The following is a 57,671-nucleotide window of genomic DNA, read 5'->3' on the forward strand; positions in this document are numbered from 1 at the left end:
TGCGTCCGCGCGCCCCGTGCCACCGAGCGCCCCCGCGCCGCGCGCCACCCGCGCCGCGCACCGCCGACGGGCGCATGCGCCACCTGCGTCCGCGCGCCCGTGCCACCCCCTGCCCCTGCGCCGCGGGCCACCCGCGCCCGCGCGGCCCGACGCCCTCGCGTCACCTGCGGCCTCACGCCCGCACCACCCGCGCCACGCGTCCCGCGCCACCCGCGCCACCCGCGGCCCTGCGCCACGTGCCACCTGCGCCCCGCCACCCGCGCCCGGCGCCACGCGCCACCTGCGGCCTCACGCCCGCACCACCCGCGCCACGCGTCCCGAGCCACCCGCGTCCCGCGCCCCCGCCACCCGCGCGCACCTACCCACTCGCCTGCGTGCGTGTTGTGGGAGGCAGCGGATGGGTGGGGTTGGGGAGGGTTCCTTCCCGATCCGGGTAGAAAACCCTCCCCAACCCCACCTCCAACTGTGCCAGGAAGAGTCCGGTGGACTCCGCATCCAGGGGAGGCGCTGAAACCCTCCCACCAAGCGAGTCAGGCCACCACGGGTTCAGTCACACGAGTGGATATCCCCTGGTGTGGTGGGTTCTCTGCTGGTGTACGAGGGGAGAACCCCCAACACGAGGGGATATCCACTCGTGTATTCGTCGACGGCGCGGGCAGGTGACGCGAGCGCGCGCATGAAGGGGAGTGCGCGGATGGACGAGCGCGGCGTGGGCGAGCGCTGGCGCGTGAGCGCGGGTGGGTGAGCGCGCGGGATGTGTGGCGCGGGTGAGTGCGGGCTGTGTGCGCGGGTGAGTGGGCGCGCGGGATGTGTGTGGCGTGGGTGAGTGCGGGTGGATTGCACAGGTGGCGCGGGCGGTGGCCGCAGGTGACGCGAGGGCGTCGGGCCGCGGGGCGCGGGTGGCGCGCGGCGCGGGGGCGCTCGGTGGCACGGGGCGCGCGGACGCAGGTGGCGCATGCGTCGGCGGCGCGGGGGGCGGGCGGCGCGGGGGTGCTGGGTGGCGCGGGTGGGTGCGCGGGATGTGTGTGGCTGGGGTGTGGGTTGGTTAGGGGTGGGGGGGTGGGGTGGGTTTGGCGGGGGGGACTGTTTGGGCCCAGTTGGCCCAGTCGGCTAGGGCCGTGTAGAGGCGGATGCCTGCTTCGATGGTTACGCGCATGGACTGGGTTTGTTCGCTGTAGCCGAATTCGCCGCGGTCTTTGCGGGCGGCGTAGTCGCGGTACTGGTCGGCCAACTGGCGGTAGTACTGCGCTTCCGACTCGAGGTGGCGTTGCAGTTCGTCGGTGTCCATCATCCAGAAGAACAGTGACCGCAGCAGCGGTTGGAGCCGCATGGTGTGGTCGACGTCGACCTCGGTCAGCCAGCGCCTCACCTCGGCCACTCCGGTGTCGGTGATCCGGTACGCCTTCCGCCGCCGCGGCCCCTCGCTCTCGACCTCGACCAGCCCCTCGGCGGCGAGCTTGTTCAGCTCGGCGTAGATCTTCGGGTGCTGCGCCGGCCAGATCGAACCGAGGACCTCGGTGAACCGCCGGGCCAGGTCGTACCCGCTGGCCGGCCCCTCGGCGAGCAGCCCGAGCAGCCCGTGCCGCAACGACATACCGCCTCCTCGCTGACGTCGTACGCCATCTTGACATGTCCCCACGGACACGTGCATGCTCGCATATGTCCCAAGGGACATGTCCTGGAGAACATCTCAAGGGAGTCGATATGACGCAAGGACGGGTGGTTCTCGTCACCGGATCGACCGGCGGCATCGGTACGGCGACGGTCGAGCTGCTGCGACGCCGAGGATTCACGGTGTACGCCGGGGCGCGCGGACGGGCCGATTTCGGGCCGGAGGTGCGCGTGCTGCCGCTGGATGTGACGGATCCGGAGAGTGTCGCGGCGGCGGCCAAGCGGGTCGCGGGTGAGGTCGACGGGCTGTGGGCGGTGATCAACAACGCCGGCGTGATCGTGCAGGGCCCAGTCGAACTGGTACCGGCAGACGAGTGGCGGCGGCAGTTGGAGGTGAACACTCTCGGCCCAGCCTCAGTAATCCGCGAGTTCCTACCCCTCCTCCGCGCGGGTTCCGCGACGGACGGTTCGTCACTCCGCACGGAGACGGCGGCGGACGGATCGCCATCCCAGGCTGGGGCGGTAGCGGACGGTTCGTCACCGCGCACGGCGGCGGATGGAGCGGCATCCCGCGCTGGGGCGGGAGTGGGCAGTTCCTCATCCGGGGCGGCGGACGGTTCATTACTCCGTGAGGGGGCGGGGGCGCGCCGGGCGGTTGTGGGGCGGATTGTGAATGTTGGTGCTCCGACGGGGCGGGTGGCGATGCCTTTGCTTGGGGCGTTGTCGGCGAGCAAGGCTGGGCTGGAGGCGATGTCGAATGCGCTTCGGTTGGAGCTGGCGGCGTGGAAGATCCCGGTCGTGGTGATCGAGCCCGGGACGACCGAGACGGAGATCTTCGCGCGTGCCGGCGCTGCTGCGGACGCCGCGATGCAGTACGCCGACCGGGACCGAATCAGCCTGTATCAGCCGCACCTGGCCGCCTACGAGAAGGCGATGGCCCGCTTCAAGCCCGGTCCGGTGGACAAGGTCGCCGAGGTCATCGTCCGGGCGGTCGAAGCGCGCCGCCCCAAGCGCCGGTACGCCGTCGCCGAGGCCCGCACCCTCGGTGCAATCCTCCCCAAACTCCCGGCCGCCCTCCGCGACCGCATCCTCACCAACGCCGTCGGCCTGAACGGCATCAAACCGTGAGCACGGTGGCGCCGGGCGGAACCGTGCCGGGATCTGTCGCGCGGCTGTGGGTGGGCCGAGACGGAGCGATGGGTCGCGTGCGCAGAACCGCGCCCGGAGCTGCGGCGCGCGTCGGTGGCGGGGGTGAGTTGTGAGCACGGTTGTCGTGGTGGGGGCTACTTCGGGGATTGGGCGGCGGGTTGCTGAGGGGTTGGCTGAGGGTGGGCATCGGCTGGTTCTGGTGGGGCGGGATGCGGGGCGGGCGGCGGCACTTCGGGAGCGGTTGCCGGAGGCGACGGTGATTGTGGCGGATGTGTCGGCGAAGGCTGGTGTCGAGCGGGTCGCGGCCGGGGTGGCGGACGTCGGGCGGGTCGACGTGCTGATCAACAACGCGGGTGTGATGACGCCGACGCGGCAGGAGAGTGCGGACGGGGTCGAGCTCAATCTCGCCGTACATCATCTGGCGCCGTGGTCGACGCTAGCGTTGCTAGCGCCGCTGATTCCGGCCGGCGGGCGGGTCGTGAACGTGAATTCCGAGGGGCACCGTTCGCCGATGCGCGGTGGGACGGTACGGGTCGATCCGGAGCGGTTGGCGGACGGGCCTGAGGCGTTCGACCCGTTCCTGACCTACAGCCGGAGCAAGCTCGCCAACCTCTTGTTCACGTACGAGCTGCAGCGTCGACGACCCGACTGGAACGTCGTCGCCGTACATCCCGGCGTCGTGCGAACGGACCTCGGGCGCCAGTTCCCGCGCTGGCAGGTCGCGGCGATCACCGCGTTCGCGCTTCCCGCGCGGAAGGGCGCCGAGCCGATCGTCCGACTGGCGATCGGCGAGGAAGCGCCGACGGGGTACTACGACCGGTTCAGCAAGGTGCGGTCGTCGCCGATCTCGTACGACGAGGAGCTGGCGCGGCGGGTGTGGGCGGCGACCGAGGAGCTCGCGGGCGTCCGGATCATGGACACCGGGAAGTAAGTGTAGTGAGTTAGTCTAGTTTCGAGGGCGTGGAACCTGTCGCGCGTCGTTCGCCGTCTCGCTCACGGGACACTGCTGGGCGGGGCGGCGACCGAGCCGCGTTCGATCAGGGTCGGCGTGAGCGTGGTCCGGCGGACGCGGCGGTTGGTGTCGACGGCGGACGTGACGCGGGAGACGACGTGGCTGACCAGCTCGTCGAGCGGCCAGTGGAACGTCGACAGCGGCGGCGTGAGCAGCTGGGACATCGGCTGGTCGTCGTAGCCGAGCAGGGACAGGTCTTCCGGGATTCGCAGGCCGAGCTCGCGGGAGGCGGCGTACACGCCGAAGGCCATCGAGTCGGCGAGTGCGAGGATGCCGGTCGGGCGCCCCGTGCCGGACAGCAGCGTCCGGGCGACGGCGGTCGCGCCGGCCAGGTCGTGCGGGCATTTCAGCAGGCGGATCTTCAGGCCGAGGTCGGCCGCGACGCGTTGTGCGATCTCCTCGGCGGGGCGCTCCACTTCGAGGCGACGGGTCGCGCTCAGTACGGCGATGTCCCGGTGGCCGGCGTCGGACAGGCGGCGCAGCGCCGTACTCACGCCGGTCTCGTTGTCGAGGATCACCTCGGACTTCGCCTTCGCGCCGGGCAGCGCGTCGCCGATCGCGATCACCGGAGCCTGCTGGGCGATCGCGGCCCAGGCCTTCGCGGCCGGGTCGATCGGGATCACCACGATCGCGTCGGCGCGGTGGTCGACCAGGTGCTGGGCGAGCTCGAGTTGGCGGTCGGCGTCGCCGGCCGAGTCGATGATCCAGGCGTTCCGGTCCGGGGCCAGGAGCTCGCGGCCGAGCGCGGCGGCGACGCGTTGCTGCCAGAGGTCCTCGAGCGAGGCGCACAGCACGCCGATGGATCCGCTCCGGCCGGAGGCGAGCGCGCGGGCGACCGGATCGGCCTGGTAGCCGAGGCGCTCGGCGGCGTCCTGGACGCGCTGCCTGGTCTCGGGCGTGCCGTGCAGACCGCGCAGTGCGTACGACACGGCGGCCATCGAGAGCCCGGTCTCGGCGGCGATGTCCTTGAGGGTCGGCCTCCGGCTGGTTCCGGACATGTCCATGACCCTAGCCCGAGCCTCGGACAGAAACTTGACACCAGGCCGTTTGAAGCGCTTCACTCTAAACATCCTGAAGCGCTTCAATCTGATCAAACGGGCGAGAGGAGGAGCCGATGATCGACGTCCACCAGCATCTGTGGCCGGAAGCTTTCGTCGACCGGCTCCGGGCCCGCCGCGAGCCGCCGTACTTGGACGGCTGGACGCTGCACACCACGTGCGAAGCGCCGTACGACGTGGATCCGGCGGCGCACGAGCTCGGTAAGCGGGTCGCGCTGGAGCAGGACTCCGGTACGACGCTGGCCGCCGTGTCGCTGTCGAGTCCGCTCGGCGTCGAGGAACTCGGGGACGCGGAGCTGCTCGCCGCCTGGCACGACGGGGCCGCGGAGTTCCCGAAGCCGTTCCGGGCGTGGGCTTCCGTCGACCTGCTCGAGCCTGATGTCACCGGGCTGGAATCCCTTCTGAACAAGGGGTTTCTGGGACTGCAGTTGCCGGCGCACGTCCTCGGCACACCGAAAGGTTGGGAGGCGCAGGCGGAACTGCTGCGCGTCGCCGAGCGAGCCAGTCGGCCGATCCTGGTGCACCCCGGTACGGCGCGACCGGCCGAGGCACCGGGCTGGTGGGCGCCTGTCGTCGATTACACGGCACAGTTGCAGGCGGCCTGGTGGGCGTGGCATGCCTTCGGCGGGCGACGCTCGTACCCGAATCTCCGGTTGTGCTTCGTTGCCGCCGCCGGTCTCGCGCCGGTGCACCACGAGCGGCTGGCCGCGCGCGGCGGGCGGCTCGGGACCATCGACCCGAATCTGTACGTCGACACGTCGAGCTACGGCCCGCAAGGGATCGACGCGGTCGCGCGGGTGCTCGGCATCGACCAGGTCGTGCACGGCACCGACCGGCCGTACGCCGACAGCACCGAACTCCGCCAGGGCGACGCCGCGACCGCGGTGATCCGCCACGACAATCCACACCGGCTGCTGTTCGGCTCCGGTACATCTACTCCTGAGAGGGGAGTGCAGTGACTGCTCAGCCAATCGACGTACCCAACGTCCCGGCTCGCCAGGCCAGCCGGCTCGTGGAGCTCAACAACTGTCTGTCCCTCGACGACCTTCCGGGACGTGATCTCACCCCTGACGAGCTGGCCGAGCTGGCCGGCGGCCTCGCTGCGCAGCCGCACCTGTGGGAGGACAAGGTCGCCTACAGCGACGACGAGCGCGTCTTCGCCTCGCTGCACCGCGACGCCAACGTCGACGTCTGGCTGATCTGCTGGACCCCGGTCAACGACACCGGCTGGCACGACCACGACGTCTCCTCCGGCGCCGTCGCGGTCGCCCGCGGGAAGCTCGTCGAGCACAACCTGGCCATCGGCGTCGAGTCGGTCGAGACCGAGATCGAGGCCGGCGACGTGTACGGCTTCGGCCCGGACCACATCCACCGCGTTGTCGGCCTGGACAAGGGGAGCGTCACCGTCCACGCCTACAGCCCGCCTCTGTGGCGCATGGGTCAGTACTCGGTCAAGGACGGCGTACTCCGCCGAGTCTCCGTCTCGTACGCCGACGAACTCCGCCCGCTCGACTGACGCCGAGGGAGCGGGGAGTTCTACTGGCCTTCGCAGGTGGGTAGAGCTCCCCGGTCCCCGTCTACGGCTTGCGGAGTTGGCCCAGGAGGCCGTGGGATTCGTCGTCGGGGCCGGCGGAGAACCACAGGACGTCGGTGCCGCCGGTGGTGGCGGTGCCTTGGAGCAGGGCCCAGAGGCCGTCGATCGCCAGGATCCTGCCTGACGGTGTGCGGAGCAGGCCGGCGAAGCTGTAGCCGCCGTACCGCTTCGGGTGGAAGACGCTGATGTGCCCGTCGCCGAAGTTGCCGACGAACAGCGTGCCGGCCGGCTGGCCCCACGCGGCGGGGGCGAGGGCGAGGCCCCACGGGGCGTTCAGCGTGCCGCGCGATGCGACGCGGGTGACGAGCTTGCCGTCGGCGGTGTACTCGTCGACGAACCCGCGACCTGGGCCGGCGATCTCGTCGTTGGTCTTCGGATCGAGCAAGGCGTAGGCGACGAAGATCCGGTCGTCCAGGGTCTGCACGTTGAAGGGTGCGTAGCCCTTCGGCAGCCTGGTGTCCCGGAACGCCCAGCGCGGCAGCTTCACCGGCTGGAACGAGCTGTCGAACACGTCGATCCGACGTTGGGCGAAGTTGGCGGCGTACAGCTGGTTTCCGGCCAGCGCCAGTCCCTTGTACACGGCACCGGGCGTCGTGGCCTTGATCTCGGCCGGACCGATCAGCGCGTCGACCTGCGGACTCCAGGCGGCGATCTGGCCGGTCTCGGTGGCGAAGATGAACCGGGCCGGAGCGCTGACGGTTCCGTTGCTGAGCACGAACCCGCTGCCGCCGTTGGCCACCTGACCGGTCGGCGCCGGCAGGGTCACCCGGACCGTCGGCACCTTCGTGGCGGTGCCCGAACCGGGCGCGGACGAGTACAGCGTCGACGTCGACGTACCGTTGTTGGACGACCACAGCGGGGTGGTGGCGCCGAGCGACAGACCCCACGGATTCACCAGGTCCGGATCCTGGAGTGCAGCCTTCCCTGGTTGGTCGGAGACCAGGTTGACCTGCTGTACGGCGAGTGGCGGACGGGACCGGTGTGCGTCAGCGGTGGCCGGAGCGATCAGCGCCAGACTGGTGGCCAGTGTGGTCGCGACTGCGAGTGGACGGCCCTTCGAACGCAAAGACATGACGTTTCCCCCTCGATCGGGATGTCGGACACCCTCGACACGGGCCGTTCGGCCGGGTGGTTCAAGGCCACTGGCGACGAAAGTGGATATGGAACCGGTCCACGGCGGTCGTTAGCGTCGAGCCATGAGGATTCGGGTAGTCGACGCGTTCGCCCAGCAGGCCTTCACCGGGAATCCGGCCGGAGTGTGCATCCTCGACGCGGGTGCCTGGCCGGACGAGGGCTGGATGCAGAGCGTGGCCGCGGAGATGCAGCACGCGGAGACGGCGTTCGCGCGGCCGTCCGAGGCTGAGGATGCAGACTGGGACCTGCGGTGGTTCACGCCGGTCGTCGAGGTGGACATGTGCGGGCACGCGACGCTCGCGACCACGCACGCCCTGGTCGCCGACAGTCTCGTCACCGATCGGGTCCGCTTCAGCACCCGGAGCGGGATCCTCTCGGCCTCGGTGGACGAGGGCCGAATCATCTTGGACTTCCCGATCTCTCCGGTCGCGCCGATCGACGTACCGGACGGGCTCGTCGAGGCCCTCGGCACCAAGCCGGAGGAGGTCTGCAGCACTGGGCCGTTGACCGATGTGCTGGTCGTGCTCGCGGACGAGGCTGCGGTGCGGGCGGTTGCTCCGGACCTGACCCAGCTGGAGAAGATCAACCGGCGCGACCACAACCGGGGCACGATCGTGACGGCACCGGCCGACGGCGAGTACGACTTCGTCTCGCGGTTCTTCGCGCCGGTGGCCGGCATCCCCGAGGACCCGGTGTGCGGGAGTGCGCACACCGCGCTGGCGTCGTACTGGTCGGCGCGCCTCGGGCGGGACGCGCTGGTCGGCTACCAGGCGTCCGCCCGCGGCGGAGTACTTCAGATCACCGTCGCCGGCGACCGCGTCAACCTCGGCGGTACGGCGGTCACCATCCTGGACGGAGAGCTGCTCGTCTAGGTCCTGTCTGGCAATCCATCGCCTACTGCGGGGCACTCGGCACGGCACCTCGCCGCACGGGTGCAAAGGGAACGATGCTCCGCATCGACCCCTTCGCCCCCGCACGCCGATGCACCGCACCGAGCACCTCCTCGCTACGGCGCTGGATTACCAGACAGGACCTAGGCCCAGGTCTCGGCGTGGGTGGCGACGCCGTTCGGGGCGATGAGTTCGGTGACGACGTCCTCGGCGTCCGCGTCGAGCGGCTCGAAGGGCGGCTCGGGTACGACGTACGCGCGGGCGCCGGCCACCATCTCGATACCGGGCAGCTCGAACCACGCCTCGCCGACCTCACGGCTGATCTCGTAGATCGCCTGCTCGGCGGAGTCCACCGGGTCACGGTCACCGGACTCGTCCAGTTCGGCCGGGTGCCGCTCCTGCGCCGCGCGTCCGGCCTCGAGCAGGGCGTCCAGGTCGTACACGCGCAGGTCGAACCGCGACACCACGCTGATCACCTGGTCCTCCTCGACGTCTTCGTCCTCCTCGTCGTCGACCGCGTCGTCCAGCAGCAACGGCGACGTACCGGTGTGTTCGAAGACCGCGTCGTTCCAGTCCTCGACCACGCCTTCGAGCGCGGCGTTGTGCTCGAACAGCGTGGTGTGATCCTCGTCGCCCGTCATCGCGAGCAGGGCGTCGGTGTGCGCCTGGAGCCGCTCGGCGAGCTTGCGGCTCGCCTCGGCCAGGGCGGTCCGGGTCTCCGCGGAGAAGAACTGCTCGGCGGGGGCGGTGCTGTCCAGTTCAGTCACGTGCGTGTTCTTCCCTTATCTGTTGGCTGGGTTTGCCAGGCGTAAGTATGTGAGAAGCCTGTGAGAGCTGTGTCGGCGGGTGTGAGAGGCCTGCGAGAACCCTCCTGACCGGGCAGTCAACGGTGTGCAGTGAAGGCATGTGCACTTTCGTTGTGGCTGAGGGTCGTCGTGTCTGACGTTATCTATCTCGCCGTCACCGTCGTCGTCTTCGCGGCCGTCTGGCTCGCGTTGCGTGGAGTGGAGAAGTTGTGAGCGCCGAGAACATCGCCGGCCTGGTCGTGGCCGCTGCTCTGGTCCTCTATCTGATCGCCGCCCTGGTCTTTCCCGAGAGGTTCTGATGTCCGACACCGCAGCCGGCCTGTTGCAGGTCGGCCTTCTCCTCGCGTGCCTGGCGGCGGTCTACCGTCCGTTCGGTGGGTACATGGCCCGGGTCTACACGTCCGACAAGGACCTGCGGATCGAGCGCGCGACGTACAAACTGTTCGGCGTCGACTCGAAGGCCGATCAGACCTGGGCAGTCTATGCCCGCTCGCTGCTCGCGTTCTCCGCGCTCAGTGTCGTCCTGCTGTACTCGCTCCAGCGGCTGCAGCACTGGCTGCCGCTCTCGCTCGGCCTGCCGAACGTGGAGTCGGGGCTGGCGTTCAACACCGCCGCCTCGTTCGTGTCGAACACGGACTGGCAGAGCTACGTGCCCGAGGCGGTCATGGGCCACCTGGTCCAGTTCGCCGGTCTCGCGGTGCAGAACTTCCTGTCCGCGGCCGTCGGCATCGTCGTCGCGATCGCCCTGATCCGCGGCTTCTCCCGGTCGAAGACGGATCGGCTCGGCAACTTCTGGGTGGACCTGACCCGGACCGTACTGCGGGTGTTGCTACCGATCGCCGTGATCGGGACCGTGGCGCTGGTCGCGATGGGCGTCGTACAGAACTTCTCCGGCGCTCACGAGGTCACCTCGGTGGTCGGCCAGACGCAGACCCTTCCGGGCGGCACCGTCGCCAGCCAGGAGGTCATCAAGGAGCTGGGCACCAACGGCGGCGGCTACTACAACGCCAACTCCGCACACCCGTTCGAGAACCCGAACCCGTTGTCCAACCTGTTCGAGATCTTCTTGCTGCTGGTCATCCCGGTGTGCCTGACCCGGACATTCGGCGTGATGGTCAAGGACAAGCGGCAGGGGTACGCGATCCTCGGCGTGATGGCGACCATCTGGTCCGCTTTCGTCGTACTCGCGACGCTCTTCGAGCTCCAGGGCGCGGGCTCCGCGACCCAGGCCGCCGGGGCCGCGATGGAGGGCAAGGAGACCCGCTTCGGTGAGTGGGCGTCGACCCTGTTCGCGGTCTCCACGACGGGTACGTCGACCGGCGCCGTGAACTCGATGCACGACTCGTTCACGCCGCTCGGCGGTGGCGTGCCGCTGTTCCACATGATGCTGGGCGAAGTGACACCAGGTGGTACCGGGACCGGGCTGTACGGCATGTTGATCCTGGCCGTACTCGCGGTGTTCGTCGCGGGCCTGATGGTCGGCCGTACGCCGGAGTACCTGAAGAAGAAGATCACCGCGCGCGAGATGAAGCTGGTCTCGCTCTACATCCTCACCACGCCGACCCTGGTCCTCGTCGGGACCTCGATCGCGATGGGCCTGGCGACGGCGCGTGCCTCGATCCTCAATACCGACAGCCCGCACGGGTTCTCGGAGGTGCTGTACGCCTTCACGTCGGCCGGCAACAACAACGGCAGCGCGTTCGCCGGGATCAGCGCGAACATCCCCTTCTACAACACGGCTCTCGGGCTGGTGATGCTCCTCGGCCGGTTCGTACCGATCGTGTTCGCGCTCGCCCTCGCCGGATCGCTCGCGCGGCAGCACCCGGTCCCGGTGACCCAGGGCACGCTGCCCACTCACAAGGCCCTGTTCGTCACGATGCTCGTCGGTGTCGTCCTGATCGTGACCGGGCTGACCTACTTCCCCGCACTGACTCTCGGACCCCTCGCGGAGGGACTGTGACCACGCTGACCAAGCCGCCCGTTCAAGCATCGGCGGCACCTTCGAAGAAGACGTCGTCGGGTCTGTTCGACCCGAAGATGTTGCTCACGTCGCTGCCGGACGCGCTGCGCAAGCTCGATCCGCGGGTGATGTGGAAGAACCCGGTCATGTTCGTGGTCGAGGTGGGTGCGGCCGGATCCACGATCCTGGCCTTCACCGACTCGAGCGTGTTCGTCTGGTGGATCGTGGTCTGGCTCTGGCTGACGGTGATCTTCGCGAACCTCGCGGAGGCCGTCGCCGAAGGCCGGGGCAAGGCCCAGGCCGAGACGCTGCGCCGCGCCAAGACCGAGACCACCGCGCGCCGGCTGACCGCGAGCGGCGACGAGGAAGCGGTTCCCGCCACCCAACTGCGGCTCGGCGACCTGGTCGTCGTCGAGGCCGGACAGATCATCCCCGGCGACGGTGACGTCGTCGAGGGCGTCGCGAGCGTCGACGAGTCGGCGATCACCGGCGAGTCGGCCCCGGTCATCCGCGAGTCCGGCGGCGACCGCAGTGCGGTCACCGGCGGTACGAAGGTGCTGTCCGACCGGATCGTCGTGAAGATCACCACCAAGCCCGGTGAGAGCTTCATCGACCGGATGATCGCGCTGGTCGAGGGCGCCTCGCGGCAGAAGACGCCGAACGAGATCGCGCTGAACATCCTGCTGGCGAGCCTGACGATCGTGTTCCTGATCGCGACGGTCACGCTGCCGACGTTCGCGGCGTACGCGCACACGAACCTGAGCATCGTGATCCTGGTGGCCCTGCTGGTCTGCCTGATCCCGACCACGATCGGTGCGCTGCTGTCCGCGATCGGTATCGCCGGCATGGACCGGCTGGTGCAGCGCAACGTGCTCGCGATGTCCGGCCGCGCGGTCGAGGCCGCGGGCGACGTGAACACCCTGCTGCTGGACAAGACCGGCACCATCACGCTGGGCAACCGGCAGGCGTCGGAGTTCATCCCGGTCCAGGGCGTCAGCGACACCGAACTCGCGGACGCGGCGCAGCTGTCCAGCCTCGCCGACGAGACGCCGGAGGGCCGGTCGATCGTCGTACTGGCGAAGAACGGCTACGGGCTGCGCGAGCGGCACACCGGAGAGTTGCCGCACGCAACGTTCGTGGAGTTCACCGCGCAGACCCGGATGAGTGGCGTGGACGTCGACAACCGGCAGGTCCGCAAGGGCGCAGCGGGTGCGGTGAACGCGTGGATCGGCGAGCACGGCGGTACGACGGACGCTCGGCTCGGTGAGATCGTCGACGGGATCTCGGCCTCCGGCGGTACGCCGCTGGTCGTTGCCGAGAGCATCGACGGTACGGCGCGCGCGCTCGGGGTGATCCACCTCAAGGACGTGGTCAAGGCGGGGATGCGGGAACGGTTCGACCAGATGCGCGCGATGGGCATCCGGACCGTGATGATCACCGGCGACAACGCGCTGACCGCGAAGGCGATCGCCGACGAGGCCGGGGTCGACGACTTCCTGGCCGAGGCGACGCCCGAGGACAAGATGGCGCTGATCAAGAAGGAGCAGGAGGGCGGCCGGCTGGTCGCGATGACCGGCGACGGCACCAACGACGCTCCGGCGCTGGCGCAGGCCGATGTCGGCGTGGCGATGAACAGCGGGACGTCGGCCGCCAAGGAGGCCGGCAACATGGTCGACCTCGACTCCAACCCGACCAAGCTGATCGAGATCGTCGAGATCGGCAAGCAGTTGCTGATCACCCGCGGTTCGCTGACCACGTTCTCGATCGCCAACGACGTGGCGAAGTACTTCGCGATCCTGCCGGCGTTGTTCGCGGCGGCGTACCCGGGTCTGGACAAGCTGAACATCATGGGGCTGCACTCGCCGGAGTCGGCGATCGTGTCCGCCATCGTGTTCAACGCGCTCGTCATCGTGGCGCTCGTGCCGCTGGCGCTGCGGGGCGTCCGGTACAAGCCGTCGTCGGCGTCGGCGATGTTGCGGCGCAACCTGCTCGTGTACGGCGTCGGCGGTCTGATCACCCCGTTCGTCGGAATCAAGCTCCTCGACCTGGTGATCTCGTTGATCCCTGGGCTGCGGTAGAGAGAGGTAGTTGTCAATGGCAAGCAACCTGCCCGGCTCGGTCCGGCAGTTCGGAGTGGCGCTCAGGGCGCTGCTCGTCTTCACGGCGATCCTCGGGATCGTCTACCCGCTGGTGATGACCGGCGTCGCCCAGGCTTTGTTCCACGGCAACGCGAACGGGTCGATCATCAAGGTGAACGGCAAGGAGGTCGCCTCCGACCTGATCGGCCAGGCGTACACGATGGACAGCGGCAAGTTGGACTCCGACGGCAAGGCGATCATGGTCGCCGACCCCAAGTGGTTCCAGACCCGCCCGTCCGCGAGCGACTACGACGCGAAGGCCAGCGGCGGCTCGAACCTCGGGCCGAACAACGCCGACCTGGTGGCCGCGATCGACGAGCGGCGCAAGACGGTCGCGGCGCTCGAGGGCGTCGCCCCGTCCCAGGTCCCGCCGGACGCGGTCACCGCCAGCGGTAGCGGTCTCGATCCGAACATCAGCCCGGCCTACGCCGCTCTGCAGGTCAACCGGGTCGCCCGTGAGCGGGGCCTGAGCGTCGCGCAGGTCCAGAAGCTGGTGAAGGACAGCACCGAGGGCCGGACCCTGGGCTTCCTCGGGGAGCCCCGGGTGAACGTGGTCAAGCTCAACGCCTCCCTGGCTGCGCTGGGCTGAGCTGGGAGCATGGGTGTATGAGTAATCGCGGCCGCGGGCATCTGCGGATCTATCTGGGGGCCGCGCCCGGCGTGGGGAAGACCTACAAGATGCTGAGCGAGGGCCGCCGTCGGCGCGCCCGGGGAACCGACATCGCGGTCGGTTTCGTGGAGACCCACGGCCGCAAGTACACCGGCGAGATGCTCGACGGCCTGGAGACGGTGCCGCGGCGGATCGTCGACTACCGCGGCGCCAGCTTCACCGAGATGGACCTCGACGCGGTCCTGGCCCGGCGGCCGGACGTCGCGCTGATCGACGAGATGGCGCACACCAACGTGCCGGGCAGCCGACACGAGAAGCGCTGGCAGGACATCGACGAGCTGCTGAACGCCGGGATCGACGTGATCTCGACGTTGAACATCCAGCACCTCGAGTCGATCAACGACGTGGTCGAGAAGATCACCGGCGTACCGCAGCAGGAGACGGTCCCGGACCGGGTGGTGCGGGCCGCGGACCAGATCGAACTCGTCGACATGACGCCGGAGGCACTGCGCCGGCGGATGGCCCACGGGAACGTGTACGCCGCCGACAAGATCGACGCTGCCCTGGGCAACTATTTCCGGGTCGGCAACCTGTCGGCGCTGCGGGAGCTCGCGCTGCTCTGGCTGGCGGACCGGGTGGACGCCGGTCTGCAGCAGTACCGCGCGGAGCACGACATCGACTCGACGTGGGAGGCCCGGGAGCGCGTGGTGGTCGCGCTGACCGGCGGTCCCGAGGGCGAGACGCTGATCCGGCGTGCGGCGCGGATCGCGGCGCGGTCGTCCGGCGGCGATCTGCTCGCGGTGCATGTGGCGCGGTCCGACGGACTGACCGGCGCGAACCCGAGCAAGCTCGCCCAGCAGCGGAACCTGGTCGAGAAGCTTGGCGGCACCTACCACCAGGTCGTCGGCGACGACATACCCACCGCGCTGCTGACCTTCGCGCGGGCCGAGAACGCCACTCAGCTCGTCCTCGGCGGCTCGCGCCGGAGCAGGCTGTCGACATTGCTCAGCGGGCCGGGCATCGGGTCCACGACGATCCGTGACTCCGGCGATATCGACGTACACCTCGTCACACACTCGTTGATGGGCCGCGGCAGGTTGCCCAGGATCCGGGGCAGTGTGTCCCGGAAACGGAAGATCCAGGGCTTCGTGCTGGCCGTCGTTCTGCCGCCGGTGCTCGCGCTGGTCCTCGGGCTCGGCGGCGACACGCTCAACCTGACCAGCAACGTGCTGGCGTTCCTGTTCGCGGTCGTCGTGGTGGCGCTGGTCGGCGGGATGTGGCCGGCGATGGTGACCGCGATCGCGGGCTCGCTGGTGCTGAACTGGTTCTTCACCCCGCCGAAGCGGACGTTCACGATCGCGGAGCTGAACAACGCGTTGGCGTTGCTGATCTTCATCCTGGTCGCGGCCATGGTCAGTACGGTCGTCGACCGCGCGGCCCGCCGTACCAGACAAGCGGCCCGGGCGGCCGCGGAATCGGAGACGTTGGCGACCCTGGCCGGATCGGTACTGCGGGGCGAGACGGCGTTGCCCGCCCTGCTGGAGCGGGTGCGCGAGGCGTTCGGGATGACCGGGGCGTGCCTGATGGAGCGCGTGGACGACGATGAGCTGACCGAGGTATGGCGACCGGTGGCCTCGGCCGGGTCGCTCACCTGCACCCGGCCCGAGGAGGCCGACGCGGAGATCCCGGCCCGCGACGACCTCGTGCTGGTGCTGCAAGGGCATCAGCTGGAGGCGGACGAGCGGCGGCTGGTCGGGGCGTTCGCGGCGCACGCGGCGGCGCTGGTCGATCGGGCCCGGTTGAGTGAGGCGGCCGCCGAGGCGAAGCCGCTCGCCGAGGCCGACAAGCTGCGTACGGCGCTGCTTCGGGCCGTCGGTCATGACCTGAGATCCCCGTTGGCGTCGGCGAAGGCGTCGGTGACTTCGCTGCGCAGCGACGATGTGGAGTGGAGCGAATCCGAGCGGGCCGAGCTGCTGGAGACCGCGGACGAGTCACTAGACCGGCTGTCGCGGCTGGTGGACAACCTGCTCGACCTCAGTCGCCTGCAGGCCGGCGTACTCCCCGTCTTCACGCGCCCGATGGCGCTCGACGAGATCCTCCCCGGCGCACTGTCCGAGCTCGGGGACGACGCCGATCGGGTCACGGTCGACATCCCACACACGCTGCCGCTGGTCGAGGCGGATCCGACGCTGCTGGAGCGCGTGGTCGCGAACCTGCTGGCGAACGCGATCCGCTACTCGCCGGACGGCCGGGCGCCGCTGGTCACCGGGAGCGCGCTCGGCGACACCGTGGAGATCCGGGTGATCGACCGCGGGCCCGGCATCCCGCGGCAGCATCGGGACCGGGTGTTCGCGCCGTTCCAGCGGCTCGGCGACACCGACAACACGGTCGGCGTCGGGCTCGGACTCGCCCTGGCCCGAGGACTCGCCGAGGCGATGCACGGCACTTTGCAGCCCGAGGACACCCCAGGTGGTGGACTGACCATGGTGGTGGCGATCCCGACCGCCCCCACTGATACGCCGGTCCCCGGCACCCGCGAACGATCGGAGCAACGTGACTCGGGTATTGGTGGTTGATGACGAGCCGCAGATCGTGCGGGCGTTGCAGATCAACCTGAAGGCGCGCGGGTACGAGGTGCATCTGGCCGGCACCGGTACGTCGGCGTTGAAGGTCGCCGCGCAGCATCCGCCGGAGCTGGTGATCCTCGACCTCGGGCTGCCGGACTTCGACGGCGTGGACGTGATCCGCGGACTGCGCGGCTGGACCGACGCGCCGATCCTGGTGCTGTCCGGGCGCACCGACCAGACCGACAAGGTCGAGGCGCTGGACGCCGGCGCGGACGACTACGTGACGAAGCCGTTCGGGATCGACGAGCTGCTGGCCCGGATGCGCGCCGTACTCCGGCGCAGCAACATCGCTCAGGACCAGCCGGTCGTGACCGTCGGCGGCGCCGTCGTCGACCTCGCCGCCAAGCGTGTCACCCTGGAGAACGGCGAGGACATCCGCCTGACGCCGACCGAGTGGCACCTGCTGGAGGTCCTGGTCCGCAACCCCGGCAAGCTGATGTCCCAGCGCCAGCTCCTCACCGAGGTCTGGGGCCCCGGCTACGAGACCGCCAGCGGCAACCTCCGCTTCTACATGGGCCAGCTCCGCCGCAAACTCGAACCCGACCCCGCCCGCCCGAAACACCTCCTCACCGAACCGGGCATGGGTTACCGCTTCGAGCCGTGAAGCCTGTCCGATTCGTTCAAGACTTGTCGGTGGAGATGGGTAAGGGTGGGGGCATGGACATCTTCACGGCAGGGCGGGACTTTGTACGGCGGGACGCTCGGGTGCTCGAGCGGCGGCTCTTCGGGACGGTTTTCGAGGGGGCTGATCCGCAGGGCGTGATCGACGCGCTGCGTGGGTTCCAGAACGCCGACGGCGGGTTCGGGCAGGGGCTGGAGCCGGACAAGCGGTGTCCAGACAGTCTGCCGCTGGACGTCGAGGTCGCGTTCGACACGATGCTCGCGGCCGGCGCTCGGGACGAAGAGATGATCCGGCGGGCGGCGGACTGGCTCGACCAGACCGCGACGGCCGACGGTGCCGTGCCGTTGTGCGGCCCGGCCGTGGAGGGCTACCCACGCGCCGAGCACATCTCTGAGTGGACCTACCAACCCGGCATCAACCCGACTGCGGGCCTGGTCGGCCGGCTGCACAAGCTCGGCATCGAGCACCCGTGGCGCGACCGCGCCGCCGTGTGGTGCGCTACGCAGTTGGCTGAGGGTTTCCCGGAGGACGCGCACGGCATGCTCGAGGCGCTCACGTTCCTGGAGCACTCGGACGGCGTCGACTTCGACCGCATCCGCGAGTGGCTCCCCAAGCTCGGGCACTACCGTGCCGATGTCGCGGACCCGACGTACGGCGTGACTCCGCTGCAGTTCGCGCCGGCTCCGGACAGCTTCTGGCGCCCGCTCTTCACCGACGCCCAGCTCGACGCGCACCTCGACCGCCTGATCGAGGACCAGCAAGACGACGGCGGCTGGGCGATCAGGTGGGAACCGCCCGGCCCGGCCGCCACCCTCGAGTACCGCGGCATCGTCACAGTCGGCGCCCTCCGCACGTTGAAGGCCTACAACCGGCTCTGATCGATCAGCTGGTCGGCCAGGGGAGTCCGCGCATACAGGACGACTCGGCCGGCCCGGGAGCGCGAGACCAGACCGACGGCCAGGAGAGCGGTCAGGTGCTGGGAGATGGCGCTGGGGGAGACCGCACGCCGTCGGGCGAGTTCCCGGGTGGAGGTCGGGGCAGCGAGATCGGTCAGCAGGGACGCCCGCGGTCTACCCAGCAGGACTTCCAGCGCGCGGGACGTCGGTGCGCTCTGCGGCGACCAGAGGGTGCCGATGCCGCGCGCCGGGTACGCGACGGTCGGAGGCTCGGACGGGTCGACCGGACTGATCGCGTGCTTCGCGAACAGCGTCGGCACCAGCCAGAAGCCCCGGCCGCGTACGTCGGTGTCGTAGTCGAGCCGGTACGACGAGACTCGCAGCCGCAGTACGCCGTCGGACCACTGTGCTGATGGATCCAACCCGGTCAGCACTGCGGCCGCACCGTCGCGGGCGAGCAGTTGTGCGCGGTGGATCATGTCGGCTTCGAGCAGCATCCGCATCCGGGGCCAATGCGGCTCCACGGCGAGTTCCCAGTACGACGCGATCGCCGTACCGATCCGATCGCGGAGCCGGCGCGGGGTCTCGCACAGCTGCTCGAGGACGGGCGGGAGGCGGCGACCGTCGTACGCGCGGATCACGTCGGCCACCGCGCGGCGCGGCGGGGTCGCGCGGACCTTCGCGAGCTCCTCCTCGACGTCCGGCAGCGGTGAGGAGGGTCGTGGCGTGATGAAGTCGGGCAGCCAGTGAACCTCCGGAGCGACCAGCGTCATCAGCAGTTCGCGCTCCGGGTGGTTGTGCAGCAGCGCGCTCGTCCGGCGGATCCAGGGCAGGTGTACGACGTGACTGGACGGCTCGGTCAGCGCCCACAGGCTGGTCGCGGTCTCGAGCAGCGGCGAGCACGCGAAGCGCATGTCGGCGAGGTCGTCGACGCCGAGCCGGTAGCTGATCATTAAGCACTACGCTAACTCTCTGGTGGCGCCACCGTCGGCTGATCTTGGATGACCTGATGCGAGAGATCCAGCTGATCGGCCGTCCCGACGGCGTCCCTACCGCCGACCTCTTCGCGTCGGTGCAGTCACCGCCGCTCATCGCCCGGCCAGGCACTGCTTTGGTCGAGAACCTTTGGCTGTCGGTCGATCCGTACATGCGCCAACTGATGGACGTCGACGAGTTGTGGCCGCTGAACACCCCGGGCGAAGGTCGAGCTCTTGGGCGGGTCGTCCAGAGCGAAACCCCGGAGTACACCGTCGGCGACATCGTGTTTCACGGGCAAGGCTGGCGCACACACGCAGTCGTCACTCCCGAGGCGAGTCGCCGGATCGACGAGACTCCCGGCGTACCGCTGTCTGCACATCTCGGGATCCTAGGTGGCACCGGGCTGAGCGCGTACGTCGGCCTCAAGCGCGTCCTGAACCTTCAGCCTGGCGAGACGTTCCTGGTGTCGGCAGCCGCCGGCGGAGTCGGTACGGCGGCGGCGCGGATCGCGAAACTGCTCGGCGCCGGCCGCGTGATCGGTACGACCGGGTCGGACGAGAAGGCGAAGCACCTGGTCGCCGAGGTCGGGTTCGACGCGGCGATCAACTACCGGAACGGTGATCTGGTCGAGCAGTTGGCCGCCGCCGCACCGGACGGTGTCGACGCGTATCTCGACAACGTCGGCGGTGAGCACCTGGCCGCGGCGATCGACGTACTGAAGCAGAACGGCCGGATCGCGTGGTGCGGTGCGGTGTCGACATACAACCATCAGGCCGAGGTCGCGCCGCGGAACCTGTACGACATCGTCGAGAAGGAGCTGCGGCTGGAAGGGTTCCTGGTCCGCAACAACCTCGATCTGCGCCCCGAGCTGATCGACCTTCTGACGCCGCATCTGCAGTCGGGTGCTGTGGTCTCCGACGAGACCGTCGTCCACGGGATCGACCAAATGGTCGACGCTTTCCTAGCAATGCTACGCGGCCAGAACGTCGGCAAGATGCTCGTCCGTCTTTAGCCCGATTCGGCGGGATGTTCGACCTGGCGGTCGCCCCATTGGGTGAGGACGCCGCGGGCGATCTCCAGGTCTTCGCGGAGCGATCGGTCGGCGAGGTCGTCGGGCAGGGTCGCGAGGGCATCCGTCAGCCACGGACCTACGGCCGCCGGGGCGAGATCGTTGGGAGTCAGGCCGGCCAGGCGGATCGCGCGGACGGCGGTCACGAGCTCGCTGGCGAGGACTTCGCGGAGGGCGTCGAGGAGTTGCTTCGTCAGTACGGCGGCTTGCGGCGCGAAGCTGGCGTGCAACTCGGCGCCGCGGGACAGCGTCGCGGTACCGAGAGTCGCGGGCTGCGCGGCCGACCGAACCGCGGCGAGCGCGTCATGGGCGACGTACTCGATCATCATCACGCCCGAGCTCGCCTCGGCGCCGCTGGCCAGGAACCGGCTGAGGCCGGTGTAGTCCGGGTCGACCAGGTTCGCCACGCGGGTGGTCGAGAGGGTCGCGACGCTGTGCAGGCTGAGGCGCAGCGAGTCGAGTGCGAGCGCGATCGGCATCGCGTGCCAGTTGCCGTTGTGCAGCACGGTGCCGCCGCTCACCAGCGGGTTCTCCGCGGCCGCGTTGATGTCGATCCGCACACTGTTGCCCAAGGCATCGGCATGGTCGACGGCGGGCCCGAGGACCTGCGCGAAAGCCCTTAATCCGAACGGATCCTGCACCCGGGCGGGACGGAGCGGTAGCTCGTCGAGCAGGTCCCGCATCCGACGGGCGACCCGGACTTGCCCCGGCTGCGGACGGGCCTCGTGGACGCGCACGTCGTACACCTCGGCGTTGCCGCGGAGCGCGACGTGCGAGAGGGCGCCGACCAGCGGTACGACATTGATCAGTGTGGCGGCCTCGACGTACGCGAGGCAGCACTCGGCAAGCGTGAACGCATTGCTGGACAGCAGCGGGAGCGCACTGGTTCCGTCGATGACGTCGCCGAGCGCGAGCCCGAGTTCGGCGAGCGGACCGAGGTCGCCGGTGCCGATCGCGCCGCCACGGTGCAGGTCGGGCAGGTCGTCGTCGTTGAGCAGACCAACGATCGCGTCGGCCACCGCCGGGTCGAGCCCGGACCCGCCCGCCGCGAGCTGGTTGACCCGGATCAGCAGCCCGAGCCGTACGACGTCCTTCGGGAACGACGTCGTACCGGTCGTGGAATGCGATGCGAGCAGTCGCGCGCCGTGCTCCGGGTCGGACGTCAGTACGTCACGGTTCGCCCCGACGCCCGTGGTCCGCCCGTACACCGGCCGCCGGCTAGCGACCTCGGCCACCACCTGCGCCGACTCGTACATCCGCTTCCGCGCGTCGTCGCTCAACCGCACCGCCGTACGCCGCTGCCCGAGCGCCACCGCCTCCAACGGCGACAGCCCCGCGCCCGTGAGTTCAACCGGCTCCATGCGCACAGTGTGATCCGCCCCACCCGCTCACACCCAGCACCCCACGCCCCTTCGCGTCTCGAATCCGAGACAGACCGTCTTTGTGCACCGGATCCGTACTCGAACGGCCGCCGGACACATATGTGGTGCACAAAGTCGGCTCCCGGGACATGCGAAACGGCCCGCTCGAGGACTCGAGCGGGCCGTTGGGGTACGGCGTTACTTCTGGCCGTAGCGCTTGCGGAACTTCTCCACGCGGCCCTGGGTGTCCATCACGCGCTGCTGACCCGTGTAGAACGGGTGGCTCGCGGACGAGATCTCGACGTCGACGACCGGGTAGGTATTCCCGTCGTGCCACTCGATGGTCTCGTTGCTCTCGCGGGTCGAACCGGTGAGGAAGCTGAAGTTGCCGGACTTGTCCCGGAAGACGACCCGGCGGTAATCGGGATGGATGTCCTTCTTCATGCTGCTGTACTTCCTTCCAAGTAGGGGGCGAACGGATCGGTCAGTGGATGAACCGCTTCGTCCGCACGGAGGACACAACCATCGAGGCGCTCGCGTAATTCCCGGACGTCCAGGTCGACACCGGTCAGTGAGAGGTACGACGCGCGGTCGCCGTACTCGGGATGCCATTCGAGGGCCGACCGCGCCTGGTGCTGCTGCCCGACGGCACTCCAGCGATCGGCGGGGAGGTCGGCCAGCCACGGACCGAGGACGCCGATCGACACGTTCGTGCCGAAGCTGTCCCAGCTGAGCCGGTTGCGGTGCTGGGTCGCGATCCAGAGCGTGCCGCGGCCGCGGGCCGTGCCGGCGACCAGCTCCTCGAGGGCGTCGTACAGCCTCTCGGGGTGGAACGGGCGACCCGACTGCCAGACGAAGGTGCGTTCTGACGGTGCCGCGATCGAGCCGGGTTCGACGGTGGCGCCCGGAACATGCAGCCGTACGCCGAGCAGGCCGGACGGACTGGTCTTGATCAGGAGCCTCGGGTTGATCGCCTGGACGAGCGCGCGGGTGGTGTCGTCGTCGGTGGTGAGAACGGCTGCGTCGGCGTACTCGAGCTTCCTGATTGCGACCTCGGCGATTGCGCGACCGTCCTCGGCTGCGGTCGGGATGCCGCGCTCGCGGATCAGCTCCTCGCCGGTGAGGTCGGCGATCGCGGTGCTCGTGTCGACGGTGGTGATGACCGTGTCGACGCGGAGGTCGGTGTGGTGGTCGATCTCGGTCGCGATCGCGTGCGTGTCGCCGGCGGTCGGTACGTCGACGAGCGCGACGTCGTACCGCTCGACCGCCGCGATGCTCGCCAGCAGCTGGACCAGCGATCCGCGCATCGCGCAGGAGACGCACGGGTGCTCCATCGTGATCACCTCGCGGTCGATCACGCCGGTGGCGGTGCGCGCGATCCGCACGACGGAGCCGGCGCTCAGGGTGCTCACGTCGTACTCCACGAGAACGCCCCGCGGGCCGGCGGCGGCCAGCAGATTCCCCGCGACGGCGCCGCGGAACCCGTCGTCGAGCCCCGTCAGCAAGGTCACCGGAATCATCTGCTCTCCTGTCTTGTTGAAAACGATAACCAGTACAAAGTACCCTATGGGTCACCGGTGAGAGACGAGGACAGCATGGCCAAGCACAACGAACTCCGCCCCATCATCAAGCTCCGCAGCACGGCGGGTACCGGCTTCACCTATGTAACGCGCAAGAACCGCCGGAACAATCCCGACCGCCTGGTAATCCGCAAGTACGACCCCAAGCTCCGCGCCCACGTCGACTTCCGCGAAGAGCGCTAAATGGCCACCACGGCGAAGATCGCCCGCAACAACCACTGCCGCCGGACCGTCGCCCGCTACTCCGAGCGACGGGCCGTGTTGAAGGCGATCATCGCCGACCCGGGTACGTCGGCCGCCCTCGCGGCTACATCGGCAAAGCCGGCCTCTCCCGAATCCACTTCCGAGAACTAGCCCACCAAGGCCAACTCCCCGGCATCACCAAGTCCTCCTGGTAGTCCGGTGAGGTGTTCAGCCGTGGAGGCGGCGGGTTAGGGCTTTGGCTGCTTGGCGGATTTTGTGGGCGAGGTGGGGGCGGTCGGTGGTGGGGACTGCGTCGGTGCGGAAGGTGACGCTGATGGCGGCTACCGGGTGGCCGGCGTGGTCTACGGCGGCGCTGGCTACGGAGGCGACGCCGGGGGTGATGAAGGAGTCCTCTACGGCGAAGCCCTGGCGTTTCTCCTCGGCGAGGATGCGGCGCAGTTGGGTGAGCGTCTGCGGTCCGAGATCGGTTCGCCGTACGAAGGACTCCGGCGCCGGGAACAACGCCCGTACCTGAGCCGGCGGCAGCTCGGCCAGCAACGCGCGACCGGACGCCGTGAGCGTGGCGGGCAGTCGTACGCCGACATCGGTCACCAATGTGACGGGCCGCGGTGGCTGCTCCTTCAGCAGATACACCAGCTCCCGCCCATGCAGTACGCCGAGATGCGCCGTCTGACCCACCTCGTGCACGAGCTGCGCGAGCAGCGGCCGCGCCAACCGCTCGAGCGGATCGTGCCGCAGGTACGCGGACCCGATCTCGAAGGCCGCCACCCCGAGCCCGTACCGCTTCTCCTCGGGCAGATGGACGACGAATCCCTCGTCGATCATTGCCCGCAGCAAGTGGTACGTCGACGAGCGCGGCAACCCGACCGCGGAGGCGATGCGCTCCATCGGTACGGGACCGGGCTGCGTGGCCAGGAACGTCAGGACCCGCAGGGTACGGGTCGAGGCGGGAACGTTGCCGCTCACAACCGCACTGTAACCCGCCGCCTCGTTACGTCCGAACAACTGGCGAGACGTTCCGCCGGTTCTTCGGACGTAGCAGGAGGGCTCAGATCCCGGAGGATTGGTGTTTCTTCGCGCGGCTCCGGTGCAGCCAGAAGCGGAAGCCTTCACCGGCGACCGCGACCGCGAACAGCCCGCCCGCCACACCCCAGTCCATGAACGACGACCCGGACAGCACGTACCCGATGACGAGCGACAGCACCAGGAAGAACGTCAGCGAGATCGCGAGCCGCTTCACAGGTCCTTCTCCGCGGTCCACGCGCCTCCGGTCTCCCGGTAGCCGAGCCACCGGTTGACCGCGAGCATCGGCTCGTTCGCCGCGTCGTTCCCGGTCGACGCGACCGTGAACCCGGCATCCCGGGCGCGAGCGAGCGCCACGGACTTCACCACCTTCGCCAGCCCGCGGCCGCGCGCCGAGGGGATCGTCCCGGTCAGGTTCGACCAGATCAGCTTCCTGTCCGGGTCCGCGGTCGTGGTCACGAACGACAGCACCCGGTCCCCGTCCAGTACGGCGACACTCAGGTCGTACCGGTTGTCCGGGTTCGACCACGACGTACGCACCCATTCGTCGTACTCCGGTCCGCCCGACAGCCCGCTGGGGTCGTCGTCGCGCACCTGGACCTCGGCGTCGTACAGCTGTCGCGGATCCAGTTCGTCGTACGTCGCCACGCGCAGACCCTCCGGCGGCGCGACTGGCTCGCGCGCCGCGGTCAGGTCGGCCGCGGAGTGCGACATCCGCCGCCCGATCGTGAACCCGCGCTTGGTCGCGAACGTCTGCGAGTCGTCACCCACGACCACCAGCAACCGCCCGGCGCCGAGCTCCACGCAACGCTCTGTGATCGCGGTCGTCAACGCACTCCCGATCCCGCGCCCGCGGTACTCCGGCGGCACCTGGATCGTGACCCGCACCCGCGGCGCCTCGGCGTCCGGCGGCGGGAGGTAGATGTTCGCGTACCCGACCACGTCCGCGCCGTCGACGGCGATCAGCACCTCCTGGCTCTGACCGTGCTTCAGCTGCAGCTCGATGGCCCGCGCGGTCTTCACCAGTTGTGGCATCGCCGCGGCCCAGACCCGGGCGATCCCCACCGCATCCTCCGGACGCGCCGTCCGGATCTCGAAGACCATGGCAGGACTCTACGGCTACCGAGGGTCGCGACGGTTGTCTCAGATTCGAGACGAATAGTGGTACGGCGCTGCTGTCCAGCAGCGATCCGGCGCGGTGCAATGTTCGGGTGGAACACATTGTGGATGTCGGCGTCGGACCGCTGACCCCGGCCGAAGTGGTCGCGGTCGCGAGGTACGGCGCGCAGGTACGGATCGACGACCAGGCCCTCGAGGAGATCGCGAAGTCGCGCGCCGCGATCGAGGCGCTGGCCCACGCGGACACCCCGCACTACGGGGTCTCGACCGGGTTCGGCGCACTCGCCACGCGGCACATCGCGCCGGAGCTCCGGGCGCAACTGCAGCGCAGCCTGATCCGCTCGCACGCGGCCGGCTCCGGTCCCGAGGTGGAGACCGAGGTCGTCCGGGCGCTGGCCCTGCTGCGCCTGTCGACGCTCGCCACCGGCCGCACCGGTGTGAAGGTCGAGACGGCCCAGGCGTACGCCGGTCTGCTCAACGCGCACCTGACGCCGGTGGTCCACGAGTACGGCAGCCTCGGATGCTCCGGCGACCTCGCCCCGCTGTCCCATGTCGCGCTCGCGATCCTGGGTGAGGGCAAGGTCCGCGATGCCGACGGCAATCTTCTCGACGCCGGCGAAGCGCTTCGGAAGCATGGTCTGACCCCGGTCGTGCTGGCCGAGAAGGAAGGCCTCGCGCTGATCAACGGGACCGACGGCATGCTCGGCATGCTGCTCCTCGCGCTCGCCGACCTCGACCGCCTGTTCAAGTCCGCCGACCTCGCCGCCGCGATGAGCGTCGAGGCCCAGCTCGCGACCGACCGGGTGTTCGCCGAGGACCTGCAGGCCCTGCGCCCGCACCCCGGCCAGGCCGCGTCCGCCGCCAACCTCCGCGCGATCCTCAAGGACAGCGCGATCGTCGCAAGCCATCGCGGTCCCGACTGCAACCGGGTGCAGGACGCCTACTCGCTGCGATGCTCGCCCCAGGTCCACGGCGCCGCCCGCGACACCGCCGCGCACGCCGCGAGCGTGGCCGGCCACGAGCTCGCCGCCGCGATCGACAACCCGGTCGTCCTCCCGGACGGACGGGTCGAGTCCAACGGCAACTTCCACGGCGCACCGATCGGGTACGTGCTCGACTTCCTCGCGATCGCCGTCGCGGACCTCGCCAGCATCAGCGAACGACGTACCGACCGTTTCCTCGACGTCGCCCGCAACCACGGGCTGAACGCGTTCCTGGCCGACGATCCGGGCGTCGACAGCGGCCACATGATCGCGCAGTACACGCAGGCCGCGATCGTCTCCGAGCTGAAGCGCCTCGCCGTACCCGCCAGCGTCGACTCGATCCCGAGCAGCGCGATGCAGGAGGACCACGTCTCGATGGGCTGGTCCGCCGCGCGCAAGCTGCGCAAGGCGGTCGACGGCCTGCAGCGGGTGCTGGCGATCGAGATCCTGACGGCCGCGCGGGCGCTCGACCTGCGCGCGCCGCTGGACCCGGCACCGGCCACCGCCGCCGTCCGGGCCGCCCTGCGGGAGTACGTCGAGGGTCCGGGTACCGACCGGCATCTCGCTCCCGAACTCGAGCACTCCGTCCGGCTCGTTGCCGACGGCACCTATGTCACCGCCGCCGAGACCGTCACCGGTCCGCTGAACTGAAAGGCTGGATCACCCATGTCCGGACCCCGTCCCGTCCGCGCGCCCCGCGGAACCACGCTGACCGCCCGCGGCTGGCAGCAGGAAGCCGCGCTGCGGATGCTGCAGAACAACCTCGACCCCGAGGTCGCCGAGCACCCTGACGAACTCGTCGTGTACGGCGGTTCCGGCAAGGCCGCCCGCGACTGGAACTCGTTCGACGCGATGGTGCGCACCCTGACCACGCTCAAGGACGACGAGACGATGCTCGTCCAGTCCGGCCGCCCGGTCGGCGTGATGCAGACGCACGAGTGGGCGCCGCGGGTGCTGATCGCGAACTCGAACCTGGTCGGCGACTGGGCCACCTGGGAGGAGTTCCGCAAGCTCGAGGCGATGGGGCTCACGATGTACGGCCAGATGACGGCCGGGTCGTGGATCTACATCGGCACGCAGGGCATCCTGCAGGGCACCTACGAGACCTTCGGCGCGGTCGCCGAGAAGAAGTTCGGCGGCACGCTGGCCGGGACGATCACGCTGACCGCCGGCCTCGGCGGTATGGGTGGTGCGCAGCCGCTGGCGGTCACGATGAACGACGGCGTCGCGATCTGTATCGACGTCGACTCCTCGCGGATCGACCGGCGCATCGAGCACCGCTACCTCGACGTACGGGCGTCGTCCGTGGACGAAGCGCTGCGGCTGGCGGAAGAGGCGAAGGCGGCGCGGCGGCCGTTGTCGATCGGTGTGCTCGGCAACGCGGCGACGATCGTGCCCGACCTGCTGAAGCGCGGTGCGCCGATCGACATCGTCACCGACCAGACGTCGGCGCACGACCCGCTGATGTACCTGCCGGTCGGGGTCGAGTTCGAGGACTGGGTGACCGCGCGCGAGAAGGACCCGGCCGGGTTCACCCAGCAGGCGCAGGAGTCGATGGCCCGGCACGTCGAGGCGATGGTCGGGTTCCAGGACGCGGGCGCCGAGGTGTTCGACTACGGCAACTCGATCCGGGACGAGGCGCGGAAGGCGGGGTACAGCCGCGCGTTCGAGTTCCCCGGCTTCGTGCCGGCGTACATCCGGCCGTTGTTCTGTGAAGGAAAAGGCCCGTTCCGGTGGGCGGCGCTGTCCGGCAACCCGGCGGACATCGCGAAGACGGACCAGGCGATCCTGGACCTGTTCCCGGACAACGAGCACCTCAGCCGGTGGATCAAGCTGGCCGGCGAGCGGGTCGCGTTCCAGGGGCTGCCGGCCCGGATCTGCTGGCTCGGCCAGGGCGAGCGCGACAAGGCCGGGCTGCGGTTCAACGACATGGTGGCCTCGGGTGAACTCGAGGCGCCGATCGTCATCGGTCGCGACCACCTGGACACCGGCAGCGTGGCCTCGCCGTACCGGGAGACCGAAGGCATGCTGGACGGCTCGGACGCGATCGCGGACTGGCCGTTGCTGAACGCGATGGTGAACGTGGCCAGCGGCGCGTCCTGGGTGTCGATCCACCACGGCGGCGGCGTCGGCATCGGCCGGTCGATCCACGCCGGCCAGGTGTCGGTTGCCGACGGCACCGATCTGGCCCGGCAGAAGCTGGAGCGGGTGCTCACCAACGACCCGGCGATGGGTGTCATCCGGCACGTCGACGCCGGCTACGACAAGGCTGTAGAGGTCGCTGACGACAAGGGCGTCAGGGTTCCGATGCGGGAGTCCTGAGCCGACCGGCGGGCGGCAGTGGCCAAGCAATGTCCGGGCCGCGATGTTGCGGTCGACAGTTTGTCAACGTGTGTCAGGAACAACGAGATCTCTGCCATCCGGCTTTGTGACACGAGGGGTGTCGATGAACTACCACCCGGGACCAGGGCGAACCGCCAGGTCTGCGTCGGATGATGCGAGCCCAGCGGTGCCGTCGAGCACGCTCCCCGGTTCCGATGTGCGAGATCGGAGCACGGGAAGCGCGACCTACCCCGTCGGACGACTTCTCTTCGCCTCAGGCCGGACCGACGACCCCTGTGACGAGTTATGGACTGTGCGGCCGACTCCGGCGTGGCATTCAATGCGGAGGGCAGATGGGTCAGCAGCGGAATGTTGCCTTAGGCCCGGTCTTGCTGTAGGTGGCAGTGTAGAGAACTCCGTTTCGGTAGAAGCCGACATGAGCCAGGGCATCCATGGACCACGTGCGCAATGTGCCGCCCGTGCCGCCGGGGCATGTGTACAGAAGGCCGAACGACTGGTTGACGTCTGCCGGCACCGAACGGTTCTCTCGTTGCACACTGTGGCTGCCGTACCAGGTGTCATAGCCGAGGTCGATAGTGATCCCCCCAGGGGCATTGCCGATGCACTTGAGCGTTGCCCACGCGTGTATGTAGTACGTCAGACGCTGCGGCGCGGCGACCGTAAGGGTGCACCCTCCCCAGGGAACGTGGCTCGTCGGAACGAGACGTACGGCGGTTGACGCTTGGGGTGCAGATACCGCCGCAGCCGGAGAGGCTGGCGATAACGCAAATGCGGCTAATAGCAGGACGAGACCAATGGACGTTGCATTGCGCCTCATGAATCCCCCTCCGTAGGCGAATATCACCGAAGCTACGCCCGCACACATGCTGAGTACACACCTCAGGTGTCGTGTGAATAATTGAATTCTTCAGGGTCGCGACGCTCACAGGCGGCACCGGTTGGCGCCGTTGGTCAGAAGCGAATGGCTGCATCGCCGGCGGAGATCGCTCTGTGGATGCGCGGTCCGTCACCTGAGACATGTTGTGGACCTGATTGGGCCTGACCTCGCTTCGCCTAGGATCGAGAACGCGGGTACCCAGCACCAATGCGGCCCCCGGCCGCCAGAAGGGGCGTCGATGATCGAGTTCGAGAGCGTCACCAAGAGGTACCCGGACGGTACAGTCGCGGTCGATGACCTGTCGCTCACAATCCCCAGCGGTCAGATCACGGTACTTGTCGGTCCGTCTGGATGCGGTAAGACGACATCATTGCGGATGATCAACCGCACCATCGAGCGGACCGGCGGGACGATCTCGATCGACGGCAAGGACATCAACACCGACGACCCCGTCACGCTGCGGCGTGGCATCGGGTACGTGATCCAGAACGCCGGCCTGTTCCCGCACAAGACGGTCGTAGACAACATCGCCACGGTGCCGAAGCTGCTGGGTTGGGACAAACGCCAGGCGCGCGGCACCGCGATGGAGCTGATCGAGCGCGTCGGCCTCGACCCCAAGCTCGCCGAGAGGTACCCGGCCCAGCTGTCCGGTGGCCAGCAGCAACGAGTCGGCGTCGCCCGCGCGCTGGCGGCCGATCCGCCCATCATGTTGATGGACGAACCGTTCAGTGCGGTCGACCCGATCGTCCGCAGTCAGCTACAGGAGGAGCTGCTCCGGCTGCAGCGCGACATCGGCAAGACGATCGTGTTCGTTACTCACGACATCGACGAAGCGATCAAGCTCGGCGACAACGTCGCGATTCTCCGGGTCGGCGGCAAGCTGGCCCAGTTCGCGCCGCCGGCCGAGCTGCTCGCCGATCCGGTCGACGACTTCGTCCGCGGCTTCGTCGGGCAGGACCGTGGTTACCGCGCGTTGACGTTTGTGTACGCGGACGATCTACCTGTGCAGCCGCTGCCGGCCGAGCTGGCGCTGCGGGACGGCGTACCGATCGGCTGGCGGAATGGGAGCGCCTCAGGCGAGCTGCTGCCGGTCGGCGCGGTCTTCAAACGTGGTGACTCGTTGCGGGCGGCGCTGGACGCCGTACTCACCTCGCCGAACGGTCGCGGCATCTGCGTGGACGACGACGGCAAGGCCATCGGCGTCATCGACCAGGCCACCGTTGCAGAGGCCTTGCTGTCATGACCTGGATCGGGGCGAACCTCGGCTTGATCTGGGAGCAGCTGCGCGAGCATCTCTACCTGGCGATCGTCCCGGTGATTCTCGGGCTGATCATTTCGGTGCCGCTCGGGTACGTCGCTACCCGGTACTCCTGGCTGGCGAATCCGCTGATCGCCGTCGGTGGCGTGTTGTACTCGCTGCCGTCGATCGCACTGTTCATCGTGCTGCCGGCGATCCTCGGTACCCACGTGCTGTCCACGGTCAACATCATTGTGGCGCTCACGATCTATACGGTCTCCTTGCTGATCCGCAACGTGATCGACGGACTCCGCTCCGTGCCGGCCGAGGTCCGGCAGTCGGCAGTCGCGGTCGGGTACGGCTCGATGCACCGGCTGATCGCTGTCGACCTGCCGATCGCCGTACCGGTGATCTTCACCGGCCTACGTGTGGTCACGGTGGCGAACATTTCGATGGTGAGTGTTGGTGCAGTGATCGGCATCGGTGGCCTGGGCGAGCTGTTCACGCTCGGCTTCGGGAAGGACTTCCTCACTCCGGTGGTGGTTGGCGTGGTGTTGTCATTGTTGCTGGCGCTGTGCGCCGACCTGATCCTGGTCACGTTGCAGCGGATCCTGACTCCGTGGGCACGCGTCGCGACTCCCGTGGCGGAGGTGGCTTGACATGTGGCAGTACCTCACCGATTCGTACAATTGGTCCGGGAACGAGGGGATCTGGGCGCGGATCGTGCAGCATGTCTGGTATACCTTCGCCGCTCTCGGGCTGTCTGCGGTGATCGCGTTGCCGATCGGGCTGCGGATCGGGCACACCCGCCGGGGGGCGTTCCTCGCGATCAACCTCGGCAACGCGGCCCGCGCCCTGCCGAGCCTCGGCCTGCTGATGCTTGCCGTACTGCTGACCAACCGGATCGACTTCCTCCCCGTGCTGATCGCGCTGGTCGCCCTCGGCATCCCGCCGATACTGGCCTCGACGTACGCCGGTCTGTCGGGTGTCGATCCGGCCACGATCGACGCCGCTCGGGGGATGGGCATGACGGGCCGCGAGATCCTGACCAAGGTGGAGATCCCGATCGCGATGCCGTTGATTATCTCCGGCGTCCGCAGCGCGACCCTGCAGATCGTGTCGACGGCGACGATCGCGGCGCTGGTGTCGCTCGGCGGTCTCGGTCGCTATGTGGTTGATGGGCTGAAGCTGCGTGACTTCCCGCAGATGTTCACCGGCGCGCTGCTGGTGGCCCTGCTCGCCTTGCTGCTCGACGCGGTGTTCGCGCTGATCGGTCGGATCACCGTCTCCGAAGGACTGAAACTCGGCTGAACTGTCCGACGAACCTGACACCCTCTGAGATACATCCATCGGCACCGGTCGATGGCTGAACGAGAACACTGGAGGCTCTCGTGTTGAGATCCACACTCATCCGTACTGCGATCGCCGGGGTGGCGGTGCTCGGCCTGGCTGGTTGTGGGGGTGGGGGCGACCAGCTCGGCAGCGGCAACGCGGGGTCCTCGCCCGCGCCGTCCAAGGTGACCAGCATCACCGTCGGGTCCGCCGACTTCTCCGAGAGCCAGCTGCTGGCGGAGATCTACGGTCAGGCCCTGGCAGCCAAGGGCATCGAGGTGAAGAAGCATTCGAACATCGGCAACCGCGAGACCTACATGGCCGCCGTGAAGGACGCGTCCCTCGACCTGGTGCCGGAGTACACCGGCGCCGCGCTGGCGTACTTCGACAAGAACTCCACCGAGACAGACCCCGAGAAGGCGTACGACGCGCTGAAGGCGGCGCTGCCGTCCGGGCTCGAGGTGCTGGACAAGTCGCCGGCAGCCGACGAGGACACGATCGTCGTCACCAAGGCGACCGCGGACAAGTACAGCCTGAAGTCGCTGGCTGACCTGAAGGGCAAGAACCTGATCGCGGGCGGTAGCTCCGAGTTCAAGGTCCGGTCGGCGGGCCTGAAGGGGCTGAAGGAGAAGTACGGCGTCGAGTTCAAGGAATACAAGACGCTGGACGCGGGCGGTCCGCTGAGCATCAAGGCGCTCGAGGACAACCAGATCCAGGTGACGAACCTGTTCACCACCCAGTCGGTCATCAAGGACCAGGGCCTGGTGCAGCTCGACGATCCTGAGAAGATCCTGCCGCCGAACAACATCGTTCCGTTGATCCGGACCGACCACAAGTCCGACGACGTCGTCGCCACGCTGAACGCCGTCGACGCCAAGCTGACCACGGACGCGCTGACCGACCTGGTCAAGCGGATCGACGTCGGCAAGGAGAGTGCGGACGCGGTCGCGAAGGACTGGCTGTCGAAGAACCCACTGTCTTGAGCTTCGAATCCCTCTGGGCGGACGAGTCCGCGATCGGCCGCCACACGGACACCGGCGGCTACACCCGCGGCGGTTGGTCTCCCACCGAACGCGAGGCGACGCACTGGTTCCTGGACCAGTGCGCCGCCCGCAACCTGCAGGTCGAGTCCGACGGAATCGGCAACCTCATCGCGTGGTGGGGTGCCTCCGACGGACCTGGTGTGGTCACCGGGAGCCATCTGGACTCGGTGATCGACGGCGGGGCGTTCGACGGGCCGCTCGGTGTCGTGTCGGCGCTGGCGGCAGTGGACCAGTTGCGGGCAGAGGGATTCGAGCCAGGGGTGCCGATCGGCATCGGGGCGTTCGTGGAGGAAGAAGGCTCGCGGTTCGGGATGCCCTGTCTGGGCTCCCGGGTCGCGGCCGGAGTGTTGTCCGCCGAGAAGGCCCTGCAGTTGAAGGATCGGGCCGGCGTCGGGCTGGGGGAGGCCTTGGAGAAGGCCGGTCTCGACCCGGCCGGAGTCGGCCCGTCGCCGTTGCTGCGGCGGATGGGGACGTTCGTCGAGTTGCACGTGGAGCAGGGGCGCGGTCTGACCGCACCGGTGGGTGTGGCCAGCTCGATCTGGCCGCACGGGCGGTTCCGGTTCACGTTCGGTGGTGAGGCCAACCATGCCGGTACGACGCTGATGGAGGATCGGCACGACCCGATGCTCACGTACGCGATGACCGCCCTCGCCGCCAACAAGCAGGCCCGGCTCGCCGGTGCCCGCGCAACGTTCGGCCGGCTGTCCGTGGAGCCCAACGGGACCAACGCCGTACCGTCCCAGGTCACTGCCTGGCTCGACGCCCGGGCCGCCGACACCGCCACCCTCGAATCGTTGCTCGCAGCAATCACTAAGCAGGCGACAGAACGCGCTGAGCGCGACGGTACGACGCTCGAGGTGACACCCGAGTCGGTGTCCCCGATCGTCGACTTCCCGGCCGGGTTGCGGGACCGGTTGGTGAATGTGCTCGACGGCGCACCGGTGCTGCCGACCGGCGCAGGGCACGACGCGGGCGTGTTCTCCGACGCCGGGATCCCGACCGCGATGCTGTTCGTTCGCAACCCGACGGGCGTCTCGCATTCCCCGGCGGAGTACGCCGAGATGGACGACTGCCTGGCCGGCGTCGACGCATTGGCCGCCGTACTGAAGGACCTCGCCAAGTGACGTCGTACTGGTGCGAGACCGCTCTTCTTCCCGACGGTCTCGCTGGACGAGTTCTGGTGTCGGTGGTCGACGGCCGATTCGCCTCGGTGGCGGCTGGTGTTGACCCCGGCGACGCCCAGGTGCTGAACGGCCTCGTCGTCCCCGGTCTCGCGAACTGCCACAGTCACGCGTTCCACCGGGCGCTCCGCGGCCGGACGCAGACCGAGCGCGGTACGTTCTGGACCTGGCGCGAGCAGATGTACGCCGTCGCCGCCGCGCTCACCCCCGACACGTACTACGAGCTCGCGAAGGCCGTGTACGCCGAGATGCTGCTCGCCGGGATCACCGCGGTCGGCGAATTCCACTACTTGCACCACGCACCCGGCGGCCATCGGTACGACGACGCGAACGCCATGGGTACGGCGCTGATCGCGGCGGCTCGTGACGCCGGCCTCCGGATCGCGCTGCTCGACACCTGCTACCTCGCGGGCGGGATCGACCAGCCGCTCAACGAGGTCCAGCAACGCTTCAGCGACGGCGACGCCACCGCGTGGGCCTCCCGGGTCGCCGAGCTCGCCGGTGGTGGTACTGGCGCTGGCGATGTCGTGATCGGTGCGGCGGCGCATTCGGTGCGCGGCGTTCCGCAGGATCAGCTCGGTGCGGTCGCGTCGGCGTTTCCCGACGTACCGCTGCATATCCACCTGTCCGAGCAGGTCGCCGAGAACGAGGCCTGCCTCGCGGCGTACGGCCGGACCCCGACGCAGGTCCTCGACGAGGCCGGATTCCTCAGCGGGCGGACGAGTGCGGTGCATGCGACGCACCTGACCCCGGTCGACATCGGGCTGCTCGGGAGCTCCGCGACGTACTCCTGCTTCTGCCCCACCACCGAGCGCGATCTCGCGGACGGGATCGGTCCGTCGGTGCAGCTGCGGGACGCGGGCTCGCCGCTGACGCTCGGCTCGGACAGCCATGCGGTGATCGACCTGTTCGAGGAGATGCGAGCCGTCGAACTGGACGAACGCCTCGCGTCGCAGGAGCGCGGGCACTGGTCCGCAGCAGAGCTCCTCAAGGCGGCAACTGTCGACGGCCACCGCTCGATCGGCTTCGAGGACGCGGGGGTGATCGCGCCCGGCGCCCGCGCCGACCTCGTCGCGGTCCGCCTCGACAGCGTCCGTACGGCGGGCACCGGAGGCACTGCGGAGACAGCCGTGTTCGCCGCGACGGCCGCGGACGTCACCGATGTAGTGGTCTCCGGCCGGCGGGTGGTTGCCGCGGGCAAGCATCAGACAATCGATGTGGGATCTGCCCTGTCCACCTCGATCGCGGCGGTGACCTCATGAGCTCACTCCTGCTGACCGGTATCGGGTCGTTGGTGACCAACGACCCCGCTCACGGCGGGCTGCTCGGTGAGCTCCACGACGCGGCGCTCGTGATCGATGGGAGCACTGTCGCGTGGGTCGGATCGCGGCGCGAGGCGCCGGCGGCCGACAGTGCGGTCGACCTCGGCGGGCGGGCGGTGATCCCGGGATTCGTCGACTCGCACTCGCATCTGGTGTTCGCGGGTGATCGGGCCGAGGAGTTCGCGGCCCGCATGACCGGTACGCCGTACTCCGCCGGCGGCATCCGCACCACGGTGGCGGCGACCCGCGCGGCCACCGACGAGCAGTTGACCGCCAACGTGGCCCGCCTCGTCGCCGAGATGCGCCGCCAGGGGACGACGACCGTCGAGATCAAGTCCGGGTACGGGCTGACGGTCGCGGACGAGGCGCGGGCGCTGCGGATCGCGGGGCAGTTCACCGACGAGACGACGTACCTCGGCGCGCACGTCGTACCGGCCGACTACGCGGACGACCCGGCCGGGTACGTGGCGCTGGTGACCGGGCCGATGCTCGACGCGGCCGCCAAGCACTCGAAGTGGGTCGATGTCTTCGTCGAGCGCGGCGCGTTCGACGCGGACCAAGGCCGGGCGATCCTGCAGGCGGGGATCGCGCGCGGGCTGCAGGCACGCGTACACGCCAACCAGCTCGGCGAAGGCCCCGGCGTCCAACTCGCCGCCGAGGTCGGCGCCGCCTCGGCAGATCACTGCACCTATCTCACCGATGCCGACGTCGATGCCCTCGCCTCGAGCGGGGTGGTCGCCGGCCTCCTGCCCGCGATCGAGTTCTCCACCAGGTCGCCGTACCCGAACGCCCGCCGCCTCCTGGACGCCGGCGTCACTGTAGCCCTCGCCACCGACTGCAACCCCGGCTCCGGCTACTCGTCCTCCATGCCCTTCTGCATCGCGCTCGCAGTCCGCGAAATGCACATGACCCCCGCCGAAGCCCTCTGGTCCGCCACCGCCGGCGGAGCCGCCTCCCTCCGCCGCCCCGACCTAGGCCACCTAACCCCCGGCACCCAAGCCAACCTGGCGGTCCTGGACGCCCCCACCTACCTACACCTCGCCTACCGCCCCGCCGTCCCCCTGGTCACCCAAACGTTCCTTGGTGGGCGACTGGCGTGAGGGCGGACCGCTCCCACTCACCAACCTCGCGTTATCTGACCGCCGCACGCTCAGCTGTCGACTCAGGCGGCGCGCAGCAGGCGCTTACTGAGTGGCGGAAGTCCGGCAGCCCGCTCGATCGTGGCGACCACCCAGTCGGGGTCGTACATGATGTCCTCCCAGCTGAAGCGGAGCACCCGCCAGCCGCGGACCGTCAGGTTCGCCTGCCGGCGGCAGTCCTTGACCAGCGCCCGCCGAGTGCCGTGGAACGCGAACCCGTCCGCCTCGAGACCGAGGAGAAGCTGGGTATTGCCCAGGTCGAGGCGAGCCGAGAACTCCGCGTCCCGCACGAGCACCTGAGGCACGAAGCCTTCGAGGCCCGCTTCGATCAACAAGGCTCGCAAGACCGATTCCAGGACTGACTCTGCCCGGCCGTCCGCCAACGCGACGACCTGCTGGATGCGCCGGCGGTGTGGTCCTCGAAGCCGCCCCGCCGCATCGAGGAGCAGGTCATGCTCGACACACCGCGTTCGTAAGGCTGAGTCCGCTATCGCGAGCCCTTCGCCCAGCGGCACGATGCGGAGGCAGTCCAGGACGGTCCGAAGCGGGGTGGTGACGTCGTCCAGCGCGGGAACATCCGCCCAGTGCAGGACGCAGGGCAGCCCGGTGCGTCGCCGGACCCGGCCCGGCGGAAGAGTGACGTGCGGCTGAACGGGCGGGTTGATCACCCCGAGACCCCAGTGCTGCGCGGCGCTGAGATGCGAGACGACACCGCCGTGACTTCGTGCCGCGGTCAGCGCTGGCGGTGCGGCCCGCACCGCGTAGACGCCCTTCGCCACCCGGTCGATCGCACCTGACGTGAGCGCGTTGCGGATGGCGCGCGCGGACACGACCGCGCGAAGGTCCGCGAACGTCGCCGATCCGCCGCGCCTACCGATCACCTCTGTCACGTCTGGCATGAATCCATGATGGAGAGTTTCCGCGGCTCGGGGTCAGCGTTGTCCACAGGCGGACCGCCACCACTCAGTAAGCAGGCCATCTTCGAGGCGCTCGCGCTCAAGTTGGCGCGCGAGGAGCGGCTCACGGCGGTTTGGTGAGTGGTGGCGGTCCGCCCAACCACATCCACCAGCACCGCCGCCCGCCTCCTGGCGTCCTACTCCGACAGATCCTTCGCCAACAGGGCAGTCGCGGTGCCGTTGGGGAGGCGTTGTTTGGCTACTTCTACGTAGCCTCGGGTGTTGTGGAAGGTGATGGCGGGGGTGTTGGTGGGGACGGCGGCTACGGTGCGGTCGAACGGTTTGGCGGCGCGTTCGATGGCTCGGTAGACCTGGGTGGCGATGCCGGTGCGTCGGTGTTCGGGGGCGACCACGATCCGCTCGATGAGCAGGAAGCGGTCGGCGTACGGGCGGGTGAACGCCTCGTACGCCAGCCCGTCGTACGCCGAACCGGGGGTGAACGTGAGGACGAAGCTGGCGGGTACGCCGTCCAGGTCGACGACGACGGCGTGGGCGGCGATCAGCCGGAGCCAGTCCAGGCGGTCGGCGCTGAGGGGTTCGACAAGACCTTCCGCGGTGCCGTTCAGCGCGAGGACCGCGCCGAGGTCGGCTGCGGTCATCGGGCGGAGTATCACAGTGATCAGGATCGCACGGTAAACGTTTGCTTCACGAGGGGTCGCCCTGGTCGCACCCTGGTCGGGACCCCGAAATCGGGGGTTGCTCTTGGGAATGACCTGGCCGTCGTGCAATGTTGAGCCTAGTGAACTCAAGTTTGTTCGGTCACGGATTTGAACCGAGGCGGACGAACGGGCAACATTGAGTCTGCATCACTCAACTTCGTGGAGGTAAAGAATGGCCCGCGCGGTCGGAATCGATCTCGGTACGACGAACTCCGTCATCGCCGTACTGGAAGGTGGCGAGCCCACCGTCATCCCCAACGCCGAGGGAGCGCGTACGACGCCCTCGGTGGTGGCCTTCGCCAAGAACGGCGAGGTCCTGGTCGGCGAGGTGGCGAAGCGCCAGGCCACCACGAACGTCGACCGCACCATCCGCTCGGTCAAGCGCCACATGGGCGAGGCCTGGAGCGTCGACATCGACGGCAAGAAGTTCACGCCGCAGCAGATCAGCGCGTTCGTGCTGCAGAAGCTGAAGCGGGACGCCGAGGCGTACCTCGGGGAGCAGGTCACGGACGCGGTCATCACCGTGCCGGCGTACTTCTCCGACGCGCAGCGCCAGGCGACCAAGGAGGCCGGCGAGATCGCAGGCCTGAAGGTGCACCGGATCGTCAACGAGCCGACCGCGGCCGCGCTCGCCTACGGCCTGGACAAGGGCACCGAGCAGACCATCCTGGTCTTCGACCTCGGCGGCGGCACGTTCGACGTCTCGCTGCTGGAGATCGGCGACGGTGTCTTCGAGGTGAAGGCGACCAGCGGTGACAACCACCTCGGTGGTGACGACTGGGACGCGCGCATCGTGCAGTGGCTGGTGACTCAGTTCAAGAACAAGTTCGGCACCGACCTGTCCGGCGACAAGATGGCCATGCAGCGCCTCACCGAGGCCGCCGAGAAGGCCAAGATCGAGCTGTCCGCCGCGGCCGAGACCACGATCCACCTGCCGTACCTGAGCCTGACCGAGTCCGGCCCGCTGCACCTGGAGGAGAAGCTCTCCCGGGCAGAGTTCCAGAAGATGACCAACGACCTGCTCGAGCGCGCCCGCGCGCCGTTCAAGGCCGTCATCAAGGACGCCGGCATCGACGTGTCGAAGATCGACCACGTGATCCTGGTCGGCGGTTCGACCCGGATGCCCGCGGTCGCCGAGCTGGTCAAGGAGCTGACCGGCGGCAAGGACCCGAACAAGGGTGTGAACCCGGACGAGGTCGTCGCGGTCGGCGCCTCCCTGCAGGCCGGTGTGCTGAAGGGTGAGGTCAAGGACGTCCTGCTGCTCGACGTGACCCCGCTGAGCCTCGGTATCGAGACCAAGGGCGGCGTGTTCACCAAGATCATCGAGCGCAACACCACGATCCCGACCAAGGGCTCGGAGATCTTCACCACGGCCGAGGACAACCAGCCATCGGTGATGATCCAGGTGTACCAGGGCGAGCGCGAGATGGCCCGCGACAACAAGTCGCTCGGCAACTTCGAGCTGACCGGCCTGCCGCCGGCGCCGCGGAACGTGCCGCAGATCGAGGTCACCTTCGACATCGACGCGAACGGCATCGTGCACGTGAACGCCAAGGACCTGGCCACCGGCAAGGAGCAGCGGATGACGGTGACGGGCGGCTCCGCGCTGCCGAAGACCGACATCGACCAGATGGTCCGTGACGCCGAGCAGTACGCCGAGGAGGACCGGCAGCGCCGCGAGGCGGTGGAGAACCGCAACCAGGCGGAGTCGTTGGTCTACCAGACCGAGAAGTTCCTGCAGGAGAACGAGGACAAGGTTCCCGACGACGTCAAGACCGAGGTCAAGGACGCCGTCGCCGAGCTGAAGAAGGCCCTCGAGGGTGAGGACGCCGACGCGGTCAAGGCCGCCTCGGAGAAGCTCGCCCAGTCCAGCCAGAAGATGGGTGCCGCGATGTACGCGAACGCCCAGGCCGCCGGCGGCTCGACTGCCGACGGCGCCACCTCCGAGGACACGGCCAGCAGCAGTAACGACGACGATGTCGTCGACGCCGAGATCGTGGACGAGGACCGGCCGCAGGACAAGACGGAGGACAAGTGACGGATCGACCGACTGGCAGCGAGTTCGGTGACGGCGAGCCCGTCATCCGGGACAAGCGCCGGATCGACCCGGAAACCGGCAAGCTGCGGGAGCCTGCGGACCAGTCCGCGGCTCCCGCGCCGGGGGGCCCGAGCGGTCAGCCGCCGCGGGACCCGTCCGACCTGATCGGTCCGTCCGCCCAGGAAGCCCTGCTGACCGAGGCGCTCGCCGAGCGTACGGCGGACCTGCAGCGACTGCAGGCCGAGTACGTGAACTACAAGCGCCGCGTGGATCGTGAGCGGGAAGCCTCGCGCGAGCTCGTGATCGGCACGGTGCTCTCCGAGCTGCTCGGGATCCTGGACGACGTCGGCCGGGCCCGCGAAGCCGGTGAGCTCGAGGGCGCCTTCAAGGCCGTCGCCGAGTCGCTGGAGCGGGTCACCGAGAAGCTCGGCCTGGAGAAGTTCGGCGAGAAGGGCGACCCCTTCGACCCGCGGATCCACGAGGCCCTGCTGCACAACTACTCCGACGAGGTCGACGGTCCGACCGCGACGATGATCATGCAGCCGGGCTACCGCCACGGTGAGCGGATCCTGCGGGCGGCGCGAGTGGCCGTGTCGGAGCCGACCGAACAACTGCCGGGGGACGCCGCGCAGGCCGACGTACCGGCGGAGAGCACTGATGAAGACGCGGACAGGTCCGCGGAGTAGTACCGACCACGACGGGAGGGGAGGTGCCGGATGAGCCAGAAGGACTGGATCGAGAAGGACTTCTACAAGATTCTCGGCGTCTCCAAGACCGCCGAGGCCGACGAGATCAAGAAGGCCTACCGCAAGCTGGCCCGGCAGTACCACCCTGATTCGAACGCCGGGGACACCAAGGCGGAGGCCAAGTTCAAGGAGGTCTCCGAGGCGTACGACGTCGTCGGCGACCCGAAGAAGCGCAAGGAGTACGACGAGGCGCGCCGGCTGTTCGGCAGCGGCGGCTTCCGGATGCCGACCGGCAGCGGTCAGGGCGGGGGCTTCGACTTCAACGTCGGCGACCTGTTCAACCGCGGCGGCCAGGGCGGCGGGAGCGGGCTCGGCGACATCCTGGGCGGCATGTTCGGCGGTGGTGGCCGGACCACGACCACCACGACGGCCCGTCCGCGGCGTGGCCAGGACATCGAGACCGAGGCGACGATCGAGTTCGCCGAGGCCGTGAACGGTGTCACGGTCGGGCTCCGGATGACCAGCGACGAGCCGTGCGCGACGTGTCGCGGTACCGGTGCGAAGTACGGCACTGTGCCGAAGGTCTGCCTGAAGTGCGAAGGCACGGGTATGCAGACCTCGGTGCAGGGTGGCGTGTTCGCGATGACCGAGCCGTGCACCGAGTGCAAGGGTCGCGGTCTGGTCGTCGACCAGCCGTGCGAGACCTGCCACGGCTCCGGTCGCGGCCAGTCGAGCAAGACCATGCAGGTGCGCATCCCCGCGGGCGTGCAGGACGGTCAGCGGATCCGCCTGAAGGGCAAGGGCGCGGCCGGCGAACGGGGTGGCCCTGCGGGCGACCTCTACGTCACCGTGCACGTCAAGCCGCACCGGATCTTCGGCCGGCAGGGCGAGCACCTGACGCTGAACGTCCCGGTGAGTTTCACCGAGGCGGCGCTGGGTGCCGAGATCAAGGTTCCGACCCTGGACGGCCTGCCCGTCACGGTCCGGATCCCTGCAGGTACGGCGAACGGGAGCAAGCTGCGCGTTCGCGGTAAGGGATCGGTACGGCGGGACGGGACCAAGGGCGACCTGATGCTGACGCTCGAAGTGCAGGTTCCGCACGAGTTGACCGACGAGCAGAAGACGAAGCTGCAGGAGTTCAACTCCGCGTCGGATCATCCTGATCTGCGGGCCGGGTTGTTCGGGAGCTCGTGATGGGTATCCCGTTCAGCCAGGTGCCGACCTGGGACGACCGCACCCCGATCTACGTGATCTCGGTGGCGGCCCAGCTGGCCGGCATGCATCCGCAGACGTTGCGCCAGTACGACCGGCTCGGCCTGGTGGTGCCGAGCCGGGCGTCCGGCCGCGGCCGGCGGTACTCGGCGTACGACGTGGCGAGGCTGCGTTATGTGCAGCATTTGTCCCAGGAAGAGGGCGTCAACCTCGCGGGGATTCGCCATGTCCTCGCGCTACAGTCAGAGGTGGAGGACCTGCGTCAGCGGGTCAACCAGCTCCTGGCCGAAGTCCAGCGCGGTGTCGGCGCCTCCCGGCGTCCAGCCGCCAGCCGGGTCTTCTCGGCCGGTCCCGCGGGCGACGTGATCGCCATGGGCCGGCAGCAGACCACAACGCGATGGATCCGCACCCAGCCCCTGGAACTCGGCTCTCGCTGATCCCCCGCCCCGAAGCTGCCGGAGGCGATCCGAACCCCCTCGGAGCCTCCGGCCCTCCGGTGGAGGTCGTCGTTCCCCCACGACGCCTCCACAAGTCGAAGGTGCGCGATCCCCCCAGCGCCCTTCGGCCACCGCAGGGTGGTCCGTTCCAGGACCGCCCTGCGGTTCTCTTGTTGCTGTTGTCTTCCGGCGAGCACCGCATACCCTGGCGGGGTGACGCTGAAGCTGGAGACCGACCGGCTGCTGATCCGGGACTGGGTGGAAGACGACGCCGACGCCGCGCTGGAGATCTTTGGCTCCGCCGACGTGGCGCCCTGGCTGTCACCGGCTATCGACAAGGTGCCTGATGCCCCGACGATGCGGCTGATCCTGCAGTCCTGGATCGAGGCGCAACCGAACTTCGTCGTACCCGCGGGCCGCTGGGCGGTCACGCGCCGGGACGACGGTGAGGTGGTCGGCGCGTTGCTGATCCGCCTGCTGCCGCCGTACGAGGAGGATCTCGAGATCGGCTGGCAGCTGCGGCCGAGCGCGTGGGGTTTCGGGTACGCGACCGAGGCCAGCCGTGCGTTGATGGCCTGGGCGTTCACCGGCGGCGAGGTCGACGAGCTGTTCGCCGTCGCGCGGCCGGCCAACAAGCGCGCGATCGCGACGGCGCGACGGATCGGCATGGAGTGGGTCGGCGAGACCGACAAGTACTACGACCTGAATCTGCAGGTGTACCGGATCCGCGCCTCGGAGTTCACCACCTGATCCTGTTGCCACCGGCAAGCAGTCGCGGTTTCGGCTGGCCTGGTGACAGCGGGTCGTCGTTAGTTGTTGACTGCGCAGAGTGACAGGCCGAAACTAATCTTCGTGAACAAGCCTGCCGCCCTCCTGGCCGCCACTTTCCTCCTCAGCTCAACCGCCGGCGTCGCCTACGCCGCCCCGAACCCGACCGCCTACTACGTCGACGCGACCGCGGGGAACGACGCGAACGCCGGTACCAGTGACAAACCGTGGAAGAGCCTCGCCAAGGTCAACGGGTCCGGCTTCGGGCCGGGGGACCAGATCCTGTTCAAGCGTGGCGGTTCCTGGACCGGCACCCTGGAGTTGTCCTCGTCGGGCGACTCGGATGCCCCGATCGTGGTCGGCGCCTACGGCACCGGAGCATTGCCGAAGATCGGCGGCGACGTACTGAACTGTGTGAACGTCACCGGCTCGGACATCTTCATCGGTGACCTGCGCGCGAGCGGCTGCAACTGGGCCGGCTTCGAGCTGGGCGGCGACGGCATCGTCCTGGACACGATCCAGGCCGACAACAACGTCGCCGGCATCTCGATCCTCGACGGGTCCGACTGGAACACGATCCGCTGGAGCACGATCGTCGACAACAACAAGATGAGCGTGGACGACGACACGCACGACAACGACGACTCGGGCGCGTTCGGCGTACTGGTCCACGGCGACGACAACCAGATCCACCACAACACGATCAGCGGCAGCTTCCACACCAGCCACGACTACGGGTACGACGGCGCCGCGGTGGAGATCTTCAACGGCAACCGGAACCACATCGAGTACAACAAGACCGCGAACAACGACACCTTTACGGAACTCGGCCGCTACGGCGCCGGCAAGACCGCCGACGGCAACGTGTTCGCCTACAACACGATCACGTCGACCCAGCCGTCCGGCACCTTCCTGATCACTCGCGGCGCGGGCGTCGACATCGGCCCGGTCCGCGGAACGCTGGCGATCAACAACTCCGTGAACATCGCGAACGGCGACGGCTGGAGCTGTGACCGGGGCTGCGGCGCGGACATCCTGAAGCTGCGCAACAACATCGTCAAGGTGGGCGGCAAGGTCGGGTACGACGACTCGTTCGACACCGGCAACCCGGCCGACGCGGCGGACGAGGACAACGGTGTGTACCAGGGCAGCGTGTATCAGTTCACGCTCGGCGCGCACTCGGTGAAGGCCGATCCGCTCTACACCAGCGCGACCGATCTCCGCCTGAAGGCGGGTAGCCCGGCCATCGACCGCGCCGAGAAGTCCGGCTACGACCGCGACCTGGCCGACAAGGATCTGACCGTCCTAACCACGTGGGATTCCGGCGCCTACCAGCACTGATCGACCCTGATTCGTCCCTGGGAATTTCCAGAGTTGAGTGGAATGGACTCAAGTTTCGGTAGGTTGTATTGAGTAAGACCTGTTACTTGAGTTGGAGGGCTGGAACTAGATGGACGTTCAGCGGTTGACGACGCTGGCCCGGGAAACCCTGTCGGTCGCGATCCGTCAGACGTCCGCGGCGGGCAACCCGACCGTGGAACCGATTCACCTGCTGTCCGCGCTGCTCGCGCAGCCCGAGGGCACGACGATCGGCCTGCTCGAAGCGGCCGGCGGCGACCTCGACGCCGTACGCCGGAAGACCGCCGAGGCAATGAGCCGGCTCCCGAAGGCGAGCGGTGGCAGCGTGCAGGCGCCGAGCCTGTCGGGGAAGACCGGTGACGTGCTGAACCAGGCGGAGCAGCGGGCCCTCGGGCTCGGGGACGAGTACGTCTCCACCGAGCACCTGCTGATCGCGCTCGCGACCGTCGACGGTCCTGCGAAGACCGCGCTCGGCGTGACGCCGGACGCGCTGCTGCAGGCATTCGACCAGATGCGGGGCAATCGCCGGATCACGTCCCCGGAGGCTGAAGGCGCCACCAAGACGCTGGAGAAGTACGGCGTCGACCTGACCGAGCGCGCCAAGGACGGCAAGCTCGACCCGGTGATCGGCCGGGACTCCGAGATCCGGCGCGTGGTCCAGGTGCTGTCCCGCCGTACCAAGAACAACCCGGTGCTGATCGGTGAGCCCGGCGTCGGCAAGACCGCCGTCGTCGAGGGGCTGGCCCAGCGGATCGTGGCCGGTGACGTGCCCGAGTCGCTGCGGGGCCGCCGGCTGATCAGCCTCGACCTCGGCGCGATGGTCGCGGGTGCGAAGTACCGCGGTGAGTTCGAGGAGCGGCTGAAGGCCGTGCTGACCGAGATCAAGGAATCCGACGGTCAGATCATCACGTTCATCGACGAGTTGCACACCGTTGTCGGCGCCGGTGCGTCCGGCGAGGGCGCGATGGACGCCGGCAACATGCTGAAGCCGATGCTGGCGCGGGGCGAGCTGCGGATGATCGGTGCGACCACCCTGGACGAGTACCGGACGCGGATCGAGAAGGACCCGGCGCTGGAGCGCCGTTTCCAGCAGGTCTTCGTCGGCGAGCCTTCCGTCGAGGACTCGATCGCCATCCTGCGTGGCCTGAAGGAGCGGTACGAGGCGCACCACAAGGTCGCCATCTCCGACTCGGCCCTGGTCGCTGCGGCCACGCTGTCGCACCGGTACATCTCCGGTCGGCAGCTGCCCGACAAGGCGATCGACCTGGTCGACGAGGCCGCGTCCCGGCTGCGGATGGAGATCGACTCGTCCCCGGTCGAGATCGACTCGTTGCGCCGTACCGTCGACCGGCTGAAGATGGAGGAGCTCGCGTTGTCCCGCGAGGACGACGCCTCGTCGCAGGAACGGCTGGAGCGGCTGCGCGCCGACCTCGCCGACCGCGAGGAGGAGCTGCGCGCGCTGGAGGCCCGCTGGGAGCGGGAGAAGTCCGGCCTGAACCGGGTCGGTGAGATCAAGGAGCGCATCGACGAACTGCGCGGCCAGGCCGAGCGCGCCCAGCGCGACGGCGACCTGGAGACCGCGTCCCGCCTGCTGTACGGCGAGATTCCGCAGCTCAGCAAGGAGCTCGAGGAGGCTGCCGAAGAGGACGAGGTTGCCGAAGGCCCCGAAGCGATGGTGAACGAGGAGGTCGGGCCGACCGAGATCGCCGAGGTGATCGCGATGTGGACCGGCATCCCGACCGGCCGGCTGCTGGAGGGCGAGACCGGCAAGCTGCTCCGGATGGAGGACGAGCTCGGGCACCGGCTGATCGGTCAGCGCGAGGCGGTCAAGGCCGTCAGCGACGCCGTACGGCGGGCGCGCGCGGGCATCTCCGACCCGGACCGGCCGACCGGTTCGTTCCTGTTCCTCGGCCCGACGGGTGTGGGCAAGACCGAGCTGGCGAAGGCGCTCGCGGACTTCCTGTTCGACGACGAGCGGGCGATGGTCCGGATCGACATGTCGGAGTACGGCGAGAAGCACAGCGTCGCGCGACTGGTCGGCGCACCGCCCGGGTACGTCGGGTACGAGGAGGGTGGCCAGCTGACCGAGGCCGTCCGCCGCCGTCCGTACTCGGTGATCCTGCTCGACGAGGTGGAGAAGGCGCACCCCGAGGTCTTCGACATCCTGCTGCAGGTGCTGGACGACGGCCGGCTGACCGACGGCCAGGGTCGTACGGTCGACTTCCGGAACGTGATCCTGATCCTGACCAGCAACCTGGGTTCGGCGTACCTGGCCGACATGTCGCTGGACGACAAGGCCAAGCGCGACCAGGTGATGGCCGTGGTGCGGCAGTCCTTCAAGCCGGAGTTCATCAACCGGCTGGACGAGATCGTGCTGTTCGACGCGCTCGGCAGCGAGGAGCTGACGCAGATCGTCGGCCTGCAGATCGCCGCGCTGCAGCGGCGGCTGACCGACCGGCGGATCACGCTGGACGTCGACGAGGGCGCGATGGAGTGGCTGGCGATGACCGGGTACGACCCGGTGTACGGCGCCCGCCCGCTCCGCCGCCTGGTCCAGTCCGCGATCGGCGACGAATTGGCCCGCGGCCTCCTCGACGGCACCATCCGCGACGGCGAAGCCGTCAAGGTGACCCTCAACGAGTCGAAGGACGCGTTGGACGTCTCCGCCTGACGATCACTGCTCGAGCCGGGCCGGTCTCCCTGACCGGCCCGGCTTTTGCATTGCCCGGGAATGCCTTCAAACACTTGAACTTCCGGTAGTTGCGAGTCGGTATCTCTCCGCTCTTGAAACCAGTCATTACTGCTTGGTAGGAACGTCCGTCAGCCAAGTACTGAACAGTAGTTCAAGTACCTGAAACTTGGATTTTCCGGCGGGGGGTCCCCGGAGTCCGGCAGCGAGTGGAGGACTCAATGCAGCGCAGTACCTTGCTATCCGGTGCGCTGCTGGCCGTCGTCGCGGGGCTGTTGTGTCTGGTCGGGGAAGCTCTCGGTCTGAACACGCAGCACGTGGCACTGGTCGGCGGAGCCCTGGGGGGTGTGGTGGGGTTGGTGCAGGATCGCACTCCGGCGATGCGTGCGACCGGCTTCTTGATCGGGTTGTTCGTCGCCTGGCTCGGATTCGCCGTACGGGCGCTCTATCTGCCCGACTCGGCGTCCGGCCGGGCCGTCGCGGCGGTCGCCGTGGTGGCCGTGTGCGTGGCGTTCACGGCCGGCTCGGCCGACCGGATCCCGTTGTGGACCTTGCTGCTCGGCGCGGCCGCGATGGTCGCCGTGTACGAGGAGACCTATACCGCGGACAGCCCGGCCTTCCTGGCGCAGTCGCCGTCGGCGGCCACCGGCGTACTGCTGGCGGCCGGGATCGGGTTCCTGGCGACCTCGCTCCAGCGGCCGCGACCGGCGCCGCCCGCTGAGGTTCCCGCCGACGACACCCGTGAGCTTGCCTCGACCGAAGGAGACCGTGCGTGACCGCCCGACGCATCACCCGGGGATTGGCTGTCGCCATCGCCGTCCCGTCCGCTTTCGTCCTGTCGACGTCCCCGGCACTGGCCACGTCGAGCGCACTCTCCGCCGGACCCGTCACGGTGACCAACACCGAGACTGTTCAGGCCAGACTCGACCCCAGCGGCAAGGTCCAAGGCGCCCGCATCTACGAGCAACTCGCCTTGGTCGGCACCGGAACGGTGAAGCTCGCCAACCCGGTGTCGACCGACAGCCTGCGCAACCTGGACGGCTTCGGCGGGTTCTCGGTCAAGAACGGAAAGATGGCCGTGGACCTGTCGGTGGACGGCGAGCAGCGGATTCGCACCGTCAGCGACTTCGACAAGAAGAAGCTGCCGATCAAGGTCGCCGTCACCTACACCCTGAACGGCAAGAAGCTGTCCAAGCCCAGTGACGTCGTCGGCAAGAAGGGACGGCTGGAGGCGCACTACGTCGTGGAGAACACCTCGGCCAAGGAAGAGTCGGTGACGATCACCGATGGGTACGGCAAGCAGGTCGTCGAGCAGGCCGACGTCGTCATTCCGATGGTCGGTCAGCTGACGACTGTGCTGCCGCCCGAGTTCGGTGATGTCACCTCGGCCGAGGCGAACAAGGCCGGCGACGGCAAAGGCGGTACGAAACTGAGCTTCACTGCCACGCTGTTCCCGCCCGTCGGTGCCGCGACCGCGGAGTTCGGCTGGGCGGCCGAGGTCAAGGACGCGATCGTCCCCGAGGCCGAGCTGACCGCGTTGCCGGTCAGTCCGCTGGAGAGCCCGACGTTCAAGACCGCGGTCTCCGGATACCAGAGCGGCGCGGAGAAGGGCGCCGACCTGGTCGAGGGCGGCACCGAACTGGACTCGAACCTGATCCGCCTCCGGGACGGCGCGCAGAAGCTGCTCGGCGGCCTGCTGCAGTTGAGCGCCGGTGCGAAGACTCTGAACGAAGGCCTCGCCAACCAGGCCGCGCCGGGTGCCACCAAGCTCTCCAGCGGTGCGTCGCAGCTGGCCGGCGGCCTGGGTGAGCTCGAGAGCGGTGCATCGCTGCTGCGCACGAAGACCGGCGAGGCCGCCAAGGGTGCGGACAAGCTGGATAAGGGCGCGGGCGCGTTGCAGAAAGGCGCGAAGGATCTCGCCGCGGGTGCCGGCAAGCTGAAGACCGGCACCGGCAAACTCGCCTCCGGCCTGGACGAGGCCACCGGCAAGGCTCCTGCCTTGATCGACGGACTGAACCAGGTCAGCGGCGGCTTGAAGAGCGTCGACGACGGACTCAGTCAGATGTACGGCGGCATCGGCCAGCTGCCGGCCGAAGCGAAACCCCTGCACGACGGCATCGCACAGCTCCGCGGCGGGATCGGCTCGGTCGGAACCGAGGGGACGCTGCTCGGCGGACTGGAGCGCCTGAAGAAGCAGCTCGCCGCCTCCGGTCCGGGAATCGACAAGATGCGCGGTGGCGTGCACTGTGCGGCGGATGCGCTCGATGCGGTCAGCAACGGCAAACCGGCCGGAACGTACAGCGAGGCTTGCTACGGCGCCGCTGCCGCGGTGCTGAACGGGCCGGCCGGGGCGCTGAACGTCGGGCCGGAGACCAACCCGGTCAAGAAGATGATCCTCGACTCGGTGATCGCCCAGATGGGCTCGCTGGGTGACCCGGTCCCCGATCTGGACAAGCCGCTGCCGGATTCCGCCAAACTGCAGGCGGCGCTCGCATACCTGAGGGGCCGGCTGACCGAGCGGGCCGTAAAAGGGATCGAGCAACTGCAGTGCGGCCTCGACAACCGGGTCTCGGGCTGCCCGCACACCGAGCCTGGTCTGATGCAGGGGCTCGCGGCGGTGGACGCCGGTGTGACTCAGTTGGTGTCCCGCGTGGTAGGCAAGGTCCAGGGCGGTGTCGGCACGTCGAAGGACACGCCGGCCAGCAAGACCCTGCGCGGCGGGGTCAACGGGCTGCAGAGTGGCGTCGGACAGATCCAGGCCGGTGGTAAAACGCTGCTGGCCGGCCTCAACCAGCTGTCGGACGGCGCCGACCAGCTCGACACGGGTGCGGGAGCGCTGTCCACCGGCACGGGCAAGCTCAAGGCAGGTGCCGGCGTGCTGTCGGACGGCACCGGGCAGCTCGACAACGGGCTCGGGTTGCTGGCCGGCGGTACGGGCAAACTGGCCGACGGTGTCGGCCAGGCCAAGACCGGCTCGGACCAGTTGGCGCAGGGTTCCAAGGATCTGGCGACCGGCATCGGCTCCGCGGCCGAGGGCTCGGGCAAGCTGGCGGATGGTCTCAGCACTGCCGCCGAACAAGCGCCTGCCATTCCGGACGGCGCCGGCCGGCTCTCGAAGGAAGGTGCGAAGGTGCTGGCCAAGAACGGCGCCGACACCGCACGCGACTTCGGCCGCCGCTACAGCCTGCTCTCCGCCGCCGCCGACCGCGCCAAGACCGAGTCGATGCCGTTCGGCGCTCCCGAGGGTGCGACCGGCGCAACGGCGTACTCGCTCAAGCTGGCTGGGGCCACCGGTGAAGGCGACCGCAGTTGGGTCCGCCTTCTCGTCGGCCTGGCTGTCTTCGGTGTCGCCATCGGCGCCACCAGCCTTCTCCGCAGGCGCGCCACCTCCTGAGGTTCGCTGCCGAAGCCGGGCCGGTCACACAGACCGGCCCGGCTTGGGCAGCGCCGTTTGGCCGATCTGGGAGGATCGGGGCGGGGGTCGTGGAAGGACGTTGGATGACTGGGCAGCGTGGTGACGAACCGGTCGATGGTGGGCCGGGGCCGTACAGCGGACTGTTCGGTGCGGTGCCGGACACGCACGGCTATCCCGCGGCCCCGCCCAAGCAGGTGACGGTCGCCGCGGTCATCTCCGCCGGGCTGGGCGCGATGTGCCTGCTGCTGGCCGCGCTGGCCCTCACATCCGCAGGCGCCCAGATCTCCGAAGTACTCACCGGCTCCCGCGGCAACACCCCAGTCGCAGTCGCGGCCGCACTGGTCTGCGCGGTCGTCTACCTGGTCCCCGCTCTCTACCTCCGCAAGCGCCGCCCTTGGTCCCGCTACGTCCTGATCGCCGTCGCAACCATCGGCATCGCCGGCGGCCTGATGGCCCTACCAACAAGCCTCCTAGGCCTGGCCATCCACGCCACCCTCCTAACCCTCATGCTCCAACGCCCCACAAAGAACTGGTTCCGCTGACCCCGCTGACGATCTGCCCCGACCTGCCCCGCGATGCCCCACGACACCTGTGGACAACGGCGCCCTCGTACGCCGGGTTTGCTGAACAATCCGTGGAATGCCGAGTTCCACCACGCCCGTGTTCAGCCTGTCGGCCTGGGTCGACGAATCGGTCATCGTCGACGGTCCGCTTCATCCGAGCGGCACGTACACGCTGGCCGCTGCCGTCCTCGATACCACTGCGGTCGATGCGACGCGGGACAGCATGCGTGGGCTCACCTTGACACGAGGTGGCCGTCTGCACTGGGTCGATGAATCCGACAAGCGCCGCGACCGCATCGCCGCCGCGATCGCTGGGCTGGATCTCTCGGCCGTCGTTGTCGCGGGATCGCCGGTCCATCGCTCGAAGCAGGAGCGAGCGCGGCGGTGCTGTCTGGAGCGTCTGTTGTACGAGTTGGCCTCGATCGGCGTCCGTGAGGTCTGTCTGGAGTCGCGCACCGCCACACCTGACCGCCGTGATATCCGCTTGGTCGACTCCGCACGGCGGAAGGGCTTGATCCCCCGCGGCTTCATGGTCGGTTTCGCGCGCCCGAGGGACGAGCCGCTGCTGTGGATCGCGGACGCCGTTGCCGGAGCCGTGATCGGCTCGGCGAGCCGCGATGGTTGCTCGCGATGTCGGAAATCATCACCGAACACGAGATCGAGGTCCGCTAGAAACGCGAAAGCTGGGTCCCATCCTCCGGTGGGGGTCCCAGCTTCACTTCTCACCAGGCAGCGCGTGGCGAGCTAGAGCAAGTATCGCACAAGTGAGCGGGCGCTGTCTTTGCGCATTCCCAGGCCCTGTCAGAGTTTTTGGAGGCGGGTTAGGGCTTCTTGGAGGACTTTGGGTTGTTTGCAGAAGGCCCAGCGGACCAGGGGGCGGCCGGGGGCTGGGTTGTCGTAGAAGACTTGGTGGGGGATGGCTACTACGCCGGCTTTTTGGGGGAGCATTCGGCAGAAGTCGATGCCGTCGGTGTGGCCGAGGGGGCGGATATCGGTGGTGATGAAGTAGGTGGCGGCGGGGAGGTGGACCTCGAAGCCGAGGTCGGCCAGGCCGGTTGCCAGTAGATCGCGGCGGGACTGGAGGTCGGCGCGCAGGGCGTCGTAGTAGTCGTTGCCGAGGGCAAGGGCGTTCGCGACGGCCGGCTGGAAGGGGGCGCCGGAGGTGAAGGTCAGGAACTGTTTGGCGGTGGTCACAGCGGTCACCACTGAAGGCGATCCGGTGACCCACCCGATCTTCCAGCCGGTGACGGCGAACGTCTTCCCGGCGCTGCTGATCGACACGGTCCGGTCCGCCATCCCGTCGTACGTCGCGAGCGGCCGGTGCGTCCCGTCGTACACCAGGTGTTCGTAGACCTCGTCCGTGATGACGACCAGGTCGTGTTCGAGGGCGACGTCGCGGATCCCGCGCAGTTCCCCATCGTTGAGGACCATGCCGGTCGGGTTGTGCGGTGAGTTGATCAGCAGCACCTTCGTCCGCGGCGTGACCGCGGCGCGCAGTTCGTCGAGGTCCAGCCGGTACGACGGTGCGCGCAGCGTCACGGGTACGCGCCGTCCGGCGGCGAAGGCGATCCCGGCCGCGTACGAGTCGTAGTACGGCTCCAGCGCGATCACCTCGTCACCGGGCTCGACGAACGCGAGCAGTGCGGCCGCGATCGCCTCGGTCGCACCGGTGGTGACCAGGACCTGCGTGTCCGGGTCGTACGAGAGGTCGTAGAACCGCTTCTGGTGGTCGACGATCGCCTCCCGCAAGGCGGGTACGCCGCGACCCGGCGGGTACTGGTTCGCTCCGGCCCGGATCGCCGCGATCGCGTCCTCGAGCAGCGAATCCGGCCCGTCGCGGTCCGGGAAGCCCTGACCGAGGTTGATCGACCCGGTCGTCACCGCCAGCGCGGACATCTCGGCGAAGATCGTCGTACCCAGGCCACTCAACCGCTCAGCAGGACGCATTCCTCAACCCTCGACGGCCGTGACCATGTGCGCAAGCCAGGCGCGCGCGGTGGCGCGGTCGGTTGCGCTGAACGTGGCCTCGAGTTCGTCCTCGACCTTGCGGATCGCCGGGGTCGCCTCGGCCAGCCGGCGCTCGCCGCCGGGGGTGAGGTGCACCTGCTGGGTACGGCGGTCCTTCGGGTTCGGCCGCCGTTCCACCAGGCCGGCCCGCTCCATCCCGGCGATCAGTTCGTTCGCGGACTGCCGCGTGGTACCGACCACGCGACCGACCTCGGCCACCGTGAGACCTGGCGCCTCGCGGACGCACAGCAGCGTGCCGTACTGCTGGACCGACAACCCGTGCTCGTCGAGCGCGACCGCGAGCGCGGACCGCATGCTCAGCCAGGCGTGCCGCACCAGGAACGTCACACAGCCGGTCTCGTCATTGGGATCCATGCACTACATTCTGCCGAAAAGGAGATTGACAGGTTCCTGTCAATCTAGGACGATGGGAAACCTCGTCAGGGTCCTGTCAATCATAGGAGACTTCGTGTCTGCGATCGACCCCCCACAAGGTCCAATCCACCAACGCCGCATTCTCGCCATCCTGGTCGTCTCGGCCGTCCTGATCTGGATCGACTCGACCGTCCTCGGTATCGCTCTCGAACGCCTCGCCGACCCGGTTCAGGGCCTCGGCGCCACGCCCGGCCAGCTGCAGTGGGCCGTCGGCATCTATTCGCTGTTGTTCGCCACCGCCCTGTTCCTGGCCGGCGCTCTCGGCGACCGCTACGGCCACCGCACCGTCCTGATGCTCGGCCTGCTGATCTTCGGTATCGCCTCGGCCTGGGCCGCGTGGGCCACCGACCCGGTAGGCCTTATCCTCGCCCGCGCCACCATGGGCCTCGGCGGCGCGCTGATCATGCCCACGTCGATGGCGATCATCGGCTGGACCTTCCCGCCGGAGCGCCGGGCCGGTGCGATCGCGGTCTGGTCGTCGTCGGCCGGTGTCGGTGTCGCCGTCGGGCCGGTGCTCGGCGGGGTGCTGATCGATCACTTCTGGTGGGGCTCGGTCTTCACGATCAACCTGCCGATCGTCGCGTTCGGCCTGATCGGTGCCGCCGTCGTACTCCCGAACCCACGCAGCCCGAAGCGTCGCCGGCTCGACCCGCTCGGCCTCGGCCTGTCCACCCTCGGACTGCTCGGCCTGTCGTACGGGCTCATCGAAGGCGGTCACCAAGGCGGCTGGGATCGCTGGCAGGTCTGGGCGAGCATCGGCGCCGGTCTCCTGCTGCTGGCCGGATTCCTGTACTCCGAGTGGCGCGAACCGGAGCCGAGCTTCGACCCGCGCCTGTTCCGCAATCGCCGGTTCGCGGCGGGCAACCTGTCGCTGGCGGCGGTCTTCCTCACCATCACCGGGCAGGGCTTCTACCTCGCGTTCTACCTCCAGGGCGCCCGCGGCATGAGCGCGCTGGACGCCGGCCTGATGTCGTTGCCCGGGGCAATGGGCGTGATCGTCGGCGCCCCGCTCGGTGCCCGGCTGGCCGGCCGGCTCGGGGTCGCGAAGGTGTCGGGTACGGCGGTCCTCACGCTCGCGGCGTGCTTTGCGCTCAACCTCATGTACGACGTCGGCACGTCGCTCGTGGTGATCGGGATCATCGGCGGAATCGCCGGGCTCGCGATCGGCATGACCGTCGCGCCGACGACCGCGGCCGTGATGGCGACGCTCCCGATGGACCGGATCGGGGCCGGCTCCGCGGTCAGCAACGCCCTGCGCCAGGTGGGCAGCGTCCTCGGTGTCGCCGTACTCGGGACCGTCGTGTCGTCGACGTACCAGCACCGGATCGCGCCGTCGCTCACCGGGCTGCCGAACGAGCAAGCGATCGGTACGTCGGCCGAGACGACCCGCCACGCGGCAGGCGCACTGCACCGCCCCGACCTGGTCCAGTTCGCGAACGACGCCTTCGTCCATGCGATGCACACCGCGGCCGGCGTCGCCGCGGGCATCGTCCTGTTCGGCGCGATCGTCCTCACCGCCGCCTTCCGGATCCCCAGGCCATCACAATCGCCGGATTCGGATGCCGTTACGTCTGAGCGCGCCGGCATCGGGCAATTGTGATGGCCTGAGGAACCGCTAGTTCCAGGGTGACGGCGGCGGGGGCGGTACGACGGCGGGGCGGTCCTCGCACCATGTCGCGCCGGTCCAGCCGCCGTCGTTGCCGCCGAGATCCCGGACCTCGAACTCCGGCGGGCCGTTGAAGTGGAACGTGCCGCAGTTGTTCACGAACGGGGCCCCGACGTTGCGGGCGTCGACGTTCTCGAACGTCGCCCAGCCGCCGACCCGGGCGTTCACCACGTTGGTCCCGGTGCCGTCGACCTTGATGTTGCGCACGGCAACGTTCGTGATCGCGTAGTCGTCCTTCACCGGCCAGTCGACGACGAACATCATCGCGTTGTATGTCGAGTCCAGGAACGAGCTGTCGGTGATGTCGATGTGAGCGGACATCGTCGACTGCAGGGCGTACAGCCAGATCGCGCCGAGGCCGATGTTCCAGTTGAGATCGCGCGGACCGCCGCGGACCGTGGTGTTGCGGGCGAACGTCAGCGCGCCTTCGAACGGCGTCGCGTTGAACCGCGAGCCGGCATGCAACGTGCTGCCTTCGCGGATCGGATCGGCGACCAGGTTGTCGGTGACCGCGTTGTCGCGACCGCCGTAGATCGCGATGTTGTTCGCGAGCACCGGCGTCTGCACGGTGTTGTGGTCGTACACGTTGTTGTGGTTGACCAGGCTGTCGGCGTTCGACTCCGACCACATCGCCAGCCCGTCGTCGCCGGTGTTGCGGACGAAGTTGTTGGTCGCCCGAACGTTGGAGACCCCAAGGTGCAGGTTCATGCCGTCGGCAACGGCGTCGGTGATGACGTTGTTGCGGATCAGCAGGCCGTCCATCGGGCCGTCGAGCCAGATGCCGACCTTCGTGTGGTGCAGGTACAGGTTCTCGATCGTGGAGCCGCCGCCGATCGCGCCGCCGATCCCGTTCACCTGGTCGGTGTCGATGCGTTCGCGGACATCGCTCTCGATGGCGAAGTCCGACAGATGTACGCCGGTGCTTCCGCCGTCAGCGGCGTACTTGCCGTAGAAGCCGGGTGCGCTGTGCACCGACTTGTCCGGAGCGGGTTCCGCGAGCGGGAGGACCTTGCCCTTGATGATCGTCCACCAGTTGCCGGCGCCGCGGATAGTCACCTGGTCCACGACGATGTGCCGGTTCACCTGGAACGTTCCCGCGGGGATGAACACCGACCAGCCGATCCGCTTAGCGGCCGCGATCGTGCGCTCGATCGCCGGCGCCGCGTCCCGGTGTCCGGTCGGATCGGCGCCGAAGAGCCGCACATCCAAAGAGTGCTTGGGTTGTTTGAGAGGCGCCTTCACCAGTTCGAAGTCCGCGACGTCGAGGACAGTCCACGCCGCCGTGGTCGTACGAGGTACCGCGAACCGGATGCGTGAGCCGGCCTCGTACGTTCGGTCGAGCATCACGCGCTGCTCGTCGTAGAAGTGGTTCGGCCGGAACGGTTTGGCGACCGGATCCGGTTCGGGCTTCCACCAGCCGGGGGTCGGGTCGACGTTCGGGTCGTTGGAGAACGGATACATGCCGTAGAGCCAGGCGTACTGCGACGTCAGCGTCATCGTCTGCCGCTGCTTCCCGTTGACGGTCACGTCGAGCGGCGCGGTGATCCCGCCGCCGCCCGGAGCGTCTGGGATGCTGTACCGCAGCGTGAACGCGTTCGCGGGCTGCGTCAGCGTGAATTCGACATACTGCTTGGGCTGCAGCCGTACGGCGCTACGCCCGGAAGCCTCGGCCGGGAGCGTGTACGCCTCCCGCCCCGGGCCGAGTTGCTCGCCGGTGAAGGCGGCGTTCTCCGCCTCCTGCTCGACGAACGGTACGTCGGCGCCGCGACCGGTCACCAGTGCGGGATCGAGGCCCGCTCGGGTGATCCGCGGCGCGGGGTCTGCGGCGGCTGGTTGGGACGTGAGTACGGCACCGAGGAGCGCGGTCGTCACGGCGACCGCGA

At 68.8% G+C, this 57,671-nt stretch carries 51 protein-coding genes and 1 pseudogene (1 of these 52 running past the window's edge); 36 read left to right on the top strand and 16 right to left on the bottom strand.

Annotated features, from left to right (window positions below; all coding sequences use genetic code 11):
• Positions 1-1,045: 1,045 nt before the first annotated feature.
• A complete protein-coding gene (locus ACWF0M_RS33940) occupies positions 1,046-1,594 on the bottom strand; it encodes a helix-turn-helix transcriptional regulator (RefSeq protein ID WP_452239837.1) in 549 nt (182 codons plus the stop codon).
• Between the two features lie 110 nt (positions 1,595-1,704).
• On the opposite strand from ACWF0M_RS33940, the gene ACWF0M_RS33945 reads away from it, so the two are divergent.
• Together ACWF0M_RS33945 and ACWF0M_RS33950 are read left to right on the top strand one after the other, a co-directional pair.
• The gene (locus ACWF0M_RS33945) at positions 1,705-2,739 is read left to right on the top strand and encodes an SDR family NAD(P)-dependent oxidoreductase (protein ID WP_452239838.1); all 1,035 of its coding nucleotides are present in this window, start codon (positions 1,705-1,707) and stop codon (positions 2,737-2,739) included.
• Between the two features lie 148 nt (positions 2,740-2,887).
• The gene (locus ACWF0M_RS33950) at positions 2,888-3,691 is read left to right on the top strand and encodes an SDR family NAD(P)-dependent oxidoreductase (protein WP_452239885.1); all 804 of its coding nucleotides are present in this window, start codon (positions 2,888-2,890) and stop codon (positions 3,689-3,691) included.
• 62 nt (positions 3,692-3,753) lie between these two features.
• On the opposite strand, the gene ACWF0M_RS33955 is transcribed toward ACWF0M_RS33950, so the two are convergent.
• A complete protein-coding gene (locus ACWF0M_RS33955) occupies positions 3,754-4,770 on the bottom strand; it encodes a LacI family DNA-binding transcriptional regulator (protein WP_452239839.1) in 1,017 nt (338 codons plus the stop codon).
• Between the two features lie 116 nt (positions 4,771-4,886).
• Here ACWF0M_RS33955 and ACWF0M_RS33960 point away from each other — a divergent pair, with 116 nt between their 5' ends.
• Together ACWF0M_RS33960 and ACWF0M_RS33965 are read left to right on the top strand one after the other, a co-directional pair.
• Positions 4,887-5,789 carry an amidohydrolase family protein gene (locus ACWF0M_RS33960; protein ID WP_452239840.1) on the top strand — a complete coding sequence of 301 codons (903 nt, stop codon included), beginning with the start codon at positions 4,887-4,889 and terminating at the stop codon, positions 5,787-5,789.
• Positions 5,786-6,346, top strand: coding sequence for a cysteine dioxygenase (locus ACWF0M_RS33965; protein WP_452239841.1), 561 nt, complete (start codon positions 5,786-5,788; stop codon positions 6,344-6,346). The genes ACWF0M_RS33960 and ACWF0M_RS33965 overlap by 4 nt, the downstream gene beginning before the upstream one ends.
• A gap of 61 nt (positions 6,347-6,407) precedes the next feature.
• Here ACWF0M_RS33965 and ACWF0M_RS33970 read toward each other — a convergent pair whose 3' ends face one another.
• Positions 6,408-7,496, bottom strand: a complete 1,089-nt coding sequence (locus ACWF0M_RS33970) for a TIGR03118 family protein (protein ID WP_452239842.1) — start codon at positions 7,494-7,496, stop codon at positions 6,408-6,410.
• 124 nt (positions 7,497-7,620) lie between these two features.
• On the opposite strand from ACWF0M_RS33970, the gene ACWF0M_RS33975 reads away from it, so the two are divergent.
• Positions 7,621-8,430, top strand: a complete 810-nt coding sequence (locus tag ACWF0M_RS33975) for a PhzF family phenazine biosynthesis protein (RefSeq protein ID WP_452239843.1) — start codon at positions 7,621-7,623, stop codon at positions 8,428-8,430.
• A gap of 161 nt (positions 8,431-8,591) precedes the next feature.
• Here the strand turns inward: ACWF0M_RS33975 and ACWF0M_RS33980 are convergent, their stop codons facing one another.
• Entirely contained in the window at positions 8,592-9,215 is a 624-nt protein-coding gene (locus tag ACWF0M_RS33980; RefSeq protein WP_452239844.1) for a hypothetical protein, read from the bottom strand.
• A gap of 248 nt (positions 9,216-9,463) precedes the next feature.
• Here ACWF0M_RS33980 and kdpF point away from each other — a divergent pair, with 248 nt between their 5' ends.
• From kdpF to ACWF0M_RS34015, 7 genes are all read left to right on the top strand, one after another.
• Positions 9,464-9,553: a K(+)-transporting ATPase subunit F gene (kdpF, locus tag ACWF0M_RS33985; protein WP_327638555.1), complete on the top strand. Its 90-nt coding sequence runs from the start codon at positions 9,464-9,466 to the stop codon at positions 9,551-9,553.
• Complete coding sequence (kdpA, locus tag ACWF0M_RS33990; RefSeq protein ID WP_452239845.1) at positions 9,553-11,214, top strand: potassium-transporting ATPase subunit KdpA; 1,662 nt, start codon at positions 9,553-9,555, stop codon at positions 11,212-11,214. The genes kdpF and kdpA overlap by 1 nt, the downstream gene beginning before the upstream one ends.
• A 77-nt stretch (positions 11,215-11,291) precedes the next feature.
• Positions 11,292-13,292 carry a potassium-transporting ATPase subunit KdpB gene (kdpB, locus tag ACWF0M_RS33995; protein WP_452239886.1) on the top strand — a complete coding sequence of 667 codons (2,001 nt, stop codon included), beginning with the start codon at positions 11,292-11,294 and terminating at the stop codon, positions 13,290-13,292.
• Between the two features lie 16 nt (positions 13,293-13,308).
• Complete coding sequence (gene kdpC, locus ACWF0M_RS34000) at positions 13,309-13,941, top strand: K(+)-transporting ATPase subunit C (RefSeq protein ID WP_452239846.1); 633 nt, start codon at positions 13,309-13,311, stop codon at positions 13,939-13,941.
• Positions 13,942-13,958: 17 nt separating this feature from the next.
• A complete protein-coding gene (locus ACWF0M_RS34005) occupies positions 13,959-16,538 on the top strand; it encodes a DUF4118 domain-containing protein (protein ID WP_452239847.1) in 2,580 nt (859 codons plus the stop codon).
• On the top strand, positions 16,516-17,193 hold the full coding sequence (locus tag ACWF0M_RS34010; RefSeq protein ID WP_329004249.1) for a response regulator: 678 nt from the start codon (positions 16,516-16,518) through the stop codon (positions 17,191-17,193). The genes ACWF0M_RS34005 and ACWF0M_RS34010 overlap by 23 nt, the downstream gene beginning before the upstream one ends.
• 53 nt (positions 17,194-17,246) lie before the next feature.
• The gene (locus tag ACWF0M_RS34015; protein WP_452239848.1) at positions 17,247-18,089 is read left to right on the top strand and encodes a hypothetical protein; all 843 of its coding nucleotides are present in this window, start codon (positions 17,247-17,249) and stop codon (positions 18,087-18,089) included.
• On the opposite strand, the gene ACWF0M_RS34020 is transcribed toward ACWF0M_RS34015, so the two are convergent.
• Positions 18,074-19,060, bottom strand: a complete 987-nt coding sequence (locus ACWF0M_RS34020) for a DUF5937 family protein (protein ID WP_452239849.1) — start codon at positions 19,058-19,060, stop codon at positions 18,074-18,076. The genes ACWF0M_RS34015 and ACWF0M_RS34020 overlap by 16 nt on opposite strands.
• Before the next feature lie 56 nt (positions 19,061-19,116).
• On the opposite strand from ACWF0M_RS34020, the gene ACWF0M_RS34025 reads away from it, so the two are divergent.
• Positions 19,117-20,097, top strand: a complete 981-nt coding sequence (locus ACWF0M_RS34025; protein ID WP_452239850.1) for an NADP-dependent oxidoreductase — start codon at positions 19,117-19,119, stop codon at positions 20,095-20,097.
• Here ACWF0M_RS34025 and ACWF0M_RS34030 read toward each other — a convergent pair.
• The 3 genes from ACWF0M_RS34030 to ACWF0M_RS34040 all read right to left on the bottom strand — a co-directional run bounded on the left by ACWF0M_RS34030 (position 20,094) and on the right by ACWF0M_RS34040 (position 23,035).
• Complete coding sequence (locus ACWF0M_RS34030) at positions 20,094-21,515, bottom strand: aromatic amino acid lyase (RefSeq protein WP_452239851.1); 1,422 nt, start codon at positions 21,513-21,515, stop codon at positions 20,094-20,096. The genes ACWF0M_RS34025 and ACWF0M_RS34030 overlap by 4 nt on opposite strands.
• A 198-nt stretch (positions 21,516-21,713) precedes the next feature.
• Positions 21,714-21,959 carry a type B 50S ribosomal protein L31 gene (locus ACWF0M_RS34035; RefSeq protein WP_130388072.1) on the bottom strand — a complete coding sequence of 82 codons (246 nt, stop codon included), beginning with the start codon at positions 21,957-21,959 and terminating at the stop codon, positions 21,714-21,716.
• On the bottom strand, positions 21,956-23,035 hold the full coding sequence (locus tag ACWF0M_RS34040) for a CobW family GTP-binding protein (RefSeq protein ID WP_452239852.1): 1,080 nt from the start codon (positions 23,033-23,035) through the stop codon (positions 21,956-21,958). Before ACWF0M_RS34040 ends, ACWF0M_RS34035 begins: the two co-directional genes overlap by 4 nt.
• Positions 23,036-23,110: 75 nt before the next feature.
• Here ACWF0M_RS34040 and rpmG point away from each other — a divergent pair, with 75 nt between their 5' ends.
• Together rpmG and ACWF0M_RS34050 are read left to right on the top strand one after the other, a co-directional pair.
• Positions 23,111-23,278 (top strand): 50S ribosomal protein L33, encoded by a 168-nt coding sequence (gene rpmG, locus ACWF0M_RS34045; RefSeq protein WP_452239887.1) that lies wholly within the window; start codon positions 23,111-23,113, stop codon positions 23,276-23,278.
• Positions 23,279-23,493 (top strand): annotated as a pseudogene (locus tag ACWF0M_RS34050) (30S ribosomal protein S14).
• 13 nt (positions 23,494-23,506) lie between these two features.
• On the opposite strand, the gene ACWF0M_RS34055 reads toward ACWF0M_RS34050, so the two are convergent.
• The 3 genes from ACWF0M_RS34055 to ACWF0M_RS34065 form a co-directional block, all read right to left on the bottom strand.
• Positions 23,507-24,265 (bottom strand): IclR family transcriptional regulator, encoded by a 759-nt coding sequence (locus ACWF0M_RS34055; RefSeq protein WP_452239853.1) that lies wholly within the window; start codon positions 24,263-24,265, stop codon positions 23,507-23,509.
• A gap of 82 nt (positions 24,266-24,347) precedes the next feature.
• Positions 24,348-24,539, bottom strand: a complete 192-nt coding sequence (locus tag ACWF0M_RS34060; RefSeq protein WP_452239854.1) for a hypothetical protein — start codon at positions 24,537-24,539, stop codon at positions 24,348-24,350.
• Positions 24,536-25,426 carry a GNAT family N-acetyltransferase gene (locus ACWF0M_RS34065; RefSeq protein WP_452239855.1) on the bottom strand — a complete coding sequence of 297 codons (891 nt, stop codon included), beginning with the start codon at positions 25,424-25,426 and terminating at the stop codon, positions 24,536-24,538. The genes ACWF0M_RS34060 and ACWF0M_RS34065 overlap by 4 nt, the downstream gene beginning before the upstream one ends.
• A gap of 107 nt (positions 25,427-25,533) precedes the next feature.
• Between ACWF0M_RS34065 and hutH the strand changes: the two genes are divergently transcribed.
• The 9 genes from hutH to hutI all read left to right on the top strand — a co-directional run bounded on the left by hutH (position 25,534) and on the right by hutI (position 36,859).
• A complete protein-coding gene (gene hutH, locus ACWF0M_RS34070) occupies positions 25,534-27,075 on the top strand; it encodes a histidine ammonia-lyase (RefSeq protein WP_452239856.1) in 1,542 nt (513 codons plus the stop codon).
• Positions 27,076-27,090: 15 nt separating this feature from the next.
• Positions 27,091-28,746, top strand: coding sequence for a urocanate hydratase (gene hutU, locus ACWF0M_RS34075; RefSeq protein WP_452239857.1), 1,656 nt, complete (start codon positions 27,091-27,093; stop codon positions 28,744-28,746).
• A 1,136-nt stretch (positions 28,747-29,882) separates the two neighbouring features.
• Positions 29,883-30,887: an ABC transporter ATP-binding protein gene (locus tag ACWF0M_RS34080; protein ID WP_452239858.1), complete on the top strand. Its 1,005-nt coding sequence runs from the start codon at positions 29,883-29,885 to the stop codon at positions 30,885-30,887.
• Positions 30,884-31,540, top strand: coding sequence for an ABC transporter permease (locus ACWF0M_RS34085; protein ID WP_452239859.1), 657 nt, complete (start codon positions 30,884-30,886; stop codon positions 31,538-31,540). Before ACWF0M_RS34080 ends, ACWF0M_RS34085 begins: the two co-directional genes overlap by 4 nt.
• Before the next feature lies 1 nt (position 31,541).
• On the top strand, positions 31,542-32,192 hold the full coding sequence (locus tag ACWF0M_RS34090) for an ABC transporter permease (RefSeq protein WP_452239860.1): 651 nt from the start codon (positions 31,542-31,544) through the stop codon (positions 32,190-32,192).
• 80 nt (positions 32,193-32,272) lie between these two features.
• Entirely contained in the window at positions 32,273-33,196 is a 924-nt protein-coding gene (locus ACWF0M_RS34095; protein ID WP_452239861.1) for an ABC transporter substrate-binding protein, read from the top strand.
• Positions 33,193-34,380 (top strand): allantoate amidohydrolase, encoded by a 1,188-nt coding sequence (locus ACWF0M_RS34100; RefSeq protein ID WP_452239862.1) that lies wholly within the window; start codon positions 33,193-33,195, stop codon positions 34,378-34,380. Before ACWF0M_RS34095 ends, ACWF0M_RS34100 begins: the two co-directional genes overlap by 4 nt.
• Positions 34,377-35,699 (top strand): formimidoylglutamate deiminase, encoded by a 1,323-nt coding sequence (locus ACWF0M_RS34105; protein ID WP_452239863.1) that lies wholly within the window; start codon positions 34,377-34,379, stop codon positions 35,697-35,699. The genes ACWF0M_RS34100 and ACWF0M_RS34105 overlap by 4 nt, the downstream gene beginning before the upstream one ends.
• On the top strand, positions 35,696-36,859 hold the full coding sequence (gene hutI, locus ACWF0M_RS34110; protein ID WP_452239864.1) for an imidazolonepropionase: 1,164 nt from the start codon (positions 35,696-35,698) through the stop codon (positions 36,857-36,859). The genes ACWF0M_RS34105 and hutI overlap by 4 nt, the downstream gene beginning before the upstream one ends.
• A 62-nt stretch (positions 36,860-36,921) precedes the next feature.
• On the opposite strand, the gene ACWF0M_RS34115 is transcribed toward hutI, so the two are convergent.
• Positions 36,922-37,797, bottom strand: a complete 876-nt coding sequence (locus tag ACWF0M_RS34115) for a DUF559 domain-containing protein (protein ID WP_452239865.1) — start codon at positions 37,795-37,797, stop codon at positions 36,922-36,924.
• 194 nt (positions 37,798-37,991) lie between these two features.
• Positions 37,992-38,453, bottom strand: coding sequence for a GNAT family N-acetyltransferase (locus ACWF0M_RS34120; protein ID WP_452239866.1), 462 nt, complete (start codon positions 38,451-38,453; stop codon positions 37,992-37,994).
• Between the two features lie 232 nt (positions 38,454-38,685).
• Here ACWF0M_RS34120 and dnaK point away from each other — a divergent pair, with 232 nt between their 5' ends.
• The 11 genes from dnaK (at position 38,686) to ACWF0M_RS34175 (ending at position 52,428) form a co-directional block, all read left to right on the top strand.
• A complete protein-coding gene (dnaK, locus tag ACWF0M_RS34125; RefSeq protein WP_452239867.1) occupies positions 38,686-40,551 on the top strand; it encodes a molecular chaperone DnaK in 1,866 nt (621 codons plus the stop codon).
• Complete coding sequence (gene grpE, locus ACWF0M_RS34130) at positions 40,548-41,237, top strand: nucleotide exchange factor GrpE (protein ID WP_452239868.1); 690 nt, start codon at positions 40,548-40,550, stop codon at positions 41,235-41,237. The genes dnaK and grpE overlap by 4 nt, the downstream gene beginning before the upstream one ends.
• Positions 41,238-41,267: 30 nt before the next feature.
• Entirely contained in the window at positions 41,268-42,431 is a 1,164-nt protein-coding gene (dnaJ, locus tag ACWF0M_RS34135) for a molecular chaperone DnaJ (protein ID WP_452239869.1), read from the top strand.
• Positions 42,431-42,886 carry a heat shock protein transcriptional repressor HspR gene (locus ACWF0M_RS34140; RefSeq protein ID WP_327638528.1) on the top strand — a complete coding sequence of 152 codons (456 nt, stop codon included), beginning with the start codon at positions 42,431-42,433 and terminating at the stop codon, positions 42,884-42,886. Before dnaJ ends, ACWF0M_RS34140 begins: the two co-directional genes overlap by 1 nt.
• Before the next feature lie 213 nt (positions 42,887-43,099).
• Positions 43,100-43,636: a GNAT family N-acetyltransferase gene (locus ACWF0M_RS34145; RefSeq protein ID WP_452239870.1), complete on the top strand. Its 537-nt coding sequence runs from the start codon at positions 43,100-43,102 to the stop codon at positions 43,634-43,636.
• Positions 43,637-43,738: 102 nt separating this feature from the next.
• Positions 43,739-44,995, top strand: coding sequence for a hypothetical protein (locus ACWF0M_RS34150; RefSeq protein WP_452239871.1), 1,257 nt, complete (start codon positions 43,739-43,741; stop codon positions 44,993-44,995).
• A 109-nt stretch (positions 44,996-45,104) separates the two neighbouring features.
• Positions 45,105-47,684, top strand: a complete 2,580-nt coding sequence (clpB, locus tag ACWF0M_RS34155) for an ATP-dependent chaperone ClpB (protein WP_452239872.1) — start codon at positions 45,105-45,107, stop codon at positions 47,682-47,684.
• 239 nt (positions 47,685-47,923) lie between these two features.
• Positions 47,924-48,478, top strand: a complete 555-nt coding sequence (locus ACWF0M_RS34160) for a hypothetical protein (RefSeq protein WP_452239873.1) — start codon at positions 47,924-47,926, stop codon at positions 48,476-48,478.
• Positions 48,475-51,096 carry a hypothetical protein gene (locus ACWF0M_RS34165; protein WP_452239874.1) on the top strand — a complete coding sequence of 874 codons (2,622 nt, stop codon included), beginning with the start codon at positions 48,475-48,477 and terminating at the stop codon, positions 51,094-51,096. The genes ACWF0M_RS34160 and ACWF0M_RS34165 overlap by 4 nt, the downstream gene beginning before the upstream one ends.
• Before the next feature lie 104 nt (positions 51,097-51,200).
• A complete protein-coding gene (locus ACWF0M_RS34170) occupies positions 51,201-51,659 on the top strand; it encodes a hypothetical protein (protein WP_452239875.1) in 459 nt (152 codons plus the stop codon).
• A gap of 97 nt (positions 51,660-51,756) precedes the next feature.
• A complete protein-coding gene (locus tag ACWF0M_RS34175) occupies positions 51,757-52,428 on the top strand; it encodes a hypothetical protein (protein WP_452239876.1) in 672 nt (223 codons plus the stop codon).
• A gap of 53 nt (positions 52,429-52,481) precedes the next feature.
• On the opposite strand, the gene ACWF0M_RS34180 is transcribed toward ACWF0M_RS34175, so the two are convergent.
• A complete protein-coding gene (locus ACWF0M_RS34180; protein ID WP_452239877.1) occupies positions 52,482-53,627 on the bottom strand; it encodes a pyridoxal phosphate-dependent aminotransferase in 1,146 nt (381 codons plus the stop codon).
• Positions 53,628-53,630: 3 nt separating this feature from the next.
• A complete protein-coding gene (locus tag ACWF0M_RS34185; RefSeq protein ID WP_452239878.1) occupies positions 53,631-54,062 on the bottom strand; it encodes a MarR family winged helix-turn-helix transcriptional regulator in 432 nt (143 codons plus the stop codon).
• Between the two features lie 94 nt (positions 54,063-54,156).
• Between ACWF0M_RS34185 and ACWF0M_RS34190 the strand changes: the two genes are divergently transcribed.
• On the top strand, positions 54,157-55,722 hold the full coding sequence (locus ACWF0M_RS34190; RefSeq protein ID WP_452239879.1) for an MFS transporter: 1,566 nt from the start codon (positions 54,157-54,159) through the stop codon (positions 55,720-55,722).
• A 15-nt stretch (positions 55,723-55,737) separates the two neighbouring features.
• Here ACWF0M_RS34190 and ACWF0M_RS34195 read toward each other — a convergent pair whose 3' ends face one another.
• Positions 55,738-57,671 carry the 3' portion of a glycosyl hydrolase family 28-related protein gene (locus ACWF0M_RS34195; RefSeq protein ID WP_452239880.1) on the bottom strand. 19 nt of this gene lie beyond the right edge of the window, so only the last 1,934 of its 1,953 coding nucleotides appear in the window; its start codon lies beyond the right edge, outside the window; its stop codon occupies positions 55,738-55,740.

Source organism: Kribbella sp. NPDC055110, assembly GCF_053607525.1.

Coding starts and splice junctions, on each gene's coding strand:
- ACWF0M_RS34120 (WP_452239866.1), bottom strand. CDS start 38,453: ATGACCGCAGCCGACCTCGGCGCGGTCCTCGCGCTGAACGGCACCGCG.
- ACWF0M_RS34005 (WP_452239847.1), top strand. CDS start 13,959: ATGAGTAATCGCGGCCGCGGGCATCTGCGGATCTATCTGGGGGCCGCG.
- ACWF0M_RS34185 (WP_452239878.1), bottom strand. CDS start 54,062: ATGGATCCCAATGACGAGACCGGCTGTGTGACGTTCCTGGTGCGGCAC.
- ACWF0M_RS34085 (WP_452239859.1), top strand. CDS start 30,884: ATGACCTGGATCGGGGCGAACCTCGGCTTGATCTGGGAGCAGCTGCGC.
- hutI (WP_452239864.1), top strand. CDS start 35,696: ATGAGCTCACTCCTGCTGACCGGTATCGGGTCGTTGGTGACCAACGAC.
- ACWF0M_RS34180 (WP_452239877.1), bottom strand. CDS start 53,627: ATGCGTCCTGCTGAGCGGTTGAGTGGCCTGGGTACGACGATCTTCGCC.
- rpmG (WP_452239887.1), top strand. CDS start 23,111: ATGGCCAAGCACAACGAACTCCGCCCCATCATCAAGCTCCGCAGCACG.
- ACWF0M_RS34040 (WP_452239852.1), bottom strand. CDS start 23,035: ATGATTCCGGTGACCTTGCTGACGGGGCTCGACGACGGGTTCCGCGGC.
- kdpB (WP_452239886.1), top strand. CDS start 11,292: ATGTTGCTCACGTCGCTGCCGGACGCGCTGCGCAAGCTCGATCCGCGG.
- ACWF0M_RS33975 (WP_452239843.1), top strand. CDS start 7,621: ATGAGGATTCGGGTAGTCGACGCGTTCGCCCAGCAGGCCTTCACCGGG.
- ACWF0M_RS34015 (WP_452239848.1), top strand. CDS start 17,247: ATGGACATCTTCACGGCAGGGCGGGACTTTGTACGGCGGGACGCTCGG.
- kdpA (WP_452239845.1), top strand. CDS start 9,553: ATGTCCGACACCGCAGCCGGCCTGTTGCAGGTCGGCCTTCTCCTCGCG.
- ACWF0M_RS34175 (WP_452239876.1), top strand. CDS start 51,757: ATGCCGAGTTCCACCACGCCCGTGTTCAGCCTGTCGGCCTGGGTCGAC.
- ACWF0M_RS34025 (WP_452239850.1), top strand. CDS start 19,117: ATGCGAGAGATCCAGCTGATCGGCCGTCCCGACGGCGTCCCTACCGCC.
- ACWF0M_RS34160 (WP_452239873.1), top strand. CDS start 47,924: ATGCAGCGCAGTACCTTGCTATCCGGTGCGCTGCTGGCCGTCGTCGCG.
- ACWF0M_RS34030 (WP_452239851.1), bottom strand. CDS start 21,515: ATGGAGCCGGTTGAACTCACGGGCGCGGGGCTGTCGCCGTTGGAGGCG.
- ACWF0M_RS34020 (WP_452239849.1), bottom strand. CDS start 19,060: ATGATCAGCTACCGGCTCGGCGTCGACGACCTCGCCGACATGCGCTTC.
- hutU (WP_452239857.1), top strand. CDS start 27,091: ATGTCCGGACCCCGTCCCGTCCGCGCGCCCCGCGGAACCACGCTGACC.
- ACWF0M_RS34065 (WP_452239855.1), bottom strand. CDS start 25,426: ATGGTCTTCGAGATCCGGACGGCGCGTCCGGAGGATGCGGTGGGGATC.
- ACWF0M_RS34080 (WP_452239858.1), top strand. CDS start 29,883: ATGATCGAGTTCGAGAGCGTCACCAAGAGGTACCCGGACGGTACAGTC.
- ACWF0M_RS33960 (WP_452239840.1), top strand. CDS start 4,887: ATGATCGACGTCCACCAGCATCTGTGGCCGGAAGCTTTCGTCGACCGG.
- clpB (WP_452239872.1), top strand. CDS start 45,105: ATGGACGTTCAGCGGTTGACGACGCTGGCCCGGGAAACCCTGTCGGTC.
- ACWF0M_RS33945 (WP_452239838.1), top strand. CDS start 1,705: ATGACGCAAGGACGGGTGGTTCTCGTCACCGGATCGACCGGCGGCATC.
- ACWF0M_RS34115 (WP_452239865.1), bottom strand. CDS start 37,797: ATGCCAGACGTGACAGAGGTGATCGGTAGGCGCGGCGGATCGGCGACG.
- ACWF0M_RS34090 (WP_452239860.1), top strand. CDS start 31,542: ATGTGGCAGTACCTCACCGATTCGTACAATTGGTCCGGGAACGAGGGG.
- ACWF0M_RS33970 (WP_452239842.1), bottom strand. CDS start 7,496: ATGTCTTTGCGTTCGAAGGGCCGTCCACTCGCAGTCGCGACCACACTG.
- ACWF0M_RS33955 (WP_452239839.1), bottom strand. CDS start 4,770: ATGTCCGGAACCAGCCGGAGGCCGACCCTCAAGGACATCGCCGCCGAG.
- dnaK (WP_452239867.1), top strand. CDS start 38,686: ATGGCCCGCGCGGTCGGAATCGATCTCGGTACGACGAACTCCGTCATC.
- dnaJ (WP_452239869.1), top strand. CDS start 41,268: ATGAGCCAGAAGGACTGGATCGAGAAGGACTTCTACAAGATTCTCGGC.
- ACWF0M_RS34035 (WP_130388072.1), bottom strand. CDS start 21,959: ATGAAGAAGGACATCCATCCCGATTACCGCCGGGTCGTCTTCCGGGAC.
- kdpC (WP_452239846.1), top strand. CDS start 13,309: ATGGCAAGCAACCTGCCCGGCTCGGTCCGGCAGTTCGGAGTGGCGCTC.
- ACWF0M_RS34170 (WP_452239875.1), top strand. CDS start 51,201: ATGACTGGGCAGCGTGGTGACGAACCGGTCGATGGTGGGCCGGGGCCG.
- ACWF0M_RS33940 (WP_452239837.1), bottom strand. CDS start 1,594: ATGTCGTTGCGGCACGGGCTGCTCGGGCTGCTCGCCGAGGGGCCGGCC.
- ACWF0M_RS34140 (WP_327638528.1), top strand. CDS start 42,431: ATGGGTATCCCGTTCAGCCAGGTGCCGACCTGGGACGACCGCACCCCG.